At 50.8% G+C, this 57,671-nt stretch carries 54 protein-coding genes, 2 tRNA genes and 1 pseudogene (2 of these 57 running past the window's edge); 47 read left to right on the top strand and 10 right to left on the bottom strand.

The window, feature by feature from the left end; translation table 11 throughout:
* The 9 genes from DWX59_RS14560 to DWX59_RS14525 form a co-directional block, all read left to right on the top strand.
* Positions 1 to 1,253 carry the 3' portion of a fructose-1,6-bisphosphatase gene (locus DWX59_RS14560; protein ID WP_117559937.1) on the top strand. 715 nt of this gene lie to the left of the window's left edge, so only the last 1,253 of its 1,968 coding nucleotides appear in the window; its start codon lies off the left edge, out of view; the stop codon is at positions 1,251 to 1,253.
* Positions 1,254 to 1,466: 213 nt separating this feature from the next.
* On the top strand, positions 1,467 to 2,312 hold the full coding sequence (locus DWX59_RS14555; RefSeq protein WP_117559936.1) for a transporter substrate-binding domain-containing protein: 846 nt from the start codon (positions 1,467 to 1,469) through the stop codon (positions 2,310 to 2,312).
* 107 nt (positions 2,313 to 2,419) lie between these two features.
* Positions 2,420 to 2,554, top strand: a complete 135-nt coding sequence (locus DWX59_RS29635) for a hypothetical protein (RefSeq protein WP_268878110.1) — start codon at positions 2,420 to 2,422, stop codon at positions 2,552 to 2,554.
* A gap of 21 nt (positions 2,555 to 2,575) precedes the next feature.
* A complete protein-coding gene (locus tag DWX59_RS14550; protein WP_040380512.1) occupies positions 2,576 to 3,256 on the top strand; it encodes an amino acid ABC transporter permease in 681 nt (226 codons plus the stop codon).
* Complete coding sequence (locus tag DWX59_RS14545) at positions 3,246 to 3,977, top strand: amino acid ABC transporter ATP-binding protein (RefSeq protein ID WP_117559935.1); 732 nt, start codon at positions 3,246 to 3,248, stop codon at positions 3,975 to 3,977. Before DWX59_RS14550 ends, DWX59_RS14545 begins: the two co-directional genes overlap by 11 nt.
* Positions 3,978 to 4,165: 188 nt before the next feature.
* A tRNA-Gly gene (locus DWX59_RS14540) sits at positions 4,166 to 4,236 on the top strand.
* Positions 4,237 to 4,512: 276 nt separating this feature from the next.
* The gene (locus DWX59_RS14535; protein WP_117559934.1) at positions 4,513 to 4,833 is read left to right on the top strand and encodes a hypothetical protein; all 321 of its coding nucleotides are present in this window, start codon (positions 4,513 to 4,515) and stop codon (positions 4,831 to 4,833) included.
* A 204-nt stretch (positions 4,834 to 5,037) separates the two neighbouring features.
* Positions 5,038 to 6,957: a DNA gyrase/topoisomerase IV subunit B gene (locus DWX59_RS14530; protein ID WP_117559933.1), complete on the top strand. Its 1,920-nt coding sequence runs from the start codon at positions 5,038 to 5,040 to the stop codon at positions 6,955 to 6,957.
* A 79-nt stretch (positions 6,958 to 7,036) separates the two neighbouring features.
* Positions 7,037 to 9,271: a DNA gyrase/topoisomerase IV subunit A gene (locus tag DWX59_RS14525; protein WP_117559932.1), complete on the top strand. Its 2,235-nt coding sequence runs from the start codon at positions 7,037 to 7,039 to the stop codon at positions 9,269 to 9,271.
* A 53-nt stretch (positions 9,272 to 9,324) separates the two neighbouring features.
* Here DWX59_RS14525 and DWX59_RS14520 read toward each other — a convergent pair whose 3' ends face one another.
* The gene (locus tag DWX59_RS14520; protein WP_117559931.1) at positions 9,325 to 10,152 is read right to left on the bottom strand and encodes a CZB domain-containing protein; all 828 of its coding nucleotides are present in this window, start codon (positions 10,150 to 10,152) and stop codon (positions 9,325 to 9,327) included.
* A 309-nt stretch (positions 10,153 to 10,461) separates the two neighbouring features.
* Between DWX59_RS14520 and asd the strand changes: the two genes are divergently transcribed.
* The 7 genes from asd to licT all read left to right on the top strand — a co-directional run bounded on the left by asd (position 10,462) and on the right by licT (position 20,180).
* Positions 10,462 to 11,547 (top strand): aspartate-semialdehyde dehydrogenase, encoded by a 1,086-nt coding sequence (gene asd / locus DWX59_RS14515; RefSeq protein WP_117560061.1) that lies wholly within the window; start codon positions 10,462 to 10,464, stop codon positions 11,545 to 11,547.
* A 23-nt stretch (positions 11,548 to 11,570) separates the two neighbouring features.
* A complete protein-coding gene (locus DWX59_RS14510) occupies positions 11,571 to 12,629 on the top strand; it encodes an aldose epimerase family protein (RefSeq protein ID WP_117559930.1) in 1,059 nt (352 codons plus the stop codon).
* A gap of 200 nt (positions 12,630 to 12,829) precedes the next feature.
* On the top strand, positions 12,830 to 14,941 hold the full coding sequence (locus DWX59_RS14505) for a DNA topoisomerase (RefSeq protein ID WP_117559929.1): 2,112 nt from the start codon (positions 12,830 to 12,832) through the stop codon (positions 14,939 to 14,941).
* Positions 14,942 to 14,944: 3 nt separating this feature from the next.
* Positions 14,945 to 15,685: an LbetaH domain-containing protein gene (locus tag DWX59_RS14500; RefSeq protein ID WP_117559928.1), complete on the top strand. Its 741-nt coding sequence runs from the start codon at positions 14,945 to 14,947 to the stop codon at positions 15,683 to 15,685.
* A gap of 241 nt (positions 15,686 to 15,926) precedes the next feature.
* Positions 15,927 to 17,843 carry a beta-glucoside-specific PTS transporter subunit IIABC gene (locus tag DWX59_RS14495; protein WP_117559927.1) on the top strand — a complete coding sequence of 639 codons (1,917 nt, stop codon included), beginning with the start codon at positions 15,927 to 15,929 and terminating at the stop codon, positions 17,841 to 17,843.
* A gap of 50 nt (positions 17,844 to 17,893) precedes the next feature.
* Positions 17,894 to 19,309 carry a glycoside hydrolase family 1 protein gene (locus tag DWX59_RS14490; RefSeq protein WP_117559926.1) on the top strand — a complete coding sequence of 472 codons (1,416 nt, stop codon included), beginning with the start codon at positions 17,894 to 17,896 and terminating at the stop codon, positions 19,307 to 19,309.
* Positions 19,310 to 19,349: 40 nt separating this feature from the next.
* Positions 19,350 to 20,180 carry a BglG family transcription antiterminator LicT gene (licT, locus tag DWX59_RS14485; protein WP_117559925.1) on the top strand — a complete coding sequence of 277 codons (831 nt, stop codon included), beginning with the start codon at positions 19,350 to 19,352 and terminating at the stop codon, positions 20,178 to 20,180.
* A gap of 82 nt (positions 20,181 to 20,262) precedes the next feature.
* Here licT and upp read toward each other — a convergent pair whose 3' ends face one another.
* The 3 genes from upp to DWX59_RS14470 form a co-directional block, all read right to left on the bottom strand.
* Complete coding sequence (gene upp, locus DWX59_RS14480; protein WP_117559924.1) at positions 20,263 to 20,892, bottom strand: uracil phosphoribosyltransferase; 630 nt, start codon at positions 20,890 to 20,892, stop codon at positions 20,263 to 20,265.
* 86 nt (positions 20,893 to 20,978) lie between these two features.
* Positions 20,979 to 21,797 carry a hypothetical protein gene (locus DWX59_RS14475; protein ID WP_117559923.1) on the bottom strand — a complete coding sequence of 273 codons (819 nt, stop codon included), beginning with the start codon at positions 21,795 to 21,797 and terminating at the stop codon, positions 20,979 to 20,981.
* Between the two features lie 91 nt (positions 21,798 to 21,888).
* Positions 21,889 to 22,533 (bottom strand): YczE/YyaS/YitT family protein, encoded by a 645-nt coding sequence (locus tag DWX59_RS14470; protein ID WP_117559922.1) that lies wholly within the window; start codon positions 22,531 to 22,533, stop codon positions 21,889 to 21,891.
* A 301-nt stretch (positions 22,534 to 22,834) separates the two neighbouring features.
* Between DWX59_RS14470 and DWX59_RS14465 the strand changes: the two genes are divergently transcribed.
* The 4 genes from DWX59_RS14465 (at position 22,835) to DWX59_RS28725 (ending at position 24,755) form a co-directional block, all read left to right on the top strand.
* Positions 22,835 to 23,077 carry a hypothetical protein gene (locus DWX59_RS14465; protein WP_117559921.1) on the top strand — a complete coding sequence of 81 codons (243 nt, stop codon included), beginning with the start codon at positions 22,835 to 22,837 and terminating at the stop codon, positions 23,075 to 23,077.
* Between the two features lie 45 nt (positions 23,078 to 23,122).
* Complete coding sequence (locus tag DWX59_RS14460; RefSeq protein ID WP_117559920.1) at positions 23,123 to 23,362, top strand: hypothetical protein; 240 nt, start codon at positions 23,123 to 23,125, stop codon at positions 23,360 to 23,362.
* A 70-nt stretch (positions 23,363 to 23,432) separates the two neighbouring features.
* Entirely contained in the window at positions 23,433 to 24,284 is an 852-nt protein-coding gene (locus DWX59_RS14455; protein WP_117559919.1) for an ATP-grasp domain-containing protein, read from the top strand.
* 312 nt (positions 24,285 to 24,596) lie between these two features.
* On the top strand, positions 24,597 to 24,755 hold the full coding sequence (locus tag DWX59_RS28725) for a hypothetical protein (protein ID WP_165641489.1): 159 nt from the start codon (positions 24,597 to 24,599) through the stop codon (positions 24,753 to 24,755).
* Positions 24,756 to 24,883: 128 nt separating this feature from the next.
* On the opposite strand, the gene DWX59_RS14450 is transcribed toward DWX59_RS28725, so the two are convergent.
* The gene (locus DWX59_RS14450; protein WP_117559918.1) at positions 24,884 to 25,240 is read right to left on the bottom strand and encodes a hypothetical protein; all 357 of its coding nucleotides are present in this window, start codon (positions 25,238 to 25,240) and stop codon (positions 24,884 to 24,886) included.
* 151 nt (positions 25,241 to 25,391) lie between these two features.
* Between DWX59_RS14450 and DWX59_RS14445 the strand changes: the two genes are divergently transcribed.
* Together DWX59_RS14445 and DWX59_RS14440 are read left to right on the top strand one after the other, a co-directional pair.
* On the top strand, positions 25,392 to 25,715 hold the full coding sequence (locus DWX59_RS14445; protein ID WP_117559917.1) for a hypothetical protein: 324 nt from the start codon (positions 25,392 to 25,394) through the stop codon (positions 25,713 to 25,715).
* Positions 25,716 to 25,957: 242 nt separating this feature from the next.
* Complete coding sequence (locus DWX59_RS14440; RefSeq protein ID WP_117559916.1) at positions 25,958 to 26,593, top strand: cell wall hydrolase; 636 nt, start codon at positions 25,958 to 25,960, stop codon at positions 26,591 to 26,593.
* Here the strand turns inward: DWX59_RS14440 and DWX59_RS14435 are convergent.
* Positions 26,587 to 27,276 (bottom strand): DUF3298 and DUF4163 domain-containing protein, encoded by a 690-nt coding sequence (locus DWX59_RS14435; RefSeq protein ID WP_117559915.1) that lies wholly within the window; start codon positions 27,274 to 27,276, stop codon positions 26,587 to 26,589. The genes DWX59_RS14440 and DWX59_RS14435 overlap by 7 nt on opposite strands.
* A 99-nt stretch (positions 27,277 to 27,375) precedes the next feature.
* Between DWX59_RS14435 and DWX59_RS14430 the strand changes: the two genes are divergently transcribed.
* The 10 genes and pseudogenes from DWX59_RS14430 (at position 27,376) to DWX59_RS29630 (ending at position 36,934) form a co-directional block, all read left to right on the top strand.
* A tRNA-Leu gene (locus DWX59_RS14430) sits at positions 27,376 to 27,458 on the top strand.
* A 232-nt stretch (positions 27,459 to 27,690) separates the two neighbouring features.
* Entirely contained in the window at positions 27,691 to 28,044 is a 354-nt protein-coding gene (locus tag DWX59_RS14425) for an anti-sigma factor family protein (protein ID WP_117559914.1), read from the top strand.
* 17 nt (positions 28,045 to 28,061) lie between these two features.
* Positions 28,062 to 30,824: a DNA polymerase I gene (gene polA, locus DWX59_RS14420; protein ID WP_117559913.1), complete on the top strand. Its 2,763-nt coding sequence runs from the start codon at positions 28,062 to 28,064 to the stop codon at positions 30,822 to 30,824.
* Between the two features lie 23 nt (positions 30,825 to 30,847).
* A complete protein-coding gene (coaE, locus tag DWX59_RS14415) occupies positions 30,848 to 31,465 on the top strand; it encodes a dephospho-CoA kinase (protein ID WP_117559912.1) in 618 nt (205 codons plus the stop codon).
* 50 nt (positions 31,466 to 31,515) lie between these two features.
* Positions 31,516 to 32,313 (top strand): MBL fold metallo-hydrolase, encoded by a 798-nt coding sequence (locus tag DWX59_RS14410; RefSeq protein WP_117559911.1) that lies wholly within the window; start codon positions 31,516 to 31,518, stop codon positions 32,311 to 32,313.
* Positions 32,314 to 32,686: 373 nt separating this feature from the next.
* Positions 32,687 to 32,959 (top strand): ACT domain-containing protein, encoded by a 273-nt coding sequence (locus tag DWX59_RS14400; RefSeq protein WP_117560060.1) that lies wholly within the window; start codon positions 32,687 to 32,689, stop codon positions 32,957 to 32,959.
* A 32-nt stretch (positions 32,960 to 32,991) separates the two neighbouring features.
* Entirely contained in the window at positions 32,992 to 34,356 is a 1,365-nt protein-coding gene (locus DWX59_RS14395) for a PFL family protein (RefSeq protein ID WP_117559909.1), read from the top strand.
* 56 nt (positions 34,357 to 34,412) lie between these two features.
* Complete coding sequence (locus DWX59_RS14390) at positions 34,413 to 35,054, top strand: histidine phosphatase family protein (protein ID WP_117559908.1); 642 nt, start codon at positions 34,413 to 34,415, stop codon at positions 35,052 to 35,054.
* Positions 35,055 to 35,081: 27 nt separating this feature from the next.
* Complete coding sequence (locus DWX59_RS14385) at positions 35,082 to 35,717, top strand: HAD family hydrolase (protein ID WP_117559907.1); 636 nt, start codon at positions 35,082 to 35,084, stop codon at positions 35,715 to 35,717.
* Positions 35,718 to 35,727: 10 nt separating this feature from the next.
* A pseudogene (locus DWX59_RS29630) lies at positions 35,728 to 36,934 on the top strand (class I SAM-dependent methyltransferase).
* Between the two features lie 22 nt (positions 36,935 to 36,956).
* On the opposite strand, the gene DWX59_RS14375 reads toward DWX59_RS29630, so the two are convergent.
* On the bottom strand, positions 36,957 to 38,231 hold the full coding sequence (locus DWX59_RS14375; RefSeq protein ID WP_117559906.1) for a nucleotidyltransferase: 1,275 nt from the start codon (positions 38,229 to 38,231) through the stop codon (positions 36,957 to 36,959).
* A 249-nt stretch (positions 38,232 to 38,480) separates the two neighbouring features.
* On the opposite strand from DWX59_RS14375, the gene DWX59_RS14370 reads away from it, so the two are divergent.
* From DWX59_RS14370 to DWX59_RS14330, 9 genes are all read left to right on the top strand, one after another.
* Positions 38,481 to 39,923 carry a S1C family serine protease gene (locus DWX59_RS14370; RefSeq protein WP_117559905.1) on the top strand — a complete coding sequence of 481 codons (1,443 nt, stop codon included), beginning with the start codon at positions 38,481 to 38,483 and terminating at the stop codon, positions 39,921 to 39,923.
* Positions 39,924 to 39,996: 73 nt separating this feature from the next.
* Entirely contained in the window at positions 39,997 to 40,329 is a 333-nt protein-coding gene (locus DWX59_RS14365; protein ID WP_117559904.1) for a cyclic-di-AMP receptor, read from the top strand.
* Positions 40,330 to 40,542: 213 nt separating this feature from the next.
* Complete coding sequence (pta, locus tag DWX59_RS14360; protein ID WP_117559903.1) at positions 40,543 to 41,538, top strand: phosphate acetyltransferase; 996 nt, start codon at positions 40,543 to 40,545, stop codon at positions 41,536 to 41,538.
* Positions 41,539 to 41,562: 24 nt separating this feature from the next.
* The gene (locus DWX59_RS14355) at positions 41,563 to 42,759 is read left to right on the top strand and encodes an acetate/propionate family kinase (RefSeq protein WP_117559902.1); all 1,197 of its coding nucleotides are present in this window, start codon (positions 41,563 to 41,565) and stop codon (positions 42,757 to 42,759) included.
* A gap of 83 nt (positions 42,760 to 42,842) precedes the next feature.
* Positions 42,843 to 43,370, top strand: a complete 528-nt coding sequence (locus DWX59_RS14350) for a YceD family protein (RefSeq protein WP_117559901.1) — start codon at positions 42,843 to 42,845, stop codon at positions 43,368 to 43,370.
* 3 nt (positions 43,371 to 43,373) lie between these two features.
* Complete coding sequence (gene rpmF / locus DWX59_RS14345; protein WP_002564324.1) at positions 43,374 to 43,556, top strand: 50S ribosomal protein L32; 183 nt, start codon at positions 43,374 to 43,376, stop codon at positions 43,554 to 43,556.
* 284 nt (positions 43,557 to 43,840) lie between these two features.
* On the top strand, positions 43,841 to 44,143 hold the full coding sequence (locus tag DWX59_RS14340) for a metal-sensing transcriptional repressor (RefSeq protein WP_117560059.1): 303 nt from the start codon (positions 43,841 to 43,843) through the stop codon (positions 44,141 to 44,143).
* A 55-nt stretch (positions 44,144 to 44,198) separates the two neighbouring features.
* Positions 44,199 to 46,724 carry a heavy metal translocating P-type ATPase gene (locus DWX59_RS14335; protein ID WP_117559900.1) on the top strand — a complete coding sequence of 842 codons (2,526 nt, stop codon included), beginning with the start codon at positions 44,199 to 44,201 and terminating at the stop codon, positions 46,722 to 46,724.
* 174 nt (positions 46,725 to 46,898) lie between these two features.
* Positions 46,899 to 47,783: an SPL family radical SAM protein gene (locus tag DWX59_RS14330; protein ID WP_117559899.1), complete on the top strand. Its 885-nt coding sequence runs from the start codon at positions 46,899 to 46,901 to the stop codon at positions 47,781 to 47,783.
* A 14-nt stretch (positions 47,784 to 47,797) separates the two neighbouring features.
* On the opposite strand, the gene DWX59_RS14325 is transcribed toward DWX59_RS14330, so the two are convergent.
* From DWX59_RS14325 to DWX59_RS14315, 3 genes are all read right to left on the bottom strand, one after another.
* Positions 47,798 to 48,541 (bottom strand): ABC transporter permease, encoded by a 744-nt coding sequence (locus tag DWX59_RS14325; RefSeq protein ID WP_117559898.1) that lies wholly within the window; start codon positions 48,539 to 48,541, stop codon positions 47,798 to 47,800.
* Positions 48,516 to 49,256: an ABC transporter ATP-binding protein gene (locus DWX59_RS14320; RefSeq protein ID WP_117560058.1), complete on the bottom strand. Its 741-nt coding sequence runs from the start codon at positions 49,254 to 49,256 to the stop codon at positions 48,516 to 48,518. Before DWX59_RS14320 ends, DWX59_RS14325 begins: the two co-directional genes overlap by 26 nt.
* 112 nt (positions 49,257 to 49,368) lie before the next feature.
* Positions 49,369 to 50,127: a MerR family transcriptional regulator gene (locus DWX59_RS14315; protein ID WP_117559897.1), complete on the bottom strand. Its 759-nt coding sequence runs from the start codon at positions 50,125 to 50,127 to the stop codon at positions 49,369 to 49,371.
* A gap of 190 nt (positions 50,128 to 50,317) precedes the next feature.
* On the opposite strand from DWX59_RS14315, the gene DWX59_RS14310 reads away from it, so the two are divergent.
* From DWX59_RS14310 to ftsY, 6 genes are all read left to right on the top strand, one after another.
* Positions 50,318 to 50,911: a nitroreductase family protein gene (locus DWX59_RS14310; protein ID WP_117560057.1), complete on the top strand. Its 594-nt coding sequence runs from the start codon at positions 50,318 to 50,320 to the stop codon at positions 50,909 to 50,911.
* A gap of 125 nt (positions 50,912 to 51,036) precedes the next feature.
* Positions 51,037 to 52,044: a phosphate acyltransferase PlsX gene (plsX, locus tag DWX59_RS14305; protein ID WP_117559896.1), complete on the top strand. Its 1,008-nt coding sequence runs from the start codon at positions 51,037 to 51,039 to the stop codon at positions 52,042 to 52,044.
* 50 nt (positions 52,045 to 52,094) lie between these two features.
* On the top strand, positions 52,095 to 52,325 hold the full coding sequence (acpP, locus tag DWX59_RS14300) for an acyl carrier protein (RefSeq protein WP_008725969.1): 231 nt from the start codon (positions 52,095 to 52,097) through the stop codon (positions 52,323 to 52,325).
* Positions 52,326 to 52,436: 111 nt separating this feature from the next.
* A complete protein-coding gene (gene rnc / locus DWX59_RS14295; protein WP_117559895.1) occupies positions 52,437 to 53,144 on the top strand; it encodes a ribonuclease III in 708 nt (235 codons plus the stop codon).
* 14 nt (positions 53,145 to 53,158) lie between these two features.
* Entirely contained in the window at positions 53,159 to 56,719 is a 3,561-nt protein-coding gene (gene smc, locus DWX59_RS14290; RefSeq protein ID WP_117559894.1) for a chromosome segregation protein SMC, read from the top strand.
* 56 nt (positions 56,720 to 56,775) lie between these two features.
* Positions 56,776 to 57,671, top strand: partial view of a signal recognition particle-docking protein FtsY gene (gene ftsY / locus DWX59_RS14285; protein WP_117559893.1) — the 5' portion only. It continues 49 nt past the right edge of the window; only the first 896 of its 945 coding nucleotides appear in the window; it begins with the start codon at positions 56,776 to 56,778; the stop codon falls past the right edge of the window.

Genomic DNA, 57,671 nt, shown 5'->3' with positions numbered 1-57,671 from the left:
GGTGTATTGCCAATGTGATCCGTATCTGCGCAAGATACGGCAACCTGGATATCCTGGAGGAGGGGTATGGGATTAACCTGCTGCCTCTGGCCACATTTTCCCTGGACATGTACGGGGACGACCCCTGCACCTGTTTCGCGCTCAAAGGGACCAATACATGCAGTCCCAGCGAAACTGAACTGAACATCAAGATGCACAAGGCCATCTCCGTCATACAGTTTAAGGTGGAGGGGCAGCTGGCAAAGGAGCATCCCGAATTCCAATTGGAAAGCAGGAACCTGCTTCATCTGGTGGATTATGGGACTGGCAGCATCTGTCTGAATGGCACGGTATATGAGATGCTGGACAGCCATTTCCCCACCGTGGACCCGCAGGACCCTTACCGGCTGACGGCAGAAGAGGAGCTTATCATGGAACGTCTTGTCAATGCGTTCAGGAATTGTGAAAAGCTGCAGCAGCATATGCGCTTCCTGCTGGCCAAGGGAAATCTCTACAAGGTATATAACGGAAACCTTCTCTACCACGGCTGCATTCCTCTAAATGAGGACGGCAGCTTTAAAGAGGTGGAAATATATGGGAGAAAATGCAAAGGAAAGGCGCTTTATGAGTGCCTTGACAGCTATGTGCGCCAGGCCTTTGTGGCCATTGACGGCGAGGAAAGAAAAAAGGGCAGGGATATCTGCTGGTATATCTGGCTCCATGAGAACTCGCCTTTGTTTGGAAAGGACAAGATGGCTACCTTTGAGCGGTATTTCCTGGCAGACAAGGAGACCCACAGGGAAAAGAAGAATCCTTATTACAGCCTGCTGGAGGAGGAAGATACGGCTCGGAGGATCCTCAGGGAATTCGGCCTGTCCGAGGAGGAAGGACATATCATCAACGGGCATGTGCCGGTTAAGTCAAAAAATGGGGAAAATCCGGTCAAATGCAATGGCAGGGTCCTGGTCATTGACGGAGGATTCTCAAAGGCATATCAAAAAGAAACAGGGATTGCAGGCTATACGCTGATTTATAATTCCTATGGGCTGATCCTGGCTGCCCATGAACCCTTTGAGTCAACGGAGGCAGCCATTGAGAAGGAGAGCGACATCCATTCGGAGAGTATCATCATCAAGCGTGTCTCAAACCGGAAGCTTGTGGGCGACACGGATATCGGATGCCAGCTAAGGGCAAAAATCGTGGATCTGGAAATGCTTCTGGAGGCGTACCACACAGGACGGATCGTGGAAAAATTCCCTGTCCGCGGGATTTGATGGTCCCCCTATCATAAGTCACAGGATCCCTCGGGGCTGGAAATGGATTCTTATTATCATACCACAACTTTTTCACTGTGATAGCCACAATAAGTTGACTTAGTTTTTCCTTTGTGGTATAGTAAATAAACATGATGCACGTGCATCACAAGTCAAGGGCGACATGATGTATTAAAGTCACCCTTATTTTAATTGTTAGAGGAGGAAATCATTATGAAAAAAATCATGGCATTTTCAATGGCAGCAGTTATGGCCCTTTCAATGGCAGGATGCGGGTCCAAACCGGCAGCCGATACCGCTGCTGCAACAGAGGCCCAGGCTGACACGACTGCAGCAAAGGCAGAAGACACTGCTGCGGCAGGAACCGATGCAGCCGCGCCAGCAGCAGGCAAGAAGTATGTGATTAACACAGATACAACCTTTGCCCCGTTTGAGTTTGAGAATGACAAGGGCGAGATGGTGGGGATTGACCTGGATATCCTGAAGGCCATTGCCGAGGACCAGGGATTCGAGTATGAGGTGATTCCGGTTGGATTCTCCGCAGCAGTAACAGCACTGGAGGCCGGGGAGTGCGACGGTGTCATAGCAGGCATGTCCATTACCGATGAGAGGGCTGCAAAGTATGACTTTTCTGAGCCATACTATGATTCCGGTGTGGGAATGGCAGTGCTTCAGGGCTCCGACATCACCACCTATGACCAGTTAAAGGGGCAGAACGTGGCTGCAAAGATCGGTACGGAAGGCTGCACGTTTGCTGAGTCCATTGCTGACCAGTATGGTTTTGAGGTAACACAGTTTGAGAGCTCTTCTGATATGTACCAGGCAGTTCTTGGCGGGGAAGCAGTTGCCTGTTTTGAGGATTATCCTGTCATCGGATATGAGATTTCCAGGGGACTTGGCCTGACCCTTCCCACCCCGATGGAGAAAGGTTCCTCCTATGGCTTTGCAACCCTGAAGGGCGCGAATCCTGAACTGGTTGAGATGTTCAACAAGGGACTGGAGAACATCAAGGCAGACGGTACATACGATAAGATCTTAAGTACCTACATTGCGAAATAATCAGGGGCACGATGGCCGCCCCTGTGCGGCAGATGCGCGCCGGTTCCTGTCAGGGCATGACACATGTCCTGGAAACAGGGGCCGGCGCCTGAATGTGCAAAAAGGTTATGGATAAATTTAAAGCAGTTATCCAAAAAGACTGGCTTAAGTGCTTTAAATTTGGCTATAACAGGCAGCCGGCCCAAAACCGGAGGATGAGTCTGGTGCGGCCCGTGGATCTGACGGCCGTTACCGGCAGATGAAAAAGAGAAAAGGATGATAGTATGCAGATTATTAATGTATTAACCCAGTATTACCCGTCGTTTTTCAAGGCCCTTGGCGTCACGTTGCAGATGACGGTCATTTCGCTGTTCTTCGCCACAATCCTGGGGGTTATCTTTGGATTGTTTAAGGTATCTGACTTTAAGGCGCTCAAATTCATTGCCAATATCTACATTGACATCATAAGAGGGACGCCGCTGCTGGTACAGGTATTCATCATGTACTATGGCGTGGGAAGCATGCTGCGGCCTTATGGATTCCAGTGGAATATGATAGGAGGGGCGTTCTCTGCCGGCTGTGTGACCCTGAGCCTGAATGCGGGCGCCTATATGGCGGAGATTATCAGAGGAGGTATTGAAGCCGTGGACAAAGGGCAGATGGAGGCGGCCAGAAGCCTTGGCCTGTCCTACGGCAAAGCCATGCGCAAGGTAATCCTGCCCCAGGCATTCCGAACCATGCTGCCGACGATTATCAACCAGTTCATCATCTCCTTAAAAGACACATCCCTCATATCTGTCATCGGACCAAGGGAACTGACACAGAACAGCAAAATCATAGCGGCCAACGCATCCTCCATGGTCATGCCGATTTACCTGTCAGTGGCCATATTTTATCTGGTCATCTGCACCATCCTGTCCAGGGTGGCAAAATATGTGGAGAGGAGAGTGTCCTATGGAAAATAAGATTACTGTAAAGCAGCTAAAGAAAAGTTTTGGTGACCTGGAAGTTTTGAAGGACATCAGCATTGAGATAAAGGAAGGGGAGGTCGTGTGTATGATAGGCCCTTCCGGTTCCGGCAAAAGTACATTTTTAAGGTGTCTGAACAGGCTGGAGAAAATAACCTCCGGGGAAGTGGTGGTGGATGGACACCCCATATCCGACCCCAATACCAATATCAATAAGGTACGTGAGAACATCGGTATGGTGTTCCAGCATTTCAACCTGTTTCCCCATCTGACGGTCCGTGACAACATAACCCTGGCGCCCACCCAGTTAAAGCTGATGAACAAGGCTGAGGCGGATCAAAAGGCGCTGGAGCTTTTGGGACGGGTAGGCCTGTCGGACAAAGCAGACGTGTATCCGGGCCAGCTGTCCGGCGGACAGAAGCAGCGTGTGGCAATTGCCCGCTCCCTGGCCATGAACCCGGATATCATGCTGTTCGATGAACCAACCTCTGCCCTGGACCCTGAGATGGTGGGAGAGGTGCTGGAGGTCATGAAGCAGCTGGCAGCCGATGGCATGACCATGGTCGTGGTTACCCATGAGATGGGATTTGCCAGGGAGGTGGCTGACCGGGTGATATTCATGGACGACGGATATATTGTGGAGCAGGGAACGCCGGAGGAGGTCTTTGGCAATCCCAAGGAGGAACGCACCAGGAGTTTCCTTAACAAGGTGCTGTAAGTGCCATGGACCGGGACAGGTCAGGAGGCAGGAGGAATCCGCTTCAGGACTGTCCCGGGGCTTTAAGAAATGTAAGAAACCAAATACGTTCCGGAAAACCCTGGAAATAGGCTGTTTTTTAGAAAAATTAGGAAAATTTAAAAATAGACTTGAAATATTAGGAAAATATGGTATAATATCCTTGTTGCGCAGATGTAGTTCATCGGTAGAACACCAGCTTCCCAAGCTGGGGAGGCGGGTTCGATTCCCGTCATCTGCTTTATAAAAGTCAAGCCACGCGGGGATTGTTCCGTTGTGGCTTGTTTGTTTTTTGCAAAAATGAAAATCAAATAAAAGATTTATATGATTTTAAGTAAGTCATAAAGAATCAAAAGCACGGCTGGAATTAAACATAAAGGGACGTTTGATTGGATTGTTTTTTTAAAATAACGAATGTGAGGATTTCAAAAAAGAACTGTCAATTACAAATCAGGCAATATATATAGATAATCCGTTTATCATCGACCAGTTGCCGGAGTATTACAATTTAAATTTTATGGAAGGGCATCTGAAAGGCTTGTTGATAGATACTCCAAAAGATAGTATCATGGATGGGATTATTGAATCTGTACTCGTAAAGGAAAAATTAGATGAGATTTATAAAGCCTTACAGAATGTGGTAGATGGGGAAATCATAGAAAAATCTGATAATGAGTTCTTCCTGATGAAAGAAGGTTTTACACAACCGGTTCTGCAATCGCATATCTGTTCCTTAAAAAGGGCATCATTTGATGACAGTAACAAGATTTATATGTGTGAAAGCTCTTTGAAGGTTATCAATTTTGATAAAATACCAAACCCATACGTATTCGTGTAAAGTATTTGCTGAACGGTTTGTTGAGAGGATGGAAGAAGAGGAAAACCTGAGGGCAGGTTAAATGGCTGTTATAATTTCCAATAACACTGTTTTTTATTGGGCGGAGAATTTTTCTCCGCCCAAAACTTGCCAAAACAATCTAAATATGTTTTAATACTATAAGATGAAACGTACGTATGTACTTATTGGATATGGAGGATTGCAATGGCAAAGGAACAGTATAATGCGGACAGCATTACGGTATTGGAGGGGTTGGAAGCAGTACGTAAGCGTCCGGGCATGTATATAGGAGGGGTTGGCTCAAAAGGGTTAAACCATCTGATTTATGAAATCGTGGATAACGCGGTGGACGAGCATCTGGCCGGTTACTGCAGCAGCGTGTGGGTGACCCTGGAGGCGGACGGTTCCTGCACGGTGCGGGACAATGGGCGCGGCATCCCGGTGGGGATGCATAAAAAGGGACTTTCAGCAGCAAGGATTGTCCTTTCCACCCTGCATGCAGGCGGTAAATTCGATAATGACGCTTATAAGACCAGCGGAGGACTTCACGGTGTGGGCTCCTCCGTAGTTAATGCCCTGTCAGAGCACATGGACGTCAAGGTGTATAGGGACGGATTTATTTACCATGATGAATATGAGAAGGGAAGACCCATCATCAAACTTGAGGACGGGCTGCTTCCCGTTGTGGGAAAGACAAGGGAGACCGGCACCAGGATTAATTTCCTTCCGGACGGGGATATCTTTGAGAAGACCAGGTTCAAGGCTGAATGGCTGAAAAGCCGCCTTCACGAGACAGCCTACCTGAACCCCATGCTGACCATCTGCTATGAGAACAAGCGGCCGGGTGAGAACGAGAAGATTACCTATCATGAGCCGGAGGGGATTGTTGCCTATGTAAAGGAATTGAATACAGGCAAGGCGGCTGTGCACGACCCCATTTATTTTAAGGGCATGGTGGACCGGATTGAGGTGGAGGCGGCTATCCAGTTTGTGGATACCTTTGAGGAAAATATCCTGGGTTTCTGCAACAATATCTTCACACAGGAGGGGGGCACCCATCTGGCGGGATTTAAGACCAAGTTCACCGCACTGATCAACAGTTATGCCAGGGAACTTGGAATCTTAAAAGAAAAAGATACCAACTTCACGGGCGCGGATACCCGCAACGGCATGACGGCGGTCGTGGCCATCAAGCACCCGGACCCCATATTCGAGGGACAGACCAAGACCAAGATGGCCAGCGCGGACGCTACCAAAGCCGTGTTTACCGTGACAGGGGACGAGCTGCAGCTGTATTTTGACCGCAACGTGGAAGTGCTTAAGGGCGTGATTGGCTGTGCGGAAAAGTCTGCCAGGATACGCCGCGCCGAGGAAAAGGCCAAGACCAACATGCTGACCAAATCCAAGTTCTCCTTTGACAGTAACGGCAAGCTGGCCAACTGTGAGAGCAGGGACGCGGAAAAATGCGAGATTTTCATTGTTGAGGGAGATTCTGCCGGAGGCTCTGCCAAAACAGCCAGGAACCGTAAGTATCAGGCCATCCTGCCCATCAGGGGAAAAATCCTCAACGTGGAAAAAGCCTCCATGGACAAGGTACTTGCCAATGCGGAAATCAAGACCATGATCAATACCTTTGGCTGCGGGTTCTCGGAAGGATATGGCAATGACTTTGATATCACGAAGCTGCGTTACGATAAAATCATACTGATGACGGATGCCGATGTGGACGGGAGCCATATCGACACCCTTCTCCTTACATTCCTATATAGGTTCATGCCCGAACTGATTTATGACGGCCATGTGTATATTGCCATGCCGCCCCTGTTCAAGGTGATTCCCAAACGGGGCGAGGAGCAGTACCTGTATGATGAGAAAGAGCTGGAACGCTACCGCAGGACCCACACCGGGGATTTTACCCTCCAGCGGTATAAAGGTCTTGGTGAAATGGACGCGGAGCAGCTGTGGGAGACCACCCTGGACCCGGAACGCCGCGTATTGAAGCGGGTGGAAATCGAGGACGCCAGGATGGCTTCCGAGATAACAGAGATGCTGATGGGAAGCGAAGTGGCTCCCCGCCGCACGTTCATTTACGAACACGCGGACGAGGCCGAGATTGACGCATAAAGCACATGCATCCGGACGCCGGAAGACGAGGCGCCCCGGGATTGCTGCCAGGTGCACATGACAAGGAGAAGACAATAACATGGCTGAAAAGATAATAAGGACAGAATATAGCGAGGAAATGCAGAAGAGCTACATGAATTACTCCATGAGCGTCATTACTGCAAGGGCCATACCGGACGCCAGGGACGGACTAAAGCCGGTACAGCGCCGGGTCCTCTATGATATGAGCGAGCTGCGCCTGGACCACGATAAGCCCCACAGGAAGTCGGCGCGTATCGTGGGCGATACCATGGGTAAATATCATCCCCATGGGGACAGTTCCATCTATGAGACACTGGTTGTCATGAGCCAGGAGTTTAAAAAGGGAATGGCATTGGTGGACGGCCACGGCAACTTTGGTTCCATTGAAGGGGACGGGGCGGCTGCCATGAGGTATACGGAGGCCCGTCTGGAGAAATTCGCCCAGGAAGTATATCTGAAAGACTTAGATAAGACCGTAAATTTCATACCCAACTACGATGAGACGGAGAAGGAGCCGGAGGTCCTGCCGGTCAGGGTGCCCAACCTTCTGATAAACGGGGCAGAGGGCATCGCGGTAGGCATGAGCACCAGTATCCCGCCCCATAACCTGGGTGAGGTGGTGGACGCGGTCAGGGCATATATCGATGATCCGGAGATTTCCACACAACAGCTCATGGAATATATGCCCGGCCCGGATTTCCCCACGGGTGGGATCATTGCCAATAAAAGCGAACTGCCGGTCATCTATGAGACCGGGGCAGGCAAGATAAAGCTGCGCGGCAAGCTGGAGGTGGAGCTTGGGAAGCGCAAGGCGGATAAGGACAAGCTTGTCATCACCGAGATTCCCTACACCATGATAGGCGCCGGAATCAATAAGTTCCTGGTGGACATTGCTGACCTGGTGGAGAGCAAGAAGCTGACCGATGTGGTGGACATCTCCAACCAGTCCAACAAGGAAGGAATCCGCATCGTGCTGGAACTGCGCAAGGATGCGGACATAGAGAAAATCAAGAATATCCTTTATAAGAAGACGAAGTTTGAGGATACCTTCGGGGTAAACATGCTGGCCATTGCCGGAGGACGCCCGGAGACACTGAACCTGAAGGGAATCCTGCGCAATTTCCTGGATTTCCAGTATGGGAACACAAAACGCAAGTACAATGTCCTGCTTCAGAAGGAAACGGATAAGAAGGAAGTGCAGGAAGGCCTGATTACGGCATGCGACTGCATCGACCTGATTATTGCCATCCTCAGGGGGTCCAAGAACCTGAAGGATGCCAAGGCATGCCTGACAGCCGGCGATGTGTCCAACATCAGGTTTAAGGCGCCGGGATTTGAGGAGGATGCCAGGAAACTGCATTTTACGGAACGCCAGGCCTCCGCCATCCTGGAGATGCGGCTCTACAAGTTAATCGGCCTGGAAATCCTGGCCCTGGAGAAGGAACACAAAGAGACTTTGAGGCGGATTGCAGAGTATAAGAAGATTCTCGGCAGCAGGGAAGAGATGAACCGGGTCATCAAAGATGATCTGGCCGCCATCAAGGAGGAATTCTCCGTTCCAAGGCGTACCCTGATTGAGGATGGGCCCGAAGCTGTGTACGATGAAAGCGCGGTCCAGGTCCAGGAGGTGGTGTTTGTCCTTGACCGGTTCGGATACTGCAAGCTTCTTGACAAGTCCACCTATGAGAGGAACCAGGAAACCGTTGACACGGAGCAGGTCCATGTGATCCGGTGCCTGAACACGGACAAAATATGCCTGTTTGCAGCCAGCGGAAGCCTGTATCAGATTAAGGCCATGGATGTGCCGGCAGGCAAGCTGAGGGACAAAGGCGTGCCCATTGAGAACCTGAGTAAATATGACGGTACAAAGGATTCCATTGTCTATCTCACATGCGCCCAGGATTTAAAGGGGGCCACCCTGGTGTTCGCAACTAAGATGGCCATGGTGAAGCAGGTCCCGGCAGAGGAGTTTGAGACCAATAACCGGATGGTTGCGGCAACCAAGCTGCAGGACGGTGACCAGATTGTATCCATCCTTCCGGTGGAGGGACAGGAGGAAGTGGTGCTGCAGACCACAAGCGGCGTGTTCCTGCGGTTCCCGCTGGAGGAGATATCCGTCCTTAAGAAAGCGTCCAGGGGCGTAAGGGGAATCAAGCTTGCAAAGAATGAGGAACTGGAGAAATTATACCTGATTGGTGACAACCCTGTCATTGATTATAAGGGCAAGGAAGTCCATATGAACCGGCTGAAGCTGGCTAAGAGGGATGGAAAAGGGAGCAAGGTGCGCCTGTAAGCGCACGTCCTGCTCCCATAGCCGGTATTGGATGCAGTGCATCCGTCCGTGTTTTAACTTGTAAGGGCGGCTTGTACCGCACCCATCTGCCCGGCAATATAGTCAACGTCCAGCTCAAATATAAGTCCTTTATATTTGGCGCTTTGTAAAACATTACGTATGTAAGGACACTGGCCGCGCATGTAATCCTGCCCGTCCCATCCAAGCTCATCCAGATCCTCAATCCCCGCAATCTCATCCACGGCAATCCCGCAGTTGATGCGGTCCAGCACAAGCACCATTTCCTTATAAATGGAGGTGCGGAAATAATCCTTTGTCTCATCCATAAGCTTGAGGATTGCGGGCGCGGTTTCTTCTTTTATATTTTTAAGGATGGTTTTTAAACATGTTTCACGATGGCATTGGGCATGGTTCTTTGCACATGTTTCCACTTCAATGGCTGCCTCGTGAAGCTTCCTATGGGGCTCTTCTATTTTGCGCAGATGGAATGCCACGGCCTGATTGTCTGTGTGGAAATTGTAATACCAGCGTCCAAAGGCACACTGATGTGGATCCTTTGCCAGAAGGAAGGGTTCGTCCTTTTGAATGCACCGTTCAAGTTCCGAAAGCCAGTTGAGATGATCCTGCTTCCTTGCATCAATCATTTCCTCAAATTCCATACATTCACTGGACATTGACCGGTAGCCTAACTCGGTGCGTAAATCCATCAGGGTGACAATACGGTCATCCTGCCGGAACATCCCCATTATACTGGCTGGCGCCTTTGGGATTTTTTCATAATCCGGCATAGGGCGGATTTTCGAGAGATACTGACTGTTCAGGCAATAGAGGGAGCCGTTAATATGAAACAGGACATAAGGGTATTTTGTTTCTTTGTTCATTATAACGCCTTTCTTACATGATATGTTTTATCTTAACGCATATTTAACTTCATTATAGAGTACTTAGCAGGAAGTTTCAAGGTTAAAAACAATCGTATGGATTTTTAGGGAATGTGACAGACAAAAAGCCATGTTTGTCCGCAATACAAAAACAAATGTGCGCAAAAGGCGAATTTCCTGTTGCATTTTTACTGGATTTGGTATAGGATAGGGAAAGATTCCCCGATACAGGAATAATTCCCCCACAAATTAAGGAAGGGTTCCTCCACTGGCGGATGAAAAATGGACAATGAGGAGAATGAAGGGACTATGGAAAAGAAATTAAGAGTCGGCGTATTAGGAGCAACGGGCATGGTTGGACAGAGGTTCATTTCCCTGCTGGAAAACCATCCATGGTATGAGGTGGTGACAGTGGCTGCCAGCCCGCGTTCCGCAGGCAGGACCTATGAGGAGGCGGTGGGAGACCGCTGGAAGATGGCCACCCCCATGCCGGAGGCTGTGAAGCAGCTGGTTGTGATGAATGTAAACGAGGTGGAGAAGGTTGCGGCAGGCGTGGATTTTGTGTTCAGCGCGGTTGATATGACCAAAGATGAAATCAAGGCCATTGAGGAGGCTTATGCAAAGACCGAAACCCCGGTTGTCTCCAATAACAGCGCCCACCGCTGGACCCCGGATGTTCCTATGGTAGTGCCGGAGATTAACCCGGAGCACTTTGATGTCATCCCCTTCCAGAGAAAACGCCTGGGCACGGACCGCGGTTTCATTGCTGTTAAGCCCAACTGCTCCATCCAGAGTTATGCCCCGGCCCTGACCGCCTGGAAGGAATTTGAGCCATATGAAGTGGTTGCAACTACATATCAGGCAATCTCCGGCGCGGGCAAGACCTTTAAGGAATGGCCTGAGATGGAGGGCAATATCATTCCCTACATTGGCGGTGAGGAAGAGAAGAGCGAACAGGAACCGCTGCGTCTGTGGGGCAGGGTGGAGGATGGCGTGATTGTAAAGGCTGAAAGCCCTGTCATCACCTGCCAGTGCATCCGCGTGCCTGTGCTGAACGGACATACGGCAGCCGCATTTGTCAAGTTCAGGAAGAAAGTGACAAAGGAGCAGCTGATTGAGAAGCTGGTGGCCTTTAAGGGGCTTCCCCAGGAACTTGCGCTTCCCAGCGCGCCAAAGCAGTTCATCCAATATCTGGAGGAAGATAACCGCCCCCAGGTAACGGCGGATGTGGATTTTGAGAATGGAATGGGTATTTCCATTGGCCGTTTAAGGGAAGACAAGGTCTATGATTACAAGTTCGTGGGCCTGTCCCATAACACGGTCCGCGGGGCGGCCGGAGGCGCTGTCCTCTGTGCGGAACTGCTGACTGCAAAGGGTTATATACAGGCAAAATAATATACCGGGACAAGGAGGAACATATGGCAATCGCAAAGGAATCATTCGGGACAATGCCGGACGGCACCGAGGTTTACAGGTATACCCTGATTAATAAGAACAAGGTATCTGCTTCCTTCATTACCCTTGGGGGCGTGTGGGTTTCCATGGTGGTGCCTGACAAGGACGGCATACCGGGGGATGTGGTACTGGGATATGATGATCTGGACAGCTACCGGAAGAACCCGCCCCATTTCGGCGCGCCGGTAGGGCGCAACGCCAACCGCATCAAAGGCGCGGTCCTTACCATCGGCGGTAAGGATTATCCCCTTGCTGCCAACGACGGCCCCAACAACCTTCACAGCGGCCCTGACCTGTATCATGACAGGGTATGGGAGTGCAGTGCTTCTGAGACAGATAAAGGCAGCAGGCTGGACTTTTATCTGGAAAGCCCGGACGGGGACCAGGGATATCCAGGCAACGCAAAGATTACGGTGAGTTATACCCTGACGGATGAGGACAGCCTTGTACTGGATTATCACATGGTGTGTGACGCAGACACCGTGGCCAACTTTACCAACCACAGCTATTTTAATTTGGCGGGCCATGACAGCGGGAATGTGCTGGACCAGCAGGTATGGCTGAATGCCGGCCATTATACGCCCGCGGACCAGGTATCCATTCCCACGGGGGAGATTGCCCCGGTAGCCGGCACCCCAATGGATTTTACGGAAATGAAACCCATTGGCCGGGATATTGACCAGGATTTTGAGGCCCTGGTGTTCGGCAAAGGTTATGACCACAACTGGGTGCTGGACCATCCTAAAGGTGAACTGGCCCTGGCTGCAAAGGCCATGGACCCTGCCAGCGGACGCGTGATGGAGTGTTATACGGACCTTCCGGGCATCCAGTTCTACACTGCCAATTTCCTGACGGATGAGCTGCCGGGAAAGGGCGGCGCCCATTATGATTACCGCCATGCGTTCTGTTTTGAGACACAGTACTATCCGGACGCCGTGCATAAGCCAGACTTCCCGTCCCCCATCTTAAAGGCGGGACAGGAATATAAAACCACCACGATTTATAAATTCCTGACTGTATAAGACAATGGAAGGGGCGCTGACGGATGATCCAGCGCCCCTTCATTTATTACAAATATGTAACCAAAGTATGAATTAATATTTCCCATCATTGCCACGGACCGGATTTAATGGTATACTATACGAATACGCGCTGCGGCGGGCACTGGAAATCCTGCCCATTTATGCGCCGCGTATAGCAGAGAAAGCAAAAGAGGGATTGGATGTCAAAGTCATTATACATAGCGGAAAAACCCAGCGTGGCCCAGCAGTTCGCAGAAGCCCTTAAGATTAAGGGCAGGCGCCAGGATGGGTATATTGAATCGGATACAGCGGTTGTCACATGGTGTGTGGGCCATCTGGTGACCATGAGTTATCCGGAAGCCTATGACATGAAATACAAGCGCTGGAGCTTTCAGACCCTGCCGTTCCTTCCCAAGGAATTCAAGTACGAGGTCATTGGAAATGTTGCAAAGCAGTTTGAAATTGTCAAAGGTCTCTTAAACCGTCCGGATGTGGATACAATCTATGTATGTACGGACTCGGGGCGGGAGGGGGAATATATATACCGGCTGGTTGCCCAGCTGGCAGATGTGAAGGATAAGAAACAGAAGCGTGTGTGGATTGATTCCCAGACAGAGGAAGAGATATTAAGGGGAATCAGGGAGGCAAAGGATGAATCCGAATACGATAACCTGTCAGCCTCAGCCTACTTAAGGGCAAAGGAAGATTACCTGATGGGAATCAACTTTTCCAGGGCCCTTACGCTCAAATACGGGCCGGCCCTTTCCAATTACCTGGGAACCAGGTTCACGGTCCTTTCCGTGGGCCGTGTCATGACCTGCGTGTTAGGCATGGTGGTGCGCAGGGAGCGGGAAATCCGCAATTTCATAAAGACACCTTTTTACAGGGTTATCGGAAACTTTGAATCGCCGGGAAAGGATGGGGCTCCTGTCCCCTTTGACGCGGAATGGAAGGCAGCGGAAGGCTCCAGGTATTTCGGCACCCCCCATCTGTATAAGGAAAACGGTTTTAAGGACAGGGAACACGCGGAAGAACTGATTGCCATGTTAAGGGAAGAGCCGCCCATGGAAGCAGTGGTGGTTACCAAGGAAAAGAAGAAGGAGACAAAGAATCCTCCCCTTCTCTACAACCTGGCTGAACTGCAGAACGACTGTTCCAAAATGTTTAAAATCAGCCCGGATGAAACCCTTAAGGTAGTCCAGGAGCTTTACGAGAAGAAGATGGTCACCTATCCCAGGACCGATGCCAGGGTGCTGTCCACCGCTGTATCCAAGGAGATATATAAGAATATCGGCGGACTTAAGAATTATGGCCCCATGGCGGAGTTTGCCCAGGAAATCCTGGACAGCGGTTCCTTTAAGGGAATCGCCAAAACCAGGTATGTGAATGACAAACAGATTACGGACCACTACGCCATCGTGCCCACGGGACAGGGGGCCGGGTCGGCAAAAAACCTGCCGCCCCTTTCGGAAAAAGTGTACCAGGTCATATGCAGGAGGTTCCTAAGCATCTTTTATCCGGCGGCCATCTACCAGAAATACAGCCTGGAGCTGGAGCGGATGAAGGAACATTTCTTTGCCAGCTTTAAGGTGCTGGCCGAACCCGGATACCTGAAGGTGGCGGATGTGAACCTGGCCAGGAAGAATGGCGTGGAGGAAACCTTTGAGGAGGGCGCCGACCAGGCCGCCAAGGCAGGGGACGATGCCCGGAACCAGGAAAACAGCGGGGAGGCAGAGGCACAGTCTCCAAAAGTTGACAGGACAGTATTGCTGCAAATGCTTGCAGATCTGAAAAAAAATGATATACTTACTCTTGTGGATTTAAATATAAAAGAAGGGGAGACATCCCCGCCCAAACGGTATACCTCCGGTTCCATCATCCTGGCCATGGAGAATGCGGGCCAGCTCATAGAGGATGAGGAGCTGCGGGCCCAGATTAAGGGAAGCGGTATCGGGACCAGTGCAACCAGGGCAGAGATACTGAAAAAGCTGTTCAACATCAAGTATCTGAGCCTTAACAAGAAAACCCAGGTCATTACCCCGGCCCTGTTAGGCGAGATGGTATTTGACGTGGTGGAGAATTCCATCCATCAGCTTCTGAACCCGGATCTGACAGCCAGCTGGGAAAAGGGACTTACCTATGTGTCAGAGGGCTCCATTACTTCCGATGAATACATGGAGAAACTGGAGCGTTTTGTGGCAGGCAGGACAGTGAATGTAATCCGGATGAATAACCAGTACGATATGCGCAGGTTTTTTGATTCGGCTGCCGCACACTATAAAAGACAGGAATCTAATAAAAAGGAGAACTAATTTATGAAACTGGAACAGATGACAATCAAAGAACTTTTGGACACAAGCCATACAATTGCAGAGAAGCTGTTTGACGGACAGGTATATCCGTGGGAAGTGCTTCCCAATATCGGGGCATTCATCGAGGAAATAGGGCCAATCCTGCCGGAGACCGAGTATAAGAAGGTAGGCAAGAACATCTGGATCCACAGGTCGGCCAAAATTGCCCCCACCATTGCCATGGGCGGGCCCATGATTATCTGCGCCAAGGCAGAGGTACGCCAGAGTGCATTTTTAAGGGGCCGCGTCATCATCGGCGAGGGCGCTGTTATCGGCAATTCCTGTGAGATTAAGAACTCCATCATCTTTGACGGCGCACAGGTGCCGCATTTCAACTATATCGGGGACACCATCATGGGCTATAAGGCGCATATGGGAGCTGGGGCAGTTACCTCCAACGTCAAGTCTGACAAGTCCTTAGTTAAGGTCCATGCCGAGGACGGGGATGTGACCACTGGTTTTAAGAAATTCGGAGCAATCCTGGGCGACCATGTAGAGGTTGGCTGCAACAGCGTGCTGAATCCGGGAACCATCATCGGAAGGAATTCCAATGTATACCCGCTGTCCAGCGTAAGGGGCTGCGTGCCCGCTGATTCCATCTACAAAAATCAGGAGAACATCGTAATCAAAGAAGTAAGGGAAACAGAGGAAGCAGCTGAACCCGCTGCTGAGCCGGGAAAAGGCGGATTGAAGGTTGTTAAATAATTGTGCATATTAACCGAATATGCCCCGTGTATTTTGGCAGAAATTAATATTGCAATGTCAAAGACAGTCTGTTAAACTTATTTACGTCTTAAGACAATGAATTGAATAACAGTGAATGAGGCTGTTACTGGTAATGCAGGCAAGACCAAATCATATGGACACATATCGTGTCTGTTATGTTTGGTCTTTTTTTGTGCACTTTCTATGGATTAATTGGAGTACCACGAGAGGAGAGATTGGTATGGATTACAGGAAAACAGGGCTGGAGGTCCTGGAAGCTGTTGGCGGAAAAGATAATGTGGCAATGCTGACCCATTGCGCAACCAGGCTTAGATTTGAGTTCAGGGACAAAGGAAAGGTGGACCGGGACCGGGTGGAGGAAATACCCGGGGTCATCAGCGTTGTTGACAAGGGAGGACAGTTTCAGGTAGTCATCGGAAATGAGGTCCAGACCGCATTCAGGGCCATCAGGGAAATAACCGGGGAAGGGCAGGGACGTTCCAATCCGGACGGTTCCCATAAAGGCGGATCCGGAGAAAAAGAAAAATGGCTCACCAGGATTATCAGCATCATATCCACTACCTTCACACCAGTGATACCTGCACTGGTGGGCGGAGGTATGATTAAGGCGGTCCTGGCAGTGCTCACCCTCCTGAACCTGGTGAACACGGACGGAAGCACCTACCAGATGCTGAATATGATTTCAGACGGCGCATTTTACTTTATGCCTGTGCTTCTGGCTTACGGCGCTGCAATTAAGTTTGAGTGCAGCCCCATCCTGGCCATGACGCTGGCCTGTACCCTGCTGCATCCCACCTGGAGCGGCATGCTGTCAGCCGGGGCGCCGATTACGTTTTTCGGTATACCGGTCATTCTTTCGGACTACTCCTACAGCGTGCTTCCCATCATCTTGACGGTTTGGATCATGTCCCATGTGGAGCGGTTCGCGGAAAAGGTTTCCCCTTCTATGATAAAGTTTTTCACCAAACCGTTAATCACATTATTTGTGACAGCGCCGATTGCGTTCCTGGCCGTAGGACCCATCGGTGTATTCCTGAATGATGTCATTGCGGCCGGAGCTGAGTTCATTAACGGAAAGGCCAGCTGGCTGATTCCCGCACTTATGGGTGCGCTGCAGCCCGTGCTGGTGGTATCCGGCACGGCCTGGGCCATGACACCCATTGCCACCATGCAGCTAACCAAGACAGGTTCTGAGATGATTAACGGACCGGGCATGCTGGCCTCCAATGTGGCCCAGGGTGGGGCAACCCTGGCAGTTGCCTTAAAGACAAAGAACCAGGAATTGAAACAGCTGGCAACCTCCACGGGCATCACCGCGGTCCTGGGTATTACGGAGCCATCCCTGTACGGTGTTACGTTGAAGCTGAAACGTCCCTTGATTGCATCCATGATTGGCGGAGGCATTGCTGGAATCTATGCAGGTCTGTCCGGACTGGTGCGGTATGCTTTCGTATCCCCTGGACTGGCAGCGCTTCCCGCCTTCATTGGAGAGAATCCCATGAATATTGTCCATGCAGTCATTACCTGCGTCATTGCTTTTGCGGCAGCCTTTGCAGCAGCATGGGTGATGGGATTTGAGGAGCCTGAAGGAAAATGTAAGGAAGTGAAACATAAGGGGAGGACATATGAGGAAGTGAAACGCGGTGCTGAGGAACGTTCATCTGAAAAAACAGGAGCCGGTCAGCAGACGTTTTCCATCCAATCCCCTGTAAGCGGCCATGCGGTTCCCCTTTCAGAAGTCAGGGACGCCGTATTCTCCAGCGGTGTCCTTGGAAAGGGGATGGCGGTCATACCAACAGGAAATACAATCGTATCACCGGTAAAAGGACGTATAACCGCTTTTTTTGAGACAAAGCACGCCATTGGCATCACATGTGAAAACGGTGTGGAAGTGCTGATCCATATCGGTATTGATACAGTGAATCTCCAGGGAAAGCATTTTACCGCCCTTGCAGGTGTGGATGACCTGGTGGAGCCTGGGACTCCCCTGGTGGAGATTGAACGGCAGGCGATCCTGGATTTGGGATACGATCTGGTTACGCCCGTGCTGGTGGTGAACAATGGAGGCCTGTCTGAGGTGCTTACCACACAGCCCAGGGATGTGGAGGCAGGGATGGAACTGATGAAGCTTTGCTGAGAAATGTCATGCCAATAAATATAGATGCAGGAAAGGAAGCAGGAGATTAGATGATTTATCAAAGTATAAAAGCATTTCCAGAGGATTTTTTGTGGGGTGCCTCCACCTCTGCTTATCAGGTGGAGGGTGCATGGAACGAGGATGGGAAATCACCATCCATCATTGATATGTGTGAACATCCCTCTGGCACAGCGGATTTTAGAGTGGCCAGCGACCACTACCACCGCTGGGAGGAGGACATTGCGCTTATGGGGGAGATGGGGCTTAAGGCATACCGTTTTTCCGTGGCATGGACCAGGATACTGCCGGAAGGCACAGGGACGGTGAACCAGAAAGGCATTGCCTTTTATAACCAAGTGATTGAGGCGTGCAGAAAGTACGGGATAGAGCCTGTGATTACCATGTACCACTTTGATCTGCCTTATGTGCTGGAGGAAAAGGGCGGCTGGAGCAGTCGGGATACCATTGAGGCATTTGTCAAATACGCGAAGGTACTGTATACCCACTTTGGTTCCCAGGTAAAATACTGGCTTACCATCAATGAGCAGAACACCATGATTCTCCATCCGGGTGCCATCGGGGTTCCTAAAGGAAAGGGCCTTCCTAATCAAAAAACGCTGTATCTCCAGAATCACCACATGCTTCTGGCCCAGGCTCAGGCCATGAAGCTGCTGCATCAGATGTGTCCTGACGCCAAAATCGGTCCGGCTTTAAATATAACGGCCATGTACCCTGCCACATGCAGCCCCAGGGACTCCATTGCGGCCCATAACTGGGAATCCATCCGGTGTTGGAATTTCCTGGACGCGGCCGTGTTCGGGAGATACAATAGTCTGGCATTCCGGTACCTGGAGGACAGGGGCATTGCGCCTTCCCTCATGGACGGGGACCTGGAAATCCTGGCTGGCGCCAAACCGGATTTCATTGCCATGAACTATTATTCCACTGCTACCGTGGGAGCCAGCAGGGGAGATGGCTCCGATGTGGCTCCAAGGGCAGGGGACCAGCAGATCATGCTGGGGGAGCCGGGCGTGTATCGCCCGGAGGAAAACCCCTATGTGGGAAAAACAAAATACGGCTGGGTCGTGGATCCTGAGGGGCTGCGTCTGACACTGCGGAAAGTTTATGAGCGCTATCATCTGCCGGTGCTCATAACAGAAAACGGAATCGGTGCGCCAGATATTCTGGAGGAGGATGAATCTGTACATGATTCTTACCGCATTGAGTATCTGGCCGCCCACATAAACCAGCTGAGATTGGCGGTGACAGACGGTGTGGAGGTCATGGGATACTGTCCATGGTCTGCCATTGATCTGGTAAGCACCCACCAGGGCTATGGGAAGCGGTATGGCTTTATATATGTTGACAGGGATGAGTTTGATTTAAGGGAAATGAAACGATATAAAAAAGACAGTTTTTACTGGTACAGGGACGTGATTGCTGCAAACGGGGCTTGTGTGGAATAAAAATATCCGTTACAATCATATCTGCAAAGGGGGAGGGATTGTGAAGGTACTGAAAATACTGAATAATAATTTCATATTGGTTAAAAATGCAAAAGGCCAGGAAGAAATCATCATGGGACGGGGCCTGCGTTTCAAGACCCAGGTTGGAGGCTGTTTGGAAGAAAAGGACGTGGAGCGCCGTTTTGTATCCGGCCAGGGAGGAATCCTTAAGGATTACAGCCGGATGATAGAAGGGATTCCCCAGGAAACCCTGGAGGTCATACAGGAGGCAGTGGACGCTGCGGGCAGCAGCCTTTCCTGTGCCCTGGACAGCCAGGCGTTCTTTACCCTTCTTGACCACCTTATCTATGCCATGGAACGCTCTCAGAAAGGCATCGTGCTCCAGAACCGCCTTCTCTGGGAAGTGAAGAAATTCTATCCCAGGGAATACAGGGCTGGAAAAGATGCCGTGGATTATCTGAACCAGCGTCTGGGGCTCAGACTGCCGGAAGAAGAAGCCGGCAACATTGCCTTCCATCTTGTCAATGCCCAGACAGAGGGCATGACCATGGAACGCACCATGTCATCGGTAAAAATGGTAAAGGACATCCTGACCGTGGTCCAGTTCCACATGAAAAAGGAGCTGGATACGGAAAGCCTGTATTTCTCACGGTTTGTGACCCATCTGCAGTTTTTTGTCCAGAGGCTTTTAGAAGGACGTATGCTGGAGGAAAAGGACTCCTTTCTCTATGAACAGATTAGCCGCCAGTACCCCAATGAATTGGAGGCAGCCATGAAAATCAGCGGATATGTGGAAACATCCACTAAGACAGTCATTACGCGGGAGGAAATCCTGTATCTGACAATCCATATTACCAGGGTATTCCGGTAAATCAAGAAAGGCAGAGGACGTGTAACCCATGTTACATCCCTCTGCCTTTCAGCATCCGTATCATTTATGTCATTTCTTAAATTTACTTTGTTCCAAATATCCTATCCCCGGCATCGCCCAGTCCCGGACAGATATAAGCATTCTCATTGAGACAGCGGTCCAGGTGACCCACATAAACCTGAATATCAGGATGGGCCTTGTGAAGACGTTCAAGTCCTTCAGGGGCAGCGATGATTGCCATGAATTTAATCTTTTTGCCGCCGTGTTCCTTGATGAAATCCACTGCAGCCACGCCGGAACCGCCGGTTGCCAGCATGGGGTCTGTCACAATGATGGTGCGCTCCTCAATGGGGTTTGGAAGCTTACAGTAATATTCGTGAGGCTCATGCGTTACCTCGTCGCGGTACAGTCCGATGTGGCCTACCTTGGCGCTGGGAACCAGTGCAAGGATGCCGTTAACCATGCCAAGTCCTGCACGGAGGATGGGTACCACGGCCAGCTTACGTCCGGAAATCATAGGCGTCATACACGTCTCAATGGGGGTTTCAACCTCCACATCCTCCACGGGAAGGTCACGCAGGGCCTCATAACCCATGAGCATGGCAATCTCCTCAATGAGGGCGCGGAACTCGTTGGTTCCTGTAGCTTTGTTGCGCAGTATGGAAATCTTGTGCTGAATCAACGGGTGGTCAAAAATCATTACGTTATCCATAGTTGTAGCTGCTCCTTTATCTATTAGAATTAATGATAATTATATATCAAATATCTTATGATATCAACCAGAATGTTTTGCCATGGCTATTTGGTTGACGGGTCAAATGCAACTATGACGTAATCTCCCAGGGCATGGGGGACCGGCATGGAGAAATAGATGGTTCCCTGTTTCTCATAACTAAAGGACTCAGGCCACTGGGTTTCAGATGCCAGGGGGAAGTCCGCGCCGTCAAATATCCTTGTCAGTGTGTCGATATCCAGGGAACTTCTGTATTCCAGTACCGCGGCTTCCACATCAGAGGAAATACCGTTGAATTTCACATCGTCGCTTAACACATATCCTGCCATGGTATAGGCGTCTGTAAAATCGTCAAACCCAAGGTCCTGGGCCTGCAGAAGGTTTACCGTGTTGGTATAGAACAGGCTGACCGGATAAGCGCCGCCGTCCTTTGAAAGGCTGCCTGTATAGGTGGCAGTAACACGCTTGCGGTCAGCGGATACGATCTTGCATTTGATGGAAAGGGTGTCCTTGGCCTCGTCGATATCATTGGCTTTGATGACGGAAAGGGCGTTGGATTTTAACAGTGCGTTGATTTTATCCTGATTCTGGGCATCATCCATGGTCAGGATGGGGTACTGGACCGAAACCTTGCCGGCTGTGTAGGTCCCTATATCCGCTGTCACGCTGGAAGCAGCATCCGTGTGCGCGGAAGTGGGTGCCGTCTCTGCCTCCGTGGTGGCGGGCGGCAGGGTTTCACTGGGGGGCTCGGTGGCCGCCTCCGTGTGTATGGTTGTAAGGTCTGCCTTCTCCGGTGTCTGGCTTAAAATCAGGCCAATGGCGACCCCTCCGATAACCACGGCAGCACTGATGGCGCCGATTAATATTTTTTTGTTTGTATCCATCATGATTCCTCCTTTGTATCCCAGGGCTGGACCTGGACTAAATTCATTATACCTGATATTCATGGACGTAGTTTGAAGAAAAACTTACAAATTATTGAAGTACGGAGCCGGTATCTAAAAGCCTGGAAGATACATGTACATTAAAAAACTGGACAATGGGACCCAGGCCGAATGCTGCCAGGAGGGTGCCCAGGCCGATGATTCCTCCGGACAGCCAGCATACGAGGGCGCAGAAGGTATCCGTACTGATCCTGTACCAGAAATACGGCACATGAGGTTTCTTCCTGCACCATATCAGGGAAATGCTGTCATAGGGAGCCACGCCTACGTTTGGGTATTGGTACAGGGAAACGCCAAAGCTGGTTATGATGACCCCGGTTAAAACCGTGATGACACGCTGGGGCATCTGTTCCGGCGTGCCGATGAAGGTAAGCCATATATCGTAAAAGAAGGTTACTATGTACCCTAACAGGAAAGCATTGATCAGCGTGCCGGCACCGATCAGTTTCCTGCCTGCGGTGATTTCATACAGGAACAGTACTGCATTTACCATCACAAGGAAAAGGGCGTATGTGATGCCTGTCCTGTCAGACAGCGCCATGACCATGCCGCTGAACGGATCATTACCCAGACCGGATAATTTGAATATGCTGATTCCCATCCCGAGAAATAAATTACCGATTGCCATGACCGTAAAACGGCGCATGCCAATTTTCTTAAAGTAGCCTGCTAACATGATCCATAACCTTTCCATGCTTCTGCATAATAGGAAATCTTAAATTAGGATATCTTCCACATTATATTATATGGCAACCCTAAAAGCAAGAGAGGATATGGAAAATCATGTAATAATAGCAGATGGGGCTTGACTCGAACGTATGTTCGTGCTATTATGTATACATGAAGAACATATGTTCCTATCAGGCATTTTATAGACGTGATGGCAGGAGCATATATCATATATACTATTTTAATATATGTGATTTATATATCATTGAAAGAAGCTGTGGATAAGGATTAGAGTAAGGAGGTACCCGATGAAGATTACAAAGGACAATCTCAATGAAGTCATGTTTGAAAATCAGGATGCCAGACTGCTCATCGAGGACGTGGTGACCCATACTGGTGCAAGCCTTTATTATTACCATGATATGGAGATAACGGTTCAGAGGGCGCTGGATATCTGGTACAAAGCCATGGGCGCAGAGAAAGAGGGGGACAGGCCTGTCCCGCTCTTTGATTTTTCCAATAAGCTGCGCCTGGAGCCGCTTTTTGCATAATATATAGTATCGTGGCAGATAAGAGATTATCATGGAGGAAGACAGATGGGAGACTACACGGGCAGGACTGCCGGATGTCCTGAGGCTGGCGAGGATATCAGCTTTGACAATTTGTATCATTTTATCCGTGCCTCACTGGTGGCGCTGCAGCCCACGGACGGATTTGGCGAAGCTGATTTCGTGTGTCCGGTGTGCGGGAGCCGGGCGCATATCAGAAGAATCCGGGGTGAGATTTATAATAAGGGTGACATAGAGTGTCCGTGCGGATATTCCTTTCACTTTTAAGTGTCATATTGTATAACCTGTCCTGACATGGTAAAATGATAATCCAAGTGATTACATGTGAGGAAGAGCGATGAAGACACTTATTTTGTATCCGGCTGATTATTTTAATATAAGGAAGCCGGACCCGGATTATGAATATGAATATAGGGAAGCTGTGCGCTTCCCTGATTTAATGGCTGGCTTTTACAATTATGACGGGTTTATGGCAAAAGACAGGCTTAAGTTTTATCCTGGGGACCTGGAACCCGGCCCCTGCATTTACCGGGGATGGATGCTTAAACCGGATCAGTACGGCTGTCTTTATGACGCCCTGCTGGAACAGGGCATCCGGCTGATTAATTCACCCGAAGAGTACAGGCTCTGTCATGAATTTCCCAATGTTTACCCGCATATAAAGGGAAGTACGCCTCGGATGACTGTTTTCAAGCAGGATGAGCCGGTAGACTGGCAGGAGATAAGGAGACAGTATGGACGTTTCCTGATAAAGGACTACGTCAAGTCGGTAAAAGGGTCTGACTTTCCGGTGTATTTTGATGCCGGTTATACGGACCGGCAGCTGAATGGATATCTGGAGCGTTTTAAGGAACTGAGAGGAAATCTTTTTGACGGTGGGATTGTGATAAAAGAATATGCGGATCTTGCAAAGGTACAGGGCAGGACCAATGAATACAGGGCATTTATACTGAATGGACATGTGCTGTCTGTGACAGCCAACTCCAATCAGGATGCGTCACGGCCCAGGGTGCCCATGTCCCTGGTCCGTCAGTTCACCGGACTGAACAGCCATTTTTATACGGTTGACTTTGCAGAGCTGGAGGATGGTTCTTGGACAATCATAGAAACAGGGGATGGACAGGTATCCGGGTTGTCCCCCAATCAGTTTGTATTTCAATTCTATGAGGGAATTGTGAACCGCGGATAAGCCCGCAGGCTTTTGCATCAGCGTCTTTCCTGCAAAGTGCATAAATTTATTTTTCATCATCCCTAAAGTTTGTGCACACTTTTTTTAAAGCGTGTGCTATTATAATAGACGTAACCCCCCCAATACATTATATAGTTTTTGCTACACCCCATAAGAAACGAAATACCTTCTCCTAAAATGGCCAGTTCCCCGACTGGCCATTTTAATTTTACTATTTCCACCTTTTTATGGAATCTTTCCCCATGTCATTGAATATAATATTAGGCCGGCATTTGTATTGGCTGGGAAAAACATGTTGAAAGAGGGGGAAACATGACGCAACTGGAATTAGTGGCAGAAGTAGGGGGAGAGGCAGCCAGGCTTGCATGGATATACGTTGAGGGTCTGCTGACATTGACGGAGCTGGTTAATGTACTGGGAGAAAGAAAGGCAATGCTAATACATCAATATGTAAGTGACTGTGCTGTATGAATATGATATAATGTGGGGGAAATCCGTACACGCTATCAATAGGGAGATACCATGGAAGAACTGAAGGGAATCATTGTAATTGCTGTCATTGCCGCAGGCCTGCTGTATGCAGGGATATGGGACAGGCATCACAGGAAATAGGACGTATAAACCAGGAGGTTCCAGGTCAGTATCAGAAATACGTTGACAAGCAGGCATATGGACACAGAAGGCCGCAGCGGCCACTGTCTGGATGCGCAGATACCGCCAATCAGCAGCCAGACAATAAAAGAAAAGCCTAAAAACGGAATAACGGCCGGATAAGGCAGATAATCCCCGGGGCACTGCAGGAAGAAACCGGCTATATAATAAAGAAGGTTACACAGGGATGTGAGTATGGAAATACAGGCCAGCACGCAGCCCTTTATGTAGCCGCGGACAACCGAATAGATGATACCGCCTAATAGTATAAGTGGAATGATGAACCAGACTGGCTGTAGTTCCATTATGACCCCTCCCGCCGAATGTATGTTCCCATTCTACCACAAATCTACAAAAATTTCACCACTTTTCTTCACAGAAATAAAATCATGTGGTTTTATGGGTTTAACTTTGTTATAATAAAAGGGTCGCAAAGAGGAATACAGCGGAGGGATTATGAGAATAGAAGCCTTAAAATACCGGACTAACAATTTGGATATCATTATTTTTGTGGATTTTGATGTGCTGAGCGGGGAACATACCAAGCGGTGGAGCATTGCAGAGATAGCATATAAGAAGCTGCTGGTGAACAAATATAATTTCCTCAGTGATACATATTGCGATGATGATGAATATTATCAGATGGCGCCGGAAGAGCGGGATCTGTATATTCTGAAAAAACAGATGGAATTTGCAGGCGAGGACAGGTTAAGGGAGGCGCTGACTGCTGCCTGGAACAAAATCAAACCGGATGCAGACAAGATTCTTGGATTAAAATAGGACAGGATCCATTTCAACATAGAATGACAGGATTCAACGAGAGGGACAGGACCGTTCGTGGTTCTGTCTCTTTTTTATCTATGGTCCATCCAGGCTCTGTCATATACGGATATAGGTCCATATACGGTCATGTACAGCCATGTACAAACCATATACAGTCATGTTTAGACTTCTGTATTTTGGGTTAAAATACAAAGAAAAGCAGAAAATGGAAATCTGCGTACGAAATATAAGGAGCTTACATGAAAAAAATATTGATATCCGGTATGGCAGCCTTTATCCTTTCTTTAACAAATCCCTGTGCGGTATATGCAGAGGAACAGATGGAGGGTCAGACAGAGGCGGGAACAGAGCTGTCAATACAGGCCATTGCAGTAACGGAAGATATCCATCGTGTGGTGGATGTGCTGAAGACCGGAAGGATGGATGAAGGCAGCGCGGGCAGCGCTTCCTTTCAGCAGCTGGGCGAGGGGACATTTTCCATGAGCAGGAGCATCATGGAGACAGCCCAGGCCCAGGCAGGCGCCAGGTCATCCTCCTATACGCAGGATGATTTATACATTTTAGCCCATGTAATCTGTGGGGAGGCCCAGTCTTATCCGGATGAGGAGCAGCTCTACGTGGGTTCTGTTGTCCTTAACCGGGTCGACCACCCGTCGTTTCCTGATTCGGTAAGCGGGGTGGTGTTCCAGCGCGGGCAGTATGCATGCACCTGGGATGGGAACTATTACAGGGAACCAACACCGCAGAACTGGGCCAATGCCCGGTACCTGCTGGAACATGGAAGCGTCCTGCCCGGCAACGTGGTATGGCAGTCAGGAGGCAGACAGGGCAGCGGGGTATATATAAGGACCAGGTACCACTGTTATTGTTATTGACTGTTTCCGGCAGCCGGAGGTTTTATAAATAGGGGACTGTCCTGGCTGAATGGGATGAGGAATTCCGGGATACCGGCCCCATAGGGGGCAATATCGTATTGCTGGTAATAGATGACAACCCCATCCTGTGTCAGGAAGAAGCTGTCTGCGCGGAAGGCGCTGTAAAGAAGCGCGGGATAGTCCTCATAGTAGGGGGAGCCTGAAGACTTGATTACCAGGGCGGCCTGGTTTTCAATCTGTTGTATGATCCATTGGGAAAAGAATGGCTGGCCGGGATAGAAATCCCCAAGCTGCAGCCGTTTTCCGGATGCAAAATCCCATGTATCGGAGGAACGGGTGACTGAACCGTGAGCCCCGCCCATATAGGCAGATTCATCCGTGTATAAACTGGTAATACACCCGGAATTAAATGTTACCTCATAATCTGACGTGAACCCATACATCTCAAAGGGCGGATGATTGTCCTGGATATAGCGGGCAGCCTCCACGGCCTGGGGATAGAGTACGGTACGGCAATAATCCTCCTTTCCTGCGGCAAGGTCCGCGTAATGTGCATTGATTCGTGCTGCCGCTGCCCGGCTGCAGTCAGAGGTAAAGACTGGATAGCGGATGGAATATCTGAAAACCGGTATATCCTTATAATATAGAATGCTGCTCAATGTGTTTGGGGATATGGTCTGCATGCGGACTCCAAAAGGACGTTTTTATGTTATACATTATATGCAAAAAATACTTGCCAAAGTCCCTATCCTGTGATAAAATAATCAACGTTGCTAAGATAAGCCGGCATGTCGGAATGGCAGACGAGGCGGACTCAAAATCCGTTGATGGCGACATCGTGTGGGTTCAAGTCCCACTGCCGGCACTACACCCTTGGCAGGGAAAAGTCCCAAAATTGGCGTATTTGCGTCACTTTTGGGACTTTTTCTTTTACAGACAGGCATATCGTTTGACAGATGCGGATACGTCCTGGAGTCCGGGATTTATTGTTAGCATAATTTCATCCAGGCGCGGTGTATATGTTTTGTTGAAAAAGCAGATGATTTATTGTATGATGTAAGGAGATTTGATGAACAGGAAAGACAGGAGGTGGGAATGTGACCTGCAGGGAAGCGGAACGTCTGGTAATGCCTTATATAAATGGAAGTATTACGGATGATGAGTTGGAAGAATTTCTCAAACATATTGACCAGTGTGAAGAATGCCGGGAAGAACTGGAGATTTACTTTACAGTGGATGTGGGTATCAGGCAGCTGGATGAGGGGACGGGGACCTACAATATTAAGGGCGCCCTGGAGACCGCCCTGGAACTGTCCAGGCAGCGTGTCCATACCCTCATGATTTTGCAGACAGCCAGATATGCGGTGAATACCCTGTGTTTCTGGGCGCTTTTCATGATACTGGTACTCCAGTTCAGGATGTGGGGGCAAAGCGGTTTTTTAGGATTATAGAGAAAGGATTATCAAGGATGGATAAACTAGTTTTAATTGACGGACACAGTATTCTCAACCGGGCATTCTACGGGGTACCGGACCTGACCAATTCGGAGGGTCTTCATACCAACGCAGTGTACGGTTTTTTAAATATCATGTTCAAAATCCTGGAGGAGGAAAAGGCAGACCATCTGGCGGTTGCCTTTGACCTTAAGGAACCGACATTCCGTCATAAAATGTATGACGCTTATAAAGGAACAAGGAAACCCATGCCGGAGGAGCTTCATCAGCAGGTAGACCTGATGAAGGAAGTCCTTACAGCCATGGGTATACCTATTTTAACCCTTCCCGGATACGAAGCGGACGATATACTGGGCACGGTTGCAAAGAAAAGCCAGTCCCAGGGCATTGATGTAGCGGTTGTGTCAGGGGACAGGGACCTGCTTCAGCTTTCAGATGAACACATTAAAATACGCATCCCAAAAACCAGCAGGGGAGGAACCGAGGTCAAGGATTATTATCCAGAGGATGTAAAGAGGGAATATCAGGTGACTCCCGCTGAATTTATTGATGTAAAGGCTTTGATGGGAGATTCCTCCGATAATATACCGGGCGTCCCGTCCATTGGTGAAAAAACAGCCACCAGTCTGATTGCTGCCTACGGGAGCATTGAGAATGCCTATGCCCATCTGGAAGAAATCAAGCCTCCCCGGGCACAGAAAGCCCTTGGGGAACATTATGACATGGCACAGATGAGCAAGGAACTGGCTGCCATCTGCACGGACTGCCCAGTGGAATTTAACTATGAGGACACCAGGATTGACAATTTTTACACGCCGGAGGCATACCAGTACATGAAGCGGCTGGAATTTAAATCCATCCTTTCCCGCTTTGATGCCACATCCATGGGAGATACGTCCGCATCCAGCCTGGAAGACCATTTTACCCTTATCCGGGATGAGAAATCCGCTGCAGAGGTGTTTGCGAAGGCGGCCGCAAGTGATGTGACAGGACTTCAGCTCATCATAGGAACCCAGGCAGGCGTCAATGCGGCAAGGGAGGACACGGCAGAACAATTATCCTTCAGCTTTGATGAGAATGGCGAGGTAAAGGCCGGCAAAAAGGCGAAATCCGGCCTGAGTCCGGTTACCGGTCTGGCCCTGTGTCTGGGAGAAGAGGACATCTACTGTATGGCGGCAGGAGAAAAGCTGCCCGGTGAATTCCTGATTCGGGAGACAAAAGCCCTGTGTTCCAGGGCACCGGGCGCCAGACAGGAGGTATGGGTGCTGAACCTTAAGGAGATGCTTCCTTATCTGGACACAGAGGACACTGCGCCGGTATATGACGGCGGAGTCGCAGGATATCTCCTGAACCCTCTTAAGGACACGTATGCCTATGATGACCTGGCAAGGGATTACCTGGGGCTGACCGTGCCGTCCAGGGCTGATCTGCTGGCCAAGGCCGACCTGGGGGATGCCCTTTGGATGGAAGATGCCAAGGCAGTGACCTGTGTCTGCTACATGGCTTATACGGTATGGAAGGCGGCGGTCCCTCTGGCAGGGCAGCTTAAAGACACCGGTATGTATGATTTATACAGGGAAATAGAAATGCCCCTGATTTACAGCCTTTACCACATGGAAAAAGAAGGCGTGAAGGTAGAACGGGCCGAACTTGAGGAATACGGCAACCGTCTGAAGGTGCGCATCGTGGACCTGGAACAGGAGATTTACCGCGACACGGGAAAGGAATTCAATATCAACTCCCCGAAACAGCTGGGGGAAATCCTGTTTGAGGACATGAAGATGCCTGGCGGGAAGAAAACAAAGACCGGTTATTCCACGGCAGCGGATGTGCTTGATAAGCTGGCCCCTGATTATCCGGTGGTCCAGAAAATACTGGATTACCGCCAGCTGACAAAGCTGAACTCCACCTATGCCGAGGGCCTGGCCGCCTACATCGGCGAGGATGGCAGGATCCATGGCAGGTTCAACCAGACCATCACTGCCACGGGAAGGATCAGCAGTACGGAACCGAACCTTCAAAATATCCCTGTCCGTATGGAACTGGGACGGGAAATCCGCAAGGTTTTCGTGCCAAAAGAGGGATGCGTGTTTGTGGATGCGGACTATTCACAGATTGAACTGCGTATCCTGGCCCACATGTCAGGAGATGAACGCCTGATTGAGGCGTACCGTTCCGCCCAGGATATCCATGCCATCACTGCCTCTGAGGTATTCCATGTGCCCCTTGCAGAGGTAACGCCTCTCCAGCGCCGCAATGCCAAGGCAGTGAATTTCGGTATTGTTTATGGAATCAGTGCATTCGGGCTCAGCGAGGATCTGAGCATTTCCAGAAAAGAGGCAGTGGAATATATCAATAAATATTTTGAGACTTATCCAGGTGTTAAGATATTCCTGGATGATTTGGTGCGCCAGGGCAAGGAGCAGGGGTATGTGACCACCCTTTACGGCAGGAGAAGGCCGATTCCGGAACTTAAGTCCGCCAACTTCATGCAGCGCCAGTTCGGGGAGCGGGTGGCCATGAATTCGCCTATCCAGGGTTCTGCGGCCGACATCATGAAGATTGCCATGATAGCAGTGGACCGTGAACTGCGGGCCAGGAACCTGAAGTCCAGGATTGTGCTCCAAATCCACGATGAACTGCTGATTGAGACGGCTGAGGACGAGATTGGGGCGGTAAAGGAAATCCTGGTGGATAAGATGAAGCATGCGGCTGATTTAAAGGTTTCACTGGAGGTGGAAGCCGAGGTGGGCAGGTCCTGGTTTGATGCAAAGTAAAAGGACTGCGCACCGGGCGCCGGATGCAGGAGGGGCAGCAGAACGTGGAAAAAATTGGAAATAAATTCGTTTTAGGAATAACAGGCGGGGTGGGTTCCGGAAAAAGCAGGATCCTGGATATCCTTCAGAAGGATTATGGTTTTCATGTAATCCAGGCAGACCAGGTGGCCAGACGGCTGATGGAGCCGGGAATGGAAAGTTACCATGCGGTGGTGGATTATCTGGGGCCTGCTGTTGTAAAGGAGGATAAAAGCCTGGACCGCGCGGTCATGGCCGATATTATTTTCCATGACCCTGTAAAAAGGAAACGGGTGGATGAGCTGACCCATCCCCTTGTATGGAAGGCTGCAATGAAGGAGGCCATGGAGGCCAGGGAAGGGCGGGTGGTCATAGAGGCCGCCATCCCTTCAAAAGATTTCCGTGACAAGTGCAGCAAAATGTGGTATGTTTATACATCGAGGGAGAACCGCTTGGAGCGGCTTAAGGCGAATCGCGGATATACCAGGGAGAAGACCCTCAGCATCATGGATAACCAGGTCAGCGATGAGGTATTCCGGTCCTTCTGCGACGCGGTCATTGATAATAACAAAAGCCTGGAAGAGACAAAGAAGCAGATTGCTGCGCTTATGCAGCACATCTGACGGAAAGCGATTTTCAAACATACCCTAAGTAGGAAGAGGACTGTATAGACATGAGAATGGTAAGCATTGCAAGCGGAAGCAGCGGAAACTGTATTTACATAGGTTCCGATGACACACATATCCTGGTGGACGCGGGAATCAGTAATAAGCGGATCCAGCAGGGCCTTAATGAAATCGGGCTGACCGGGAATGATATGAGCGGTATCCTGATTACCCATGAACACTCAGACCATATTAAGGGGCTGGGCGTATTATCCAGGAAATACCATATCCCGGTTTACGGGACCAGGGAGACATTGGCTGAGATTGCATGTTCAAGCAGTCTTGGGGAGTTTGACAAGGAGCTGCTTACGCCAATCTGTCCTGACGTGGACTTCATGCTGGGCGACCTGCATGTGAAACCCTTCAGCATTGACCACGATGCCGCCAACCCGGTTGCATACAGGGTAAGATGCGGCGGCAAATCAGTTGCGGTTGCCACGGATATGGGGCATTTTGACCAGTACATAATTGATAACCTGCAGGGCCTGGATGCGCTTTTGCTGGAATCCAACCATGATGTCCGTATGCTGGAGACCGGTCCTTATCCATATTACCTGAAGAGGAGGATCCTGGGCGACCACGGGCACCTGTCCAATGAAAATGCAGGCAGGCTTCTAAACCGCGTGCTCCATGACCGGCTTAAGAAGGTTTTCCTGGGCCATCTCAGCAAGGAGAACAACTATGAGGAACTGGCCTATGAAACCGTACGGCTTGAGATTGACGAAGGCGACTGCCCTTATGGGGCCTCTGATTTTTCCATATCGGTAGCGGGCAGGGACTGTATGAGTGAGGTCGTGTATCTGTAGCAGAGGGATGGTGTCTGCAAGGGAATGGTTTCTGCAAAGGAATATTGTCTGCAGAACGATGTTGTCTGCAGTGGGATGCATCCAAAGGATGGAAGGGTATCCATCCATGAAATGGGAATAGGATACAGGCATCCGATACGGACTGAATCCTGGAAAAGATACTGCGGAATTGGCAGCAGCCAGTTCTGCAGTATCTTTTTTCCTGTCCTGTACTTATTCTGATACAAAAAAATCTCAAAACCAATGCAGACAATTCGGGGAACATATGCTACAATGTACGAAAGATAAATTTACACCCATGTATTTCCGGGAAAATAATGGCATGAAGAAAGTCCGCGACAAGGAGAACCGCGGAAAAGTGAGGAGAATGAAAATGAGCAAGGCAATTATCACTGTAGTAGGAAAAGACACGGTAGGAATCATCGCAAAAGTATGCACATATCTGGCCGGGAACCAGATTAACATCCTGGATATTTCCCAGACCATCGTACAGGGATATTTCAACATGATGATGATTGTGGATGTCAGCAGCATGACCAAGTCCTTTGGACAGGTGTCGGAAGAACTGGAGCAGGCAGGAGATGAAATCGGCGTAAGGGTTAAGATCCAGCGCGAGGATATCTTCATCAAGATGCACAGAATCTAACACGGCACCACGTGAGAAAGGGATAAGCGGACATGATTAATATATATGAAGTAAATGAAACCAATAATATGATTGAGCATGAAAAACTGGATGTGCGCACCATCACCCTGGGTATCAGCCTTCTGGACTGTGTGGACAGCAATCTGGATGCCCTGTGTGACAAGATTTACCGCAAGATCACATCCCTGGCCAGCAACCTTGTGGCCACGGGCCGGGATATCGAACGCGACTTCGGGATTCCCATTGTCAATAAACGGATTTCCGTAACACCCATCTCATTGGTGGGCGGCGCTGCCTGCAAGTCACCGGAGGATTTCGTGACCATTGCAAAGACGCTGGACAAGGCTGCAAAGGAAGTGGGCGTGAATTTTATCGGCGGTTATTCCGCCCTTGTCAGCAAGGGGATGACTGCTGCGGATAAGGACCTGATCCTCTCCATCCCCCAGGCGCTGGCGCAGACCGAGCGCATCTGCAGTTCCATTAATGTGGGTTCCACCAAGACAGGACTTAACATGGATGCGGTGGAGCTGATGGGAAGGATTGTAAAGGAGACAGCTGAGGCAACCAAGGACAATGATTCCCTGGGCTGTGCAAAGCTGGTGGTGTTCTGCAATGCACCGGACGACAATCCGTTCATGGCAGGCGCGTTCCACGGGGTTACGGAGGCAGATGCCATCATCAACGTAGGGGTCAGCGGCCCGGGCGTTGTGAAGGTAGCCCTGGAAAAGGTAAGGGGGGCAAACTTCGAGGTGCTCTGTGAAACCATAAAGAAAACCGCGTTTAAGATTACCCGCGTGGGCCAGCTGGTGGCCCAGGAAGCGTCCAAACGCATGGGAATCCCATTCGGCATCATCGACCTTTCCCTGGCCCCCACGCCTTCGGTTGGGGACAGTGTGGCCGAGATATTGGAAGAGATTGGCCTTGAGCGTGTAGGCGCGCCCGGAACAACGGCAGCCCTTGCCATGCTCAATGACCAGGTTAAGAAGGGCGGCGTCATGGCTTCCTCCTATGTGGGCGGACTTAGCGGCGCCTTCATACCGGTCAGTGAGGACCAGGGGATGATTGATGCGGTGAGTCTTGGCGCGCTTACCATCGAGAAGCTGGAAGCCATGACCTGCGTCTGCTCTGTGGGACTGGATATGATTGCCATTCCGGGGGATACGCCTTCCACCACCATTGCGGGCATCATTGCGGATGAAGCTGCAATCGGAATGATTAACCAGAAGACAACCGCTGTGCGCCTGATTCCGGTCATTGGCAAGAAGGTGGGTGACTCAGCGGAGTTTGGCGGACTTTTGGGATATGCGCCCATCATCCCGGTGAATACATTTTCCTGTGAGAAGTTCGTGACAAGGGGCGGAAGGATTCCTGCGCCCATCCACAGCTTTAAGAACTAAGGTACGTGAACGTTTCCCAACAGGACTTACGGCCTGTCTGAACCGGAGGATGACAGATGAAGCTTTATCTGATTCGCCACGGACGCCAGTGCAGCAAACTCTGCAATGTGGACGTGGACTTAAGTGAAGAAGGATACAGGCAGGCGTCTCTCTTAGGAGAGCGCCTGTTTCGTGAAAAGATACAGGCAGTGTATTCCAGCAGTCTCCTGCGGGCAGTGGAAACAGCCCAGGCAGCTAATCTGTACTGGAACGTGGAGCATTTCATCCGGCCTGAACTGGGAGAGATTTCCTTTGGGGACATGGAAGGGATGTCAGACGAGGAAATTGCCGTGGTTTATAAGGATTTTAAGGATCAGCAGGGCCGGATGGAGGAGGACCTGCCATACCCGGGCGGCGAGTGTGCCTGTGATGTGGTGCGCAGGGCAGAACCTGTTTTTATGGAAATGGTCCGCAGCGGATATGACAGGATTGCCGTGGTGACCCATGGCGGCGTCATCCGTTCCATGACAGCCCATTACCTGGGCATTCCCATGGCCAGATGGAGGATATTGGGCACCAGCCTGGAAAACTGCAGCATCACCCAGCTGGACTGGGATGAGGAAAATGGCCGTTTTTTACTGGAACGGTTCAATGATTACGCACATTTGGAACCCTACCCGGACCTTCTTAGAAGGGCATGGGTGGATGCGGTCAATTAATATTGTGAGGATGAGAAAGGGGCAGGTATGAAAAAGGGTATTATATTTGATGTGGATGGCACGCTGTGGGATGCGTCGGCCCAGGTGGTGGATTCCTGGAATGGGGTTTTATCCATGCATCCGGGACTGGATGTTTCGATAACCGTAGAGGACATGAACAACAATATGGGAAAAACCATGGATGAACTGGGCCGGGCTTTCTTTCCCTCTTTTTCCCATGAGGAGCGGACCAGGTTCATGAAAGAGTGTATGGAGTACGAGAACCGGTATCTTGAGACACATCCCGGAGTATTGTATCCAGGGGTAAAGGAGACGGTCATCCGGCTGGCCGGGAACTATGAACTGTTCATTGTAAGCAACTGCCAGAGCGGATACATTGAAGTGCTTCTTAAAACCAGCGGCCTTGGGGAATATATAAAGGATATGGAGTGCTTTGGCAATACAGGCCTGCCCAAGGGCGACAATATACGGATGGTGGTACAGAGGAACCATCTGGACCGGTGTATTTATGTGGGGGATACGTCCATGGACCAGGAAGCGGCGGCCTTGGCAGGGGTTCCCTTTGTCCATGCCGCATATGGCTATGGCAGTGCGGATGCGCCGGAGGGCAGCATTGATTCAATGGAACAGCTGCCGGAAACAGCAAAACAGATGTTAGGTTAGGAGTGTATATATGGATCAGGAAGAAAGCAGGGAATTAGGGCAGGCCTTGGACCTGTTTCTGGATGAAGCCCTGGAGCGGATACTTTTCAGCAACCCGGTGGACAGGGAACGGATTGCCAGGTCCAGGCTCCGTCCGCTGCTTATAAAAGGCAGCCTGGTGTTCCAGGCAGAAGAGCAGGTGGGCAGACAGGCATTTCACCGGAACATGTCCAAAGAGGAGACTGTGTCCTATATCACGGAACTGCTGGATGGAAGCTTCAGGCAGGCGGAAATCGTGTCTGGGCGCGGGACCGGGCTGATTCTGGTGAGCAGGAAGGGAAAGGTCACGGTCAAGGTAAAGCAAAAGGCCCACAGCGGGGGAGCGGGGGACCAGCCAGCCCGTATACAGTCCGCATCCGGGCTTATGTCCCATAACCGCCAGAAGTCCTATATCCTTAAGGAAGGCAGTCCTGTCCCGTTCCTGGTGGATCTGGGGGTCATGACAAAGGAAGGCAGGATTGTGAACAGCCGTTACGATAAATACCGCCAGATTAACCGTTTCCTGGAGTTCATTGAGGACATCCTCCCAAACCTGAACCAGGAAGAGGAGACAACCATCATTGACTTTGGCTGCGGCAAGTCCTATCTTACCCATGTACCATTACCTTAAGGTACTGAAGGAATATCCGGTGCGTATCATTGGGCTGGATCTGAAACAGGATGTGATAAATCACTGCAGCCGCCTTGCCATGCAGTACGGATATGAGGGGCTGGATTTTTACCATGGGGACATTGCCTCCTATGAGGGCGTGGACCATGTGGATATGGTGGTGACCCTGCACGCCTGTGATACGGCCACTGATTTTGCCCTGAAAAAGGCGGTGGACTGGGGCGCGAAGGTAATCCTGTCCGTGCCCTGCTGCCAGCATGAGCTGGCAAAACAGATAAGCTGCGACATACAAAAGCCGGTGCTGCAGTATGGCCTGATTAAAGAGAGGATGGCAGCCCTGTACACGGATGCCATACGTGCCCAGGTACTGGAACGCTGCGGATACAGGACCCAGATACTGGAATTCATTGATATGGAGCACACGCCTAAGAATATCCTTATCCGGGGCATCCGCCAGGGCAGGAAGGCCGCAAATGAAGGACAGTTAAAAGAACTGCTGGGGTTCCTGGGCATAACGCCTGCGGCCGTGAGGCTGCTGGCGCCGGAACTCTGTACCGATGAGACATAAAGGGACAGGCCGCAAGTCAGTACTAAAGGATGCATACGGGCTGTGTGTATTCATTGCGGCACCTGTATCCATATGTGTGGGCCAGGATGCTTTGACGGATATGGGTGGCGTGGATATCCTTATTTAACATACTGAGGGCGGTTCCTGTGAGGATGCGCGGGGCATCGGCTGTCTTTGTGATAAGCGGGATGGAGGATTGCTTCTTTATCATGGAAAGCAGTTTAGCGTTATCCTTTTTAAAGCCAAGTATACGGGCGTAGGGCGCATACCCTGCGCTTTTATATTGGGCCACGTCCTGGTCGGTCATGGCTAAAAGGATGTGGAGCAGGGCGCGGCTGATCCTTGTGTAGGTATACTGACGCGTCTTAAGCTGCCGGATCCGTCCTTCCCAGTTTTCGTATTCAAGAAGCCGTGTCCTCAACCTGGAAGCCATTTCCTTTGACACATCCGCATAACCGGCAAAATCAATATCCTGACTGGCCATGGTAAGCAGTGTGTAGTTCAGCAGACCGGACAGGTCGTTGGCTGTCACGGCCGGTTCCGCGCCGTACATGGGCAGGATGGACCGGGGGACATGGGAGGACAGGGAGGAGGCCGGGTCCGGCAGCTGGTCCGGTGTCCGGATATTTTCTGTCATCAGCCGCCTCAGGGCGGAAGCAGAAGCCTGGCCCTGGTCCAGCACACTGTCATGGTAGCCCTGTCCCATGCGCTTGACGGTTACGGGTTTAAGGTGGCTGCTGCTGCGTATGATGGCCTTGCAGTATTCGATTCCAAGCAGGTTGTTGGGGGATCCCAGAAGACGGTCAAGGCTTTCAGGCTGCAGCGGAAAGTCCGGCACTGTCCCTGCCATCCGGATTAGGGCGTGGTTTCTGGCCTGGGGCCAGCTTAAGCCCTGCTTCAGCCCCTGGTTCAGGAGACCGGAGAATTCCGGGCTTTCCTCAGCCAGCAGGGAGGCGGCTGTCAGAAGCGGCTGGACCTGACCGTCCTCACTGCCAAAGCAGATGGTATCCACAGCGCCAAGGGAGGTCAGAAGGGACACGCCGCAGGCAGCAAAGTCCTCAGCGCTGCTGACGGCAAAGGCAGAAGGAAGTTCCACCACCAGGTCCGCGCCGCAGCACAGGGCCATGCGGGTCCGGATGTATTTGCTGTATACCGCAGGCTCCCCTCGCTGGACAAAGTCGCCGCTCATGACCACCACGCAGCAGTCAGAGCCTGTCAGTTCCTTTGCTTTTTTTATATGAAATTCATGTCCGCTGTGAAACGGATTATATTCTGCTATGATTCCGGTCAGTTTCATGAAACACCTCGTTCTTTCCCATTGCCAATTATCATGTCCATTATATCGGGAATCAGTCAATCCGTCCAGCCCGGATCCGTCCGGTCCGGATCCATTCATGTCCAGTTTATAAATCTATAATATTTCGAACACAATTTCTCCACAATCGCTTCACAATTCCACCATAAATCCTGGATATATTTATAAGTGTCAAGAGGAAATAAATTAAATATCCAAAACATAGAGAATTGTATGAAAGGAGACTTTTTTATGTACGAGAATGAAAACAGGAATTTAAATGGAAATAGCAGCGCAGAGAGGAACATACCGGAGACAACCGTTAACTGGACCACCCCCAATATGAATGAGACCCAGGGGAACAGGAACAACGGATACAATCCGTCCCATGAAGGGAACCGCGGGCAGGGATATGATATGTATTCACAGCAGCCCGGGAACAGCGGCAACGGCAGGCATGGCGGGCCAAAGAAAGGCCTGTGGATGAAACGGGCAGCCGGAATCACGGCAGCGGCAGTCCTGTTCGGAGCCGTATCCGGCGGGGTGATGACAGGGGTGGGTTATCTGGGAGCCAGGATGACAGGCATGTATGGAAGCGCAGGCGCCCAGGCCCAGCCACAGCCCCAGATCCAGCAGGTGGCGCCCGCCGTGACCACACAGAACGGAGGACAGGGGGCGACCACGGTGACAGCAGTAACCGATGTGTCAGGAATCGTGGAAACAGTGATGCCGTCCATTGTGGCCATCAACGATACCATGACCGTACAGCAGCGGGACTTCTTCGGAATGCCCCAGACCTACCAGGCCCAGAGCAGCGGTTCAGGCATCATCATCAACCAGAGCGATACGGAACTTCTGATTGCCACCAACAATCATGTGGTTGACGGGGCACAGGACTTAAAGGTTACATTTGTGGACAACAACGATGTAAGCGCTGCTGTCAAGGGTACGGATTCAGCCTCTGACCTGGCAATTATTGCAGTACAGTTAAAGGATATCCCATCCGATACCATGAGCAAGATTAAGGTGGCGTCCCTGGGGGACTCCGACAACATAAAGGTAGGGCAGCAGGTTGTGGCAATCGGCAATGCACTTGGATATGGACAGTCCGTAACCGTTGGTTATGTCAGCGCACTTGACAGGGAAATCACGGACGGCAGCGGAATCACCAGGACCTTCATCCAGACCGATGCAGCCATCAACCCAGGCAACAGCGGCGGCGCCTTGATTGACTTAAACGGCAATGTAATCGGCATCAATGCGGCCAAGACAGCATCCACTGAGGTTGAGGGCATGGGCTTTGCAATCCCCATTTCCAAGGCGCAGGATATCCTCAACAGCCTGATGACCAAGAAGACCCGTGTGGCTGTATCTGAAGGCGCACAGGGATATCTGGGAATCCAGGGAACCAACATTGACGCATCCGCGGCCCAGGAGTTTGGCATGCCGGTGGGCATCTACGTTTATAAGATTGTGGAAGGCGGGGCAGCGGCATCCTCTGATTTAAAGGAAAAGGATATCATTACCAAGTTTGACGGGCAGTCTGTCACAAACATGGAAGAATTAAAACAGATGCTTACGTATTATGAGGGCGGATCCACCGTTACCCTGACCGTCCAGTCCCTGGCCAACGGCGCTTATGTGGAGCATGACGTACAGATAACCCTGGGAACAAAGCCGGCGGCTAATTCATAAAATATTAACACCAATTTTATGAAAAATATGATATACTGGACCTAATAGACATTCAATTAAGGAGGTTCAGCTTATGAAATTAGTATATGCAATCGTGAGGAATGACAACGAAGATGATGTAATAAGCCAGTTAACCCAACAGCACTACAGCGTAACCAGGCTGTCCACCACCGGCGGATTCCTGAAAAAGGGCAATACCACACTGATGATTGGTGCGGAGGATGATAAGGTACAGGAAGTAATTGACATCATTAAGCAGGAATGCGGGCAGCACCAGAAGCTTACGGTGAATATGCCGTATATTTCCGGCACCACCATGGTGAATTATGCAACCATGCCCATGAATGTGGAGGTGGGCGGCGCCACAATCTTTGTAATTGATGTGGACCGGTACGAGAAAATCTGATGGGCAGTAAAGATGATAGGAGAACGGTATCCTAAAAGGAGATGGCAGGTGTCATCTCCTTTTATTTGGATATAATATAGATAATCCATAAAAAATACGTATGCAGGGTACTTAAAAAAATGCAAGAATTTGCGAAATACAACTTGTTTCCCCCATTCACAACGTATATAATAAGCCTATATGCATTATTTACAATAAGGAAAGGGGTATACCATGGGATTTATTGATGTTATTAAAGAAAAAGCAAGGGCAGATAAGAAAACCATCGTGCTTCCTGAGTCTATGGACCGCAGGACATGGGTTGCTGCTGAAAAAATTTTAAAAGAGGATCTGGCAAACCTGGTCATTATCGGAACACCGGAGGATATCGGTGAGCACAGCAGCGGACTGGATGTGTCCGGTGCAACCATCATCAATCCAAGGACATATGAAAAGACCCAGGAATATATCGATTTATTCGTGGAACTGAGGAAAGCCAAAGGAATGACCGAAGAAAAGGCCAGGGAAACCATCCTGAATGATTATGCATACTACGGCTGCCTGATGATCAAGAAGGGCGATGCTGACGGCATGGTATCCGGCGCATGCCATTCCACTGCCAACACACTCCGTCCCTGCCTGCAGGTGATTAAGACCAAGCCGGGCACCAAGCTGGTATCTGCATTCTTCCTTATGGAAGTGCCTGACTGCCAGTTCGGGGATAACGGAACCTTTGTATTTGCTGACTGCGGCCTGAACCAGAACCCGAATCCGGAAGAGCTGGCTGCCATTGCGGTATCTTCTGCCGAGAGCTTTAAGCTGCTTACAGGAAAGGATGCCAAGGTTGCAATGCTTTCCCATTCCTCCAAGGGCAGCGCAAGCCACGCAGATGTGGACAAGGTGGTTGAGGCAACCAGACTGGCAAAGGAGATGGCTCCTGAGCTGGAACTGGACGGCGAACTTCAGCTGGATGCTGCCATTGTTCCTGAAATCGGCCAGTCCAAGGCTCCGGACAGCAAGGTGGCAGGACATGCCAATGTCCTGGTATTCCCGGACCTGGATGCAGGCAACATCGGTTATAAGCTGGTGCAGAGACTTGGCAAGGCAGAGGCCTACGGCCCCATGTGCCAGGGTATTGCAAAGCCTGTGAACGATCTGTCCAGAGGATGCTCTGCAGATGATATTGTAGGTGTTGTAGCCATTACCGCTGTACAGTGCCAGAATAATTAATAAGATTAAGGAGAAAATATAAACATGAAGATTTTAGTTATTAACTGCGGCAGCTCTTCCTTAAAGTATCAGTTGATTGATATGGAAAATGAAAGCGTAGTGGCAAAGGGCCTCTGCGAGAGGATTGGGATTGACGGCTCCAAGCTGACACATCAGCCGGCCGGAAAGGACAAGTTCGTCATTGAGAAACCCATGCCTACCCACAAGACGGCAATCCAGATGGTCATGGAAGCCCTTCTGGATGCAGAACATGGCGTAATCAAGGATACAAGCGAGATTTCCGCCATTGGACACCGTGTGCTCCACGGCGGCACTGTTTACAGCGATTCCATTGTTGTCAATGATGATGTGAAGCGTGTCATCCGTGAATGCTTTGACCTGGGCCCCCTGCACAACCCGGCCAACCTGATGGGTATCGAGGCATGCGAGGCAGCTATGCCCGGAACACCTAACGTTGCTGTGTTTGATACTGCCTTTGGCATGTCCATGCCCGAGAAGGCTTATATGTATGCAATTCCCCACAAGTATTTTGAGAAGTACGGAATCAGGCGTTATGGCTTCCACGGAACCAGCCACAAGTTTGTGTCCGGCGAGGCAATCAAATTCGGCGGCCTGGATCCTGAAACAGCAAAAGTCATTGTCTGCCACCTGGGCAACGGCGCCAGCGTATCTGCTTCCATCGGCGGCAAGTGCGTGGACACCAGCATGGGCCTGACACCTCTTGAAGGCTTGATCATGGGCACCAGAAGCGGTGATGTGGATCCGGCGGTCCTTCAGTTCATCATGAACAAGGAAGGTATTGACATCAACGAGATGCTGGATATCTTAAATAAGAAGTCCGGCGTATACGGCATGACCAACGGAATCTCCAGCGATTTCCGCGACATCGAGAATGCCAAGGCTGACGGAAACCATCTGGCTGAGGTTGCACTGGATGCGTTCATTTACCGTGTGACCAAGTACATCGGCGCATATGCGGCTGCCATGAACGGCGTGGACGCCATTGCATTTACAGCAGGCGTTGGTGAGAACGACAAGACCGGAAGAAAAGCAATCTGCTCTAACCTGGCTTACATGGGCGTTAAGATTGACGACGAGGCAAACAATGTGCGCGGACAGGAGAGGATGATTTCAGCTGCTGATTCCAAGGTAAAGGTAATGCTGATCCCAACCAACGAAGAGCTGGCAATTGCAAGAGAGACCCTGGAACTGGTTCAGTAAATTTGCGTAAATTTGGAAACTTTTTATTGACAAACCCCTTGTGCCTATGTATAATAGCATAGGTGCATATCAAGGAGTATGATATGCTGATTAATTTATCGGAACTGTTTCCCGTTGAGGGAAAGTCTAAAACATATGACCTGGAATTGGAGATGACACAGTTTCATGCACCGGATGGTGTTTATGGGATTGTGGAAAAGCATCCTGTCAATCTGGTGATTACCAATCAGGGGGATAAGGTGCTGACCGTGAAAGGTGAGGCTGATGTGTGCCTTGAGATGCCGTGCAGCCGATGCCTTGAACCGGTAAAGGTTCCATTCCATCTGGAGATTGACCAGAAAGTGGACATGAAGCAGACGGATGAGGATAGGGCAGCTGATTTAGATGAGCAGTTCTATATTAATGGTTATAATCTGGATGTCGACCAGCTGGTTGGTAATGAGTTAACCTTGAACCTGCCTATGAAGGTTCTCTGCAGTGAAGACTGTCAGGGGATTTCTAATAGATATGGTACAAATCCGGGCTCTGGAGAAGGTGACTGTAAAGACAGCATGCCGGATCCAAGAATGTCAGTTATCCAGGATATTTTTAAACAGTTGAAGGAGGTGTAAACCATGTCTATCTGTCCAAAGAATAAATCTTCTAAAGCAAGAAGAGACAGCCGCAGGGCAAACTGGAAGATGAGCGCTCCAAACCTTGTGAAGTGCAGCAAGTGCGGTGCCCTGATGATGCCTCACAGAGTTTGCAAGGCTTGTGGTTCTTATAACAAGAGAGAAATCGTCAGTGTTGAAGATTAATCCTAAGCAAGCTGAAATTTGTGAAAAGTGATTAAATACGCGGCCTTTTGGGGATACCCAGGGGGCCGTCTATTTTTGTAATCCGGGATACACCTATAAGAAGCCGTTTCCATCCTATGAATGTTAGGACGGTATCATGGAGGAGGGCTGCTTGCAGGTGTATTTTATTTGCCGGAATGTTAAAAATTGATTGAAACAGAATAAAAATGCTTGCATTATACCCGGATGGGGTATATAATAAAACCATCAAATATACCCAGCATGGGTATACAAGGAGGATAAACATGGAAAAGGAGCAATGCTGCAGTCATAAGACAAAAGAGCGTTCCCAAGAAGAATATAAAAATCTGTTGAACCGTCTGAACCGTATTGAAGGACAGATCCGCGGAATTAAAAACATGGTGGAAAAGGATGCCTATTGCACGGATATCCTTGTCCAGGTTGCTGCGGCCAATGCTGCGCTGAACAGTTTCAGCAAAGTACTGCTGGCCAATCACATGCGTACCTGTGTGGTGGATGATATCCGCGCCGGAAAGGATGGGACCATTGACGAACTGGTAGCCACCATCCAGAAACTTATGCGCTGATATGGGAATCCGGCCGGCCAGCGTCATCCGGTCAGAGAGGAAGGAGAAGAGACATATGGAACAATATACAGTAACAGGCATGAGCTGCGCAGCCTGCAGCGCCCGTGTGGAAAAGGCGGTATCCAAGGTGCCGGGGGTCACATCCTGTTCCGTCAGCCTGCTGACAAACTCCATGGGAGTGGAAGGGACCGCGTCCCCTCAGGACATTGTAAAGGCGGTTGCGGATGCAGGATACGGGGCTGCTGCTAAAGGAGAGGCGTCCAAGAGCACGGCGGCCGGGAACGTGGCGGCCAATGATCCGGGCGATATGCTAAAGGACAGGGAAACACCTGTTTTAAAACAAAGATTGTATGCATCACTGGGATTTCTGATTATATTGATGTATTTTTCCATGGGGCATATGATGTGGGATTGGCCTGTCCCGGCATTTTTCGCTGACAATCATGTGGCCATGGGATTGCTGCAGCTAATCCTGACAGCCATTGTCATGGTAATCAACCAGAAGTTTTTCATCAGCGGCTTCAAGGGCCTGATCCACAGGGCGCCCAACATGGATACGCTGGTAGCCCTGGGATCGGGAGCATCCCTGGTCTACAGCGTATACGCCCTGTTTGCCATGACCGGCGCCCAGGTGCGCGGGGACATGACAGGGGTCATGGGTTATATGCATGAGTTTTATTTTGAATCCGCGGCAATGATCCTGACCCTGATCACGGTTGGCAAGATGCTGGAGGCGCGTTCCAAGGGAAAGACCACGGACGCATTAAAAAGCCTGATGAAACTGGCGCCAAAGACAGCAGTCATATTAAAGGATGGGGCGGAGACCGTGGTTTCCATTGACCAGGTTAAAAAAGGCGATGTTTTTGTGGTACGCCCTGGTGAGAATATACCCGTGGACGGTATTGTGCTGGAAGGCAGCAGTGCGGTGGATGAATCAGCCCTTACCGGAGAGAGCATACCGGCAGACAAAGGGGAAGGGGACCATGTGTCGGCGGCAACCCTTAACCAGTCGGGTTTTATTAAGTGCCAGGCCTTAAGGGTGGGCGAAGACACCACGCTGTCCCAGATCATCCAGATGGTCAGCGATGCGGCGGCCACCAAGGCACCCATTGCCAAGGTTGCGGATAAAGTATCTGGCGTGTTTGTGCCGGCAGTGATTGCCATATCGGCTGTCACTATCATCGGATGGCTGATTGCAGGACAGGGCATTGGATTTGCCCTGGCGCGCGGGATTTCCGTACTGGTCATCAGCTGCCCCTGTGCCCTGGGCCTTGCCACGCCGGTGGCAATCATGGTGGGCAATGGAATGGGCGCCAAACACGGCGTCATGTTTAAGACAGCTGTTTCCCTGGAGGAAACAGGCAAGGTGGAAATCGTGGCCCTGGATAAGACAGGTACTATCACCAATGGCGAGCCAAGGGTAACCGACATCATACCGGCCCGGGGCATTTCAGGAACACGGCTTCTGGAACTTGCATTTGCCCTGGAAAAAAGGAGCGAACATCCTCTTGCAAGGGCAATCTTTGCCAAGGCAGAGGAGGAGAAGCTGATTGCCGGGGAAATATCTGATTTTAAAGCGCTGCCAGGCAATGGATTATCCGCTGTCATGGACAACGTCCTGCTGTGCGGCGGCAATTTCAACTTCATCAGCAGCCATGCGCCGGTAACGCCTGAGATGAAAGCCCAGTCCGAACAGCTGGCAGAAGAGGGGAAGACACCGCTGTTTTTCAGTATGGACAGCCAGATGATTGGAATCATTGCAGTTGCCGATACTATAAAGGAAGACAGCCCACAGGCGGTAAGGGAACTTAAGGACATGGGCATCCATGTGGTCATGCTTACGGGCGACAATGAGAGGACGGCCGGGGCAGTGGGAAAGCAGGCCGGTGTGGATGAAGTGATTGCAGGCGTGTTCCCGGATGGAAAGGAAAGCGTGATCCGCAGCCTGAAGCAAAAGGGAAAGGTAGCCATGGTGGGGGACGGTATCAACGATGCGCCTGCGCTTACCAGGGCTGATATCGGCATTGCCATTGGCGCGGGGACTGACATTGCAATTGATGCGGCAGATGTGGTCCTTATGAAGAGCCGCCTTAGCGATGTCCCGGCAGCCATCCGCTTAAGCCGGGCCACCTTGAGGAACATACATGAGAACCTGTTCTGGGCGTTCTTTTACAACGCCGTGGGTATTCCCCTGGCAGCAGGACTGTGGTATCCTGTTTTTGGATGGAAACTGAATCCCATGTTCGGAGCAGCTGCCATGAGTTTATCCAGCTTCTGCGTGGTAACCAATGCGCTCCGGCTTAATCTTTTTAAGATGTATGACGCTAAAAGGGATAAAAAAATCAAAGCAAAGAGAAAGGAAGGAAAAAAGATGGAAAAGACAATGAAAATTGAGGGTATGATGTGCGGCCACTGTGAGGCCAGGGTTAAGAAATGCCTGGAGGAACTTCCCGAAGTGACATCCGCCGCTGTCAGCCATGAATCAGGAAGCGCAGTGGTCACACTGAGCGCGCCGGTGGATGATTCGGTACTGAAGAAAACCGTTGAAGACCAGGATTACAAGGTAATATCCATTCAGTAAACCTGACAGAAGAAATACAGATAAGGCGCTGCCATGGAGGCTGGACAGGTCGGTCCGGCGGGGGCAGCGCCTTTCTGCGTGTTGGGATCCGAAACGGTATTGAAGTCCGGGGCCATAACGTGTACAATGGAAACACCATGGAAATGAATGGATTGGAAAACCAGGAGGATTGCCGTGCACAAGGTGAATGTAAAATCTATCTTATCAGCTAAAAATGGGATGAACCTGTACCGCGGATGTACCCACGGCTGCATTTACTGTGATTCCAGAAGCACATGTTATGGCATGGACCATGACTTTGAGGACATTGAGGTAAAGGCCAATGCCCCGGAGCTTCTGGAACTGGCTTTAAAGCGCAGGCGCAGCCGCTGCATAATCGGCACCGGGTCCATGTGCGACCCGTATATGCCCATTGAGCAGGAGCTGGGTCTTACAAGAAAATGCCTGGAACTGATTGAACGGTACGGATACGGCGTTTCACTGATCACAAAATCAGATTTAATCCTCCGGGACCTGGACCTGCTTAAGAGGATTCATGAAAAGACAAAGTGTGTGGTCCAGATGACCCTGACCACCTGTGACGAGGACCTGTGCAGAATCATAGAACCCCATGTATGCACCACCAGGCGCAGGGGAGAGGTGCTTGAGATACTGAGGGATGCTGGCATCCCCACAATCGTATGGATGTGCCCCATCCTCCCGTTCATCAATGATACGGAGGAGAACATCCTGGGCATTGTGGATCATGCCGCCCGGGCAAAGTCCTATGGGATCATTGCCTTTGACATAGGCGTGACCCTGCGGGACGGCGACAGGCAGTATTTTTATCAGCAGCTGGACGCACATTTTCCCGGGCTTAAGAAAAAGTATATGGATACCTATGGAAAGGCCTATGAGGTGGGCAGCCCCCGCAGGAAGGAGCTGATGAAGCTGTTTAAAGACGCATGCAGGAACAGCGGGCTGAATACGGATATCAGCCAGCTGTTTTCCTACATCCATGAATTTGAGGATAAGCGGGAGGGGGAGCAGTTAAGCCTTATGGATTTCATGGGAGGGTGAGGACGGGTCCTGCCCTACTCCCACCGGAAGAACCGCAGCGCAATGCCGCAGCATAGGATGAAGACCGCCCCCAGGATCAGGACAGGTAACCATACCTGGTCCGTCGGCTGTCCCAGGGCGGCTGCCTTTAGCAGTTTGATTCCCTGGGTAAGAGGCATCAGGCCGGCAGCCTTCTGCATGGGGACGGGCATGATTTCATAGGGCAGCGTTGCGCCGGAAAATATAAGCATGGGAAAATAAAGTATACTGGCAATGATTCCGGCTGTCTTGGTATCCGGCGCAAGTCCGCCTGCTGCCAGGCCGATGCTGAACATGGACAGCATGACCAGCAGATAGCTGAGGATGAAAGCCGCGGCAGAACCCTGCATCCGGAAACCGAAGAATACGGCCGACGTCCCATAGACCAGGACCAGGGAGCCCAGGGCATAGATGGCATAGATGGCCACATGGACTGCCAGGATCAGGGCCGGGCTCACCGGAGTCACCTGGAAACGTTTCAGTATCTTCTTCTGCCTGTAATCGGAAATCAGAAGGGGAAGCCCCATTACGCCGCCTGCGCAAATGGCAATGGTGGACAGCGCGCCAAAGGACTGCTCAAAAAAGGTATAGGATGCGCCCTCAAAGGCTGGCCTGTTTCCGGATACCGCCCCAAGGATCACAACCATGGCCACGGGCAGGCACAGCCCGAAGATGACCATGTCCATACCGCGGACAGAAAGCTTTATTTCGGTTTTAAGCATGGTTCTGAATGTCTTCATTTTCTTCCTCCTTTGTAAACCAGATATAGGCGTCCTCCATGGTACTGCAGGGACTTGCTTCAATTGCTTCCTTTACCGTGCCCTTAAAGATGACACGGCCATGTGACAGGATGGCAATGCGGTCGCACAGCACCTCCACCTCATCCATGAAGTGGGAGGTCAGGAAAATGGTTGTGCCGGCCTGTTTTAATTCCAGCAGATGTTTCCAGACATCACGCCTTGCCTTTACATCCAGCCCGGTTGTGAGTTCATCCAGGAAAACCACTTCCGGATCCATCATGAGGGCCAGGACGACGAACAGGCGCTGTTTCTGCCCGCCGGACAAATCTTTTATCATGCTCCCGGATTTCTCCTTCAGGCCGAACCGGTCCAGCAGATTCCCATAGGGAAGCGGGCGTCTGTAGAGCGACATTGTTTCCTCACACAGTTCCCATACCCTGATATGGTCAGGATAACTGGATTCCTGGAACTGGACGCCGACCCTTTGGTACAGCTCCTTCCGGTTCATGACCGGGTCCATCTGAAGGACGGACACGGTGCCGCTGTCAGGTTTTCTTGTTCCTAGGATACACTCGATGGCTGTGCTTTTTCCTGCCCCGTTGGCCCCCAGAAGCCCAAAGGCCTCCCCCCGCATTACATCCAGGGACAGGCCGTGAAGGGCCGTTGTCCCGTGATAGGATTTGGTGAGCTTTTCCACATGGATGGCTGGACCCATATGGTCCGGATCCGTGCAGGCCGGATTCCTGTTGGTTGAATCAGTGTCTGTTTTCATGACATAACCTCCTTGATTTTTCTATCAAAGAATAACACCAGAACAAAGTCTGGTGTTAAAGTGGAGGGTTTGAACCGTATTTTTCTTTCATGCTGCGCAGGTTGCGGAGGATCCTGTCTGCGTTCTTCCCTGCAAGGGAAAGGGAGGAAAGCAGGTTGTCACAGGCAGTGATGACCGATTCGTCGGCTGCGTCAATAGCTGACCGGATATCCGTATCCGGGTCATGGGAGAGGGCGGTCAGCATTCTTAAGATGGCGGTAAGGGAGTAGTTGGCGCAGCGCAGGGAGCGGATGATCTTCAGCCGTCTGATATCTGTTTCCGTATAGAAGCGGTATCCGTTTTTATGCCGTTTCGTCCTTAAAAGTCCGTTCAGTTCCCAATTGCGCAGGGTATCAATGGTAATTCCAAGATAGGCGGCTGTTTGGCTTCTGCCCAGACAGAGCGTCCCGTTCCCCTCATTCCTTCCGGCCAGCATGTCCTTCACGATTTCAATGGCTTCCTCCGCATGTCCTGTCTCGGTTTCAATCTGCCGGCAGTAGGTTTCGGATAAATGGATTGCCTTGTCAAAATCACAAGCAGCAGTGGCCTTGACAATATCAACCGCCAGGCGGCGCAGTCCATTCTGGAGGATTTCCACCTGAAATGCCAGCCTGGCATTGGTAAACTGGTCTAAGTGCAGATTTGTAAATATCCTGTATCCATTCGGTTTCCTCTCCGGCGCCGTTATCAGACAGAGCTGCTCATACAGGCGCACTGTATTGGGATGGATTCCGATGATGCCGGCAATTTCTGATGTTGAATAAGTCCTTTCCATGGGTATACCTCCTGGATGTAGTATAACACGGATTGGCATTTTACTGTATATATTTGGGGATTTTTAAAAATCCCGGAAAGGCCGGGGAGGTCCGGCCCGTCCATTCTTTGTGGACAGGAGCCGCGGATGCGTATATAATGGGGAACAGGAATAGACAGCACAGACATGGGATAGAGGAGGCAGACACTTGATACCATCCATTTTAAACAGGCGCAGTATAAGGAAATATAAAGACACTCCGGTTCCAAGGGAAGCCATAGAGGAAATCCTTTATGCCGGAAGCCTTGCGCCTTCATCAAAGAACCGTCAGCCCTGGAAGTTCATCGTGGTTTCAGGGGAGGCTAAAAAAGAAATGCTGGAGGCCATGGGCCGCGGCCTTGCAAGGGAAAAAGAGGGAAGGGATGCCCTGCTTCCTGAAAGCAGGCAGCACATAAGCGGCGCTGAGCATACCCTGCATATCATGGAACAGGCGCCGGTGAACCTGTTCATCATCAATCCCCTTGGCCTGGACCTTGATTCACCGGCCACACCGGAACAGCGCATTTATGAAATCTGCAATGCACAGTCAATCGGCGCTGCCGTGGAGAACATGACGCTGGCGGCAGAAGGACTGGGGTTAGGCAGCCTGTGGATATGCGACATCTTTTTTGCATATCGGGAACTGAACCAATGGCTGGGCGTCCAGGGAACCCTGACAGCAGCCATGGCGCTGGGATACGCGGATGAGGCGCCCGGGCCAAGGCCGAGAAAATCCATGGATGACCTGGTGGCGTGGAGGTCCTAGAGCGTGTGTCCGGGCTGGTTTTAACACCCCCCTTCTTTTCGGAAAACCGGATAAAAAACATATTGATTTATAGAATGATATCTAGTATATTATAAGTTGTATGCAGGACCGAAAGGAGAGTCATTATGATTAAAGTAGCCGTAGATGCCATGGGCGGGGATTATGCGCCCGGCGAAATGGTGGCCGGTGCCGTAGACGCCGTGAACGCAAAACCAGGGATACAGGTGCTTCTTGTGGGTCAGGAGCAGACAGTGACTGCTGAATTAAGCAAATTCACCTACAATAAGGAACAGATCCAGGTGGTAAACGCCGCCGAGGTAATTGCCACGGATGAACCGCCGGTTAACGCAATCAGGAAGAAAAAGGACTCTTCTATAGTGGTAGGTATGAACCTTGTAAAAAAGGGGGAGGCTGATGCCTTTGTTTCCGCCGGAAGTTCAGGAGCCATCCTGGTGGGCGGACAGGTGATCGTGGGACGCATCAAAGGGGTGGAACGACCGCCGCTGGCGCCCCTGATCCCAACAGAAAAAGGCGTATCACTTTTGATTGACTGCGGAGCCAATGTGGATGCCAGGCCATCCCATCTGGTGCAGTTTGCGCAGATGGGTTCCATCTATATGGAACATGTGATGGGAATCCGGAATCCCCGGGTCGCAATCGTCAATATCGGTGCGGAGGAAGAAAAGGGCAATGCGCTGGTGAAGGAGACATTCCCGCTGTTAAAGGAATGTCCGGGCATCAATTTCATCGGCAGCATTGAAGCCAGGGAGATTCCCCATGGCGCGGCGGATGTCATTGTCTGTGAAGCATTTGTGGGCAATGTGATCCTGAAGCTCTACGAGGGGGTCGGCGCCACTTTGATCAGCATGGTCAAGGGAGGGATGATGTCCACCTTAAGAAGTAAGATTGGGGCGCTGCTTGTCAAGCCCGCCCTCAAGGAGACCCTTAAGGCCTTTGACGCCAGCCAGTATGGAGGGGCGCCGCTTCTGGGTCTGAACGGCCTGGTGGTCAAGACCCATGGCAACTCAAAGCGCACAGAGGTGCGCAATTCCATTATTCAGTGCGTGACATTTAAGGAGCAGGGGATCAACCAAAAAATCCGGGAATCCTTATGTGGGGACCGTGCGGAATAAGTCCGAAGGACGAATGTAAAAAACAAGATTTAAGAAAGAGGAGCTAAGAGATGGAATTTGAGAAATTACAGGGTATTATCGCAGAAGTGTTGAACATTGAACCGGAGGAAGTGACAATGGCAGCTACGTTCGTAGATGACCTGGGTGCGGACTCACTGGACATTTTCCAGATCATCATGGGAATTGAAGAGGAGTTTGACATTGAGATTCCAAATGAAGCTGCAGAACAGATTGTGAGTGTTGGCGACGCAGTAGAGCAGATTAAGAACGCATTAAATTAATGATGGCACAGGGGCTGTGTGGGCACAGCCCTTTTTGTGCGTTTTACAGCTGGTACGGACTTGCGTAAATACCAGCATTTTGTTTATTATATTCAAGAAAGAAGGAAAAGTATGAACGGCCATTTGAAAGAATTGGAAGAAAGGATTGATTATCAGTTCAAGAACCAGAACCTGTTTTCACAGGCCCTGACCCACAGCTCCTATGCCAATGAGCACCGCCTGGACCACAGCAGGTGCAATGAGCGTCTGGAATTCCTGGGGGATGCTGTCCTTGAAATCGTGACCAGCGATTTCCTGTACCACAAGTATGACACACTGCCTGAAGGCGACCTGACGAAAATCCGCGCCAGCATTGTATGCGAACCCACACTGGCTTACTGCGCAGGGGACATACGGCTGGGGGAGTATCTGTTTTTAGGCAAGGGCGAGGACGCCACCGGCGGACGCGGGCGCAATTCCGTGGTCAGCGACGCAATGGAGGCCCTGATTGGGGCAATCTATCTGGACGGTGGTTTTGCTAATGCAAAAGAGTTCATCCATCATTTCATCCTGAATGATATTGAACATAAGCAGCTCTTTTATGATAGCAAGACTATCTTACAGGAAATGGTGCAGAGCCGTCAGGCAGAAGCCCTGTCCTACGAAATCCTCAAGGAGGAAGGGCCGGACCACAACAAGTCATTTGAAGTCTGTGCAAAAATAGGTGACACGGAAATCGGCCGAGGCATGGGCCGCACCAAGAAGGCCGCGGAACAGGTTGCTGCCTATAACGGCATCCTGAAACTCAGGGCTCTGGATACCTTGGCAGACGCAGAATAATAAGCAGGTGAAGTATGTATTTAAAAAGTATTGAGATTCAGGGGTTCAAGTCCTTTGCCAATAAACTGTTGTTTGAGTTCCACAACGGTATCACGGGTATTGTGGGCCCCAACGGAAGCGGCAAGAGCAATGTGGCGGACGCGGTGCGCTGGGTGCTGGGGGAACAGAGAATCAAGCAGCTGCGCGGCGCCAGCATGCAGGATGTCATATTTGCCGGAACAGAGATGAGGAAGCCCCAGGGCTTTGCCTATGTGGCCATCACCCTGGACAACAGCGACCATCAGCTGGCCATTGACTATGACGAGGTCACGGTATCACGCCGCCTGTACCGTTCTGGTGAAAGTGAGTACATGATTAACGGCAGCGCATGCCGTCTTAAGGATATTAACGAACTGTTCTATGATACGGGTATCGGCAAAGAAGGATACTCCATCATCGGACAGGGACAGATTGATAAGATTTTAAGCGGAAAGCCCGAGGAGAGGCGCGAGCTGTTTGACGAGGCTGCCGGCATTGTTAAATTCAAGCGCAGGAAGAACATTGCCCAGAAAAAGCTGGAGGACGAGCAGGCCAACCTGATCCGCGTAAGCGACATCCTGTCGGAACTGGAAAAGCAGGTGGGCCCCCTGGAACGTCAGTCCAAGGCAGCCAGGGAATACCTTCAGTTAAAAGAGGAACTGAAGCTCTGCGACGCCAACCTGTTCCTTATGGATACGGACATTATCAGCAGACAGCTGGAGGAAGCGGCAAAACGGCGCAGTCTTTTGGCAGGGGACATGGAGGACACCAGGAAGGAATCCGGGCGTCTTAAGGAGGAATATGAGAAGCTGGAGCAGGGCCTTGCCGATCTGGAAGGGCAGATTGCGTCAGACCGCCAGGAACTGAACCAGGAGACCGTATCAAAGGGCAGCCTGGAAGGCCGGATCAATGTCCTGAACGAACAGATACATACCGAGGAGATGAATGAGGAACACCTGGAAAGCCGCAGGACCGTCATCACCGGGGAGCTGGAGGTCAGGAAAGGGCAGCTTTCCTCCTACGAGGAGGAATATGGCCGGATGGTTTCGCAGGTCACCGATGCAAGGGAGCGTCAGGAACAGGCCCAGGCCAGGCTGAACAGCCAGGATGAGCTTATACGGAACCTGGATGAGTCAATCGAGGCAGCCAAGGGCGTCATCATCCAGTCCCTGAATGAGAAGGCATCCCTTACAGCGCGCAGGCAGCGCTATGAGACCATGCTGGAGCAGATAAACCTGCGGCGCAGTGAGGTAACCCAGAAGCTGCTTAAGTTTAAAAGCGATGAATCGGTCCAGGATGAACTGATTGCAAAGGAACAGGCTGCCCTGGATGAAGTAAGGCAGCAGCTGGAAGACGGGCAGTTTAAGGCCCAGGAAGCGGAGGACGCCCTGACAGAGGCGGAAACCGATGCCAAACGGTTAAACCGCAACCAGAATGATACACAGCAGGAATACCATATGGCCTATACCAAGCTGGAGTCCTTAAAAAACCTGGCTGAACGGTATGATGGATACGGCAACAGCATCCGCCGCGTCATGGAAGTCCGGGACCGGGTCCATGGGATCCATGGGGTGGTGGCTGATATCATTTCCACGGAACAGAAATACGAGATTGCCATCGAGACAGCCCTGGGCGGAAGCATACAGAACATTGTCACGGATTCAGAGGCAACTGCCAAGCAGCTGATTGAATACCTGAAAAAGAACCGGTACGGGAGGGCGACCTTCCTGCCCCTGACCAGCATCAATGGAAGCCAGAATTTTTCACAGCCGGCAGCCCTTAAGGAAAAGGGCGTCCTGGGACTGGCCCATGACCTGGTCCAGGTGGACGGACAGTATAAGGGGCTGGCCCGGTATCTTCTGGGGCGGGTTGTGGTGGTGGATACCATTGATAACGCCATTGCCCTTGCAAGGAAGTACAGGTACAGCCTGCGCATCGTCACCCTGGAGGGCGAGCTTTTAAGCGCGGGCGGTTCCATGACAGGCGGCGCCTTTAAGAACAGCAGCAACCTGCTGGGACGCCGCAGGGAGATTGAGGAACTGGAGGAAACCTGCAGCAAGGCCCTGGTACAGATAGAGAAAATCCAGAATGAGCTGGCCTTAAAGGAAAGCCTTGCCCAGGAAAAGAAAGGTGAGCTGGAGCAGCTGAAAACCAGGCTGCAGAAGCTGGCATTACAGGAAAATACAATCCGCATGAACATTTCCCAGCTGGAGGACAAGAAGGCTGAAATCGCGGATTCCTCCGGGGATCTTGTAAGGGAACATGGGCAGCTGGAGGAACAGGTTAAGGAGATTGCCCAGAGCCGCTCCGTCCTGGAGGATGACACCCTTGGTCTGGAACTTAAGAACAGCCAGGCCAACAAGGAGATTGAGGAAAAAAGCCTTTGCCTGGAGGATGCGAAGAAGGAGCGGGAGACAGCCGCCGCGGCCCTGTCCGCGATTCAGATGGAGACTGCCAACCTGACCCAGAAACAGGATTTCATCAAGGAAAATACAATCCGTGTGCGCGGGGAAATCCGCAAGCTGGAGGAAGAATTCCTTTCCCTGAAAGCCGGCAGCGGCAGTTCGGAACAGATTATCCTTGGGAAGAAACAGGAGATTGAACAGATTCGGGAGCAGATTTCCTGCGCCCGGACCAGGATGGAGGAACTGGAAGCAGTGATTGCCGGCCATACGGCCAGGAAAGAAGCAATGGCATCTGAGCAGAAGGGATTCTTTGCCAGGCGCGAGGAACTGACCGCCCGTCTGGCCGAACTGGATAAGGATATGTTCCGTGTCCAGGCCGGCCAGGAAAAGCTGGAGGAAAAGTTGGAAGCATCTACCAGCTACATGTGGACCGAGTATGAGATGACCTTCTCCACTGCGCTGGAACTTAAAAAGGAAGAATACCAGTCAGCCCCCCAGGTCAGGAAACGGATTGATGAGCTGAAGGCCAGGATTAAGGGCCTTGGCAACATCAATGTGAATTCCATTGAGGACTATAAGGAAGTGTCTGAGCGCTATGAATTCATGAAGACACAGTATGAGGACCTGACACAGGCCCAGGCCGAACTGGAGAAAATCATCGAGGAGCTGGATATGGGGATGCGCCGCCAGTTCCAGGAAAAGTTTGCTGAAATCCGCGCTGAATTTGACAAAGTATTCAGGGAATTGTTCGGCGGCGGCCGGGGAACACTGGAACTGATGGAGGATGAGGATATCCTGGAAGCAGGCATCCAGATCATTGCACAGCCCCCGGGCAAGAAACTGCAGAACATGATGCAGCTGTCCGGCGGCGAGAAGGCCCTGACAGCCATATCGCTGCTGTTTGCAATACAGAACCTGAAACCCTCGCCCTTCTGTCTTCTGGACGAGATTGAGGCTGCGCTGGATGACTCCAACGTGGACCGGTTTGCCGGATATCTGCATAAGCTGATTAAGAATACCCAGTTCATTGTCATCACCCACAGAAGGGGTACCATGATGGCGGCCGACCGCCTGTACGGGATCACCATGCAGGAAAAGGGCGTGTCCACCCTGGTTTCCGTGAACCTGATTGCAGATGACCTGGAAAATTAAAACGGAATATGATATGATTATTGATAAATTGATATGACAGATAAGGAGTAAAGGTTATGGCTGAGGGAAAAAAGGGGTTTTTCGGACGGCTGGTAGAAGGGCTTGCCAAGACCCGCAACAATATCGTATCGGGAATTGATTCCATCTTCAGCGGATTTTCCGCCATTGATGACGATTTCTATGAGGAGATAGAAGAAACCCTGATTATGGGCGACCTGGGCATCCAGACCACCATGTCCATTGTGGAGGATCTGAGGGCCAAGGTAAAGGAACAGCATATTAAGGAGCCGGAGGAATGCAAGGAGCTTCTGATCAGCAGCATTAAGCAGCAGATGGACCTGGGTGAGAACGCCTATGAGTTTGAACATAGGAAGTCCGTGGTCCTGGTCATCGGCGTCAACGGGGTGGGCAAGACCACGTCCGTGGGCAAGCTGGCCGGACAGCTTAAGGATTCGGGACATAAGGTAATCCTGGCTGCGGCGGATACCTTCCGCGCGGCTGCCATTGAACAGCTGACCGAATGGGCCGGCCGGGCCGGTGTGGATATCATTGCCCAGCAGGAAGGCTCTGACCCGGCAGCTGTCATCTATGACGCGGTGGCTGCCGCCAAATCAAGGAAGGCAGATGTGCTGATCTGCGACACGGCGGGACGGCTCCATAATAAGAAGAACCTGATGGAGGAGCTTAAGAAAATCAACCGGATCATTGACAAGGAATATCCCGATGCGTACAGGGAGACGCTGGTGGTCCTGGACGGCACCACAGGACAGAACGCACTGGCACAGGCGCGCCAGTTCATGGATGTGGCTGATATCACAGGCATCATACTGACCAAGCTGGACGGTACGGCCAAGGGCGGGATTGCGGTTGCCATCCAGTCCGAACTGGGGCTTCCGGTCAAATACATCGGGATTGGCGAGCAGATTGATGACCTGCAGAAGTTCAATGCGGA

Source organism: Enterocloster aldenensis, from assembly GCF_003434055.1.
Lineage (GTDB): Bacteria > Bacillota > Clostridia > Lachnospirales > Lachnospiraceae > Enterocloster > Enterocloster aldenensis.
The sequence above is the reverse complement of the archived record's forward strand: the minus strand, read 5'-3'. Positions and strand labels throughout refer to the sequence as shown.

What these genes read in the sequence shown, in the direction of transcription:
- DWX59_RS14510 (WP_117559930.1), top strand. Translation starts at nt 11,571, where the DNA reads ATGGCAATCGCAAAGGAATCATTCGGGACAATGCCGGACGGCACCGAG.
- DWX59_RS14395 (WP_117559909.1), top strand. Translation starts at nt 32,992, where the DNA reads ATGATTAATATATATGAAGTAAATGAAACCAATAATATGATTGAGCAT.
- DWX59_RS14470 (WP_117559922.1), bottom strand. Translation starts at nt 22,533, where the DNA reads ATGTTAGCAGGCTACTTTAAGAAAATTGGCATGCGCCGTTTTACGGTC.
- DWX59_RS14535 (WP_117559934.1), top strand. Translation starts at nt 4,513, where the DNA reads ATGGAAGGGCATCTGAAAGGCTTGTTGATAGATACTCCAAAAGATAGT.
- DWX59_RS14550 (WP_040380512.1), top strand. Translation starts at nt 2,576, where the DNA reads ATGCAGATTATTAATGTATTAACCCAGTATTACCCGTCGTTTTTCAAG.
- DWX59_RS28725 (WP_165641489.1), top strand. Translation starts at nt 24,597, where the DNA reads ATGACGCAACTGGAATTAGTGGCAGAAGTAGGGGGAGAGGCAGCCAGG.
- DWX59_RS14335 (WP_117559900.1), top strand. Translation starts at nt 44,199, where the DNA reads ATGGAACAATATACAGTAACAGGCATGAGCTGCGCAGCCTGCAGCGCC.
- DWX59_RS14350 (WP_117559901.1), top strand. Translation starts at nt 42,843, where the DNA reads ATGCTGATTAATTTATCGGAACTGTTTCCCGTTGAGGGAAAGTCTAAA.
- DWX59_RS14500 (WP_117559928.1), top strand. Translation starts at nt 14,945, where the DNA reads ATGAAACTGGAACAGATGACAATCAAAGAACTTTTGGACACAAGCCAT.
- DWX59_RS14465 (WP_117559921.1), top strand. Translation starts at nt 22,835, where the DNA reads ATGAAGATTACAAAGGACAATCTCAATGAAGTCATGTTTGAAAATCAG.
- plsX (WP_117559896.1), top strand. Translation starts at nt 51,037, where the DNA reads ATGATTAAAGTAGCCGTAGATGCCATGGGCGGGGATTATGCGCCCGGC.
- DWX59_RS14505 (WP_117559929.1), top strand. Translation starts at nt 12,830, where the DNA reads ATGTCAAAGTCATTATACATAGCGGAAAAACCCAGCGTGGCCCAGCAG.
- polA (WP_117559913.1), top strand. Translation starts at nt 28,062, where the DNA reads ATGGATAAACTAGTTTTAATTGACGGACACAGTATTCTCAACCGGGCA.
- DWX59_RS14555 (WP_117559936.1), top strand. Translation starts at nt 1,467, where the DNA reads ATGAAAAAAATCATGGCATTTTCAATGGCAGCAGTTATGGCCCTTTCA.
- pta (WP_117559903.1), top strand. Translation starts at nt 40,543, where the DNA reads ATGGGATTTATTGATGTTATTAAAGAAAAAGCAAGGGCAGATAAGAAA.
- DWX59_RS14440 (WP_117559916.1), top strand. Translation starts at nt 25,958, where the DNA reads ATGAAAAAAATATTGATATCCGGTATGGCAGCCTTTATCCTTTCTTTA.
- acpP (WP_008725969.1), top strand. Translation starts at nt 52,095, where the DNA reads ATGGAATTTGAGAAATTACAGGGTATTATCGCAGAAGTGTTGAACATT.
- rpmF (WP_002564324.1), top strand. Translation starts at nt 43,374, where the DNA reads ATGTCTATCTGTCCAAAGAATAAATCTTCTAAAGCAAGAAGAGACAGC.
- rnc (WP_117559895.1), top strand. Translation starts at nt 52,437, where the DNA reads ATGAACGGCCATTTGAAAGAATTGGAAGAAAGGATTGATTATCAGTTC.
- DWX59_RS14450 (WP_117559918.1), bottom strand. Translation starts at nt 25,240, where the DNA reads ATGGAACTACAGCCAGTCTGGTTCATCATTCCACTTATACTATTAGGC.
- DWX59_RS14525 (WP_117559932.1), top strand. Translation starts at nt 7,037, where the DNA reads ATGGCTGAAAAGATAATAAGGACAGAATATAGCGAGGAAATGCAGAAG.
- upp (WP_117559924.1), bottom strand. Translation starts at nt 20,892, where the DNA reads ATGGATAACGTAATGATTTTTGACCACCCGTTGATTCAGCACAAGATT.
- DWX59_RS29635 (WP_268878110.1), top strand. Translation starts at nt 2,420, where the DNA reads ATGGATAAATTTAAAGCAGTTATCCAAAAAGACTGGCTTAAGTGCTTT.
- DWX59_RS14520 (WP_117559931.1), bottom strand. Translation starts at nt 10,152, where the DNA reads ATGAACAAAGAAACAAAATACCCTTATGTCCTGTTTCATATTAACGGC.
- DWX59_RS14315 (WP_117559897.1), bottom strand. Translation starts at nt 50,127, where the DNA reads ATGGAAAGGACTTATTCAACATCAGAAATTGCCGGCATCATCGGAATC.
- DWX59_RS14490 (WP_117559926.1), top strand. Translation starts at nt 17,894, where the DNA reads ATGATTTATCAAAGTATAAAAGCATTTCCAGAGGATTTTTTGTGGGGT.
- DWX59_RS14495 (WP_117559927.1), top strand. Translation starts at nt 15,927, where the DNA reads ATGGATTACAGGAAAACAGGGCTGGAGGTCCTGGAAGCTGTTGGCGGA.
- DWX59_RS14375 (WP_117559906.1), bottom strand. Translation starts at nt 38,231, where the DNA reads ATGAAACTGACCGGAATCATAGCAGAATATAATCCGTTTCACAGCGGA.
- DWX59_RS14390 (WP_117559908.1), top strand. Translation starts at nt 34,413, where the DNA reads ATGAAGCTTTATCTGATTCGCCACGGACGCCAGTGCAGCAAACTCTGC.
- DWX59_RS14435 (WP_117559915.1), bottom strand. Translation starts at nt 27,276, where the DNA reads ATGCAGACCATATCCCCAAACACATTGAGCAGCATTCTATATTATAAG.
- DWX59_RS14340 (WP_117560059.1), top strand. Translation starts at nt 43,841, where the DNA reads ATGGAAAAGGAGCAATGCTGCAGTCATAAGACAAAAGAGCGTTCCCAA.
- DWX59_RS14385 (WP_117559907.1), top strand. Translation starts at nt 35,082, where the DNA reads ATGAAAAAGGGTATTATATTTGATGTGGATGGCACGCTGTGGGATGCG.
- DWX59_RS14445 (WP_117559917.1), top strand. Translation starts at nt 25,392, where the DNA reads ATGAGAATAGAAGCCTTAAAATACCGGACTAACAATTTGGATATCATT.
- DWX59_RS14475 (WP_117559923.1), bottom strand. Translation starts at nt 21,797, where the DNA reads ATGGATACAAACAAAAAAATATTAATCGGCGCCATCAGTGCTGCCGTG.
- DWX59_RS14460 (WP_117559920.1), top strand. Translation starts at nt 23,123, where the DNA reads ATGGGAGACTACACGGGCAGGACTGCCGGATGTCCTGAGGCTGGCGAG.
- asd (WP_117560061.1), top strand. Translation starts at nt 10,462, where the DNA reads ATGGAAAAGAAATTAAGAGTCGGCGTATTAGGAGCAACGGGCATGGTT.
- DWX59_RS14530 (WP_117559933.1), top strand. Translation starts at nt 5,038, where the DNA reads ATGGCAAAGGAACAGTATAATGCGGACAGCATTACGGTATTGGAGGGG.
- coaE (WP_117559912.1), top strand. Translation starts at nt 30,848, where the DNA reads ATGCAGGAGGGGCAGCAGAACGTGGAAAAAATTGGAAATAAATTCGTT.
- DWX59_RS14325 (WP_117559898.1), bottom strand. Translation starts at nt 48,541, where the DNA reads ATGAAGACATTCAGAACCATGCTTAAAACCGAAATAAAGCTTTCTGTC.
- DWX59_RS14365 (WP_117559904.1), top strand. Translation starts at nt 39,997, where the DNA reads ATGAAATTAGTATATGCAATCGTGAGGAATGACAACGAAGATGATGTA.
- DWX59_RS14545 (WP_117559935.1), top strand. Translation starts at nt 3,246, where the DNA reads ATGGAAAATAAGATTACTGTAAAGCAGCTAAAGAAAAGTTTTGGTGAC.
- DWX59_RS14410 (WP_117559911.1), top strand. Translation starts at nt 31,516, where the DNA reads ATGAGAATGGTAAGCATTGCAAGCGGAAGCAGCGGAAACTGTATTTAC.
- DWX59_RS14370 (WP_117559905.1), top strand. Translation starts at nt 38,481, where the DNA reads ATGTACGAGAATGAAAACAGGAATTTAAATGGAAATAGCAGCGCAGAG.
- DWX59_RS14355 (WP_117559902.1), top strand. Translation starts at nt 41,563, where the DNA reads ATGAAGATTTTAGTTATTAACTGCGGCAGCTCTTCCTTAAAGTATCAG.
- DWX59_RS14400 (WP_117560060.1), top strand. Translation starts at nt 32,687, where the DNA reads ATGAGCAAGGCAATTATCACTGTAGTAGGAAAAGACACGGTAGGAATC.
- DWX59_RS14455 (WP_117559919.1), top strand. Translation starts at nt 23,433, where the DNA reads ATGAAGACACTTATTTTGTATCCGGCTGATTATTTTAATATAAGGAAG.
- smc (WP_117559894.1), top strand. Translation starts at nt 53,159, where the DNA reads ATGTATTTAAAAAGTATTGAGATTCAGGGGTTCAAGTCCTTTGCCAAT.
- DWX59_RS14320 (WP_117560058.1), bottom strand. Translation starts at nt 49,256, where the DNA reads ATGGGTCCAGCCATCCATGTGGAAAAGCTCACCAAATCCTATCACGGG.